This is a genomic window from Pseudomonas sp. MG-9, from assembly GCF_018729515.1.
GTDB classification, from domain to species: domain Bacteria; phylum Pseudomonadota; class Gammaproteobacteria; order Pseudomonadales; family Pseudomonadaceae; genus Aquipseudomonas; species Aquipseudomonas serboccidentalis.
The window spans coordinates 1-57,671 of record NZ_JAHHZH010000005.1; the positions used below are offsets into that span (position 1 = coordinate 1).

The following is a 57,671-nucleotide window of genomic DNA, read 5'->3' on the forward strand; positions in this document are numbered from 1 at the left end:
ACTGAATGCACCCAATCCCACTGTAGGAGTGAGCCTGCTCGCGATGGCGGCCTGCCAGCCGACCAATCTCCACTGAATGCACCCAATCCCACTGTAGGAGTGAGCCTGCTCGCGATGGCGGCCTGCCAGCCGACCAGTCTCCAACTGAATGCACCCAATCCCACTGTAGGAGTGAGCCTGCTCGCGATGGCGGCCTGCCAGCCGACCAGTCTCCAACTGACCACACCCAATCCCATTGTAGGAGTGAGCCTGCTCGCGATGGCGGCCTGACAGCCGACCAGTCTCCAACTGACCACACCCAATCTCCTGTAGGAGCTGCCGAAGGCTGCGATCTTTTGACCTTGGCTTTTCAAAATCAAAAGCCAGATCAAAAGATCGCAGCCTTCGGCAGCTCCTACATTGAGTCTGGTTGTGTTTAAGGGTGTGGGAGAAAACCAGAACCTTCCCACAAGGTTTTCAGGTTGCCCGTCGGAAGCGCGATCTCTAGCCTGAGTTTGTCGCTGCAAAAATCAGCGACCGGGTTTCGCAGCCCGGTTAAACTTCAGACGCACAGCGTCCACCATCCGAAAGCGGGCGTTTTTTATGCCAGTGTCATGGCGGTTGTGCGCGGGATACCTTCGGGTATGCCGGGTGCCTGAAGTCCCGGTCTGCGAACCTGCGTACAGCTGCCACCCTACATTCGTTTCGCAGCGAACTGTGGCGGCTCCACTACTTCAGGAGTTCCACCATGTTCAAACACACCCCCAACCCCCCAGAGCCCGAAACCACCCCGGAACGGCCCACCGATCCCGTTTCCCCCTACGCCTTCCTCGATTCAAGAAAGCTTCACGATGCGGCCCTGCGTGCCCTTGATCATTATCTGAAGCCTGCGGATAAACCGCCAAAACCGGTCGGCCATCCCAGCACAATCTTCACTGTCCTCCCCGAAGTCGATTCTGAAACCCTGTTGGCCCATGCCTGTGAAACACTGGCCTCGGCCAATGTCATGGCCGCTGAGTTGGCGTTTACCTTGAGCGGTCCGACGTGCAGTTAGTTGCTTGGCATCCAGCAGATGATTTCGCTCGCTGAGCTGTCGGTTAACCGCGTCCTCGATCAAGTCGATCCGCAAGGCTGACCCACAATAAAAAGCCCGCTGACCTTCACAGGTTCAGCGGGCTTTTGCGTGCAGCGGCAAAAATTACAAAGTGCCGAACACTTTCTTCGCCAGCCCGGTCGCGGCGGCAGCCGGGTTTTTGCGGATGGTTTCTTCCTGTTTGCCGATCATCTCGAACAGGCCATTGAGCGCTTGCTCGGTGACGTAGTTTTCGACGTTGGCGCTTTTCGCATCCACGACGCCCAGGGTCGCAGCCTGGCCCGCGAAGCTGTTGTATTTCTGCGCGACGCCGACTTTGTCGGTGGCTTGTTTGACGATCGGCAGGAACTTGGCGCGGATCTGTTCGCGGCTGGTTTTGTCCAGGTATTGGGTGGCCGAGTCGTTGCCGCCGCTGAGGATGCCTTTGGCGTCGGCCACGGTCATTTTCTTCACGGCGTCGACGAGGATCGGCTGGGCCTGGGTCACGGCGTTTTCCGCGGCTTTGTTCATCGCGGTTTCGAGTTCGTCGACCTGGGCGCCCATGCCGAAGGCTTTCATCTTGCCGGCGACTTTGCCGAGTTTGCCCGGCAGTTCGATTTTCACGTCCGGGTTGTTGCTGAAACCGCCCGGGGTGCCCAGTTGTTTGACGGCCAGTTGCGCGCCTTGGGTCAGGGCGTCCTTGAGGCCGCCGGTGGCGTCTTGTTGCGACAGGTCGCTGAGTGACAGCGCCAGCACGTTGGCGGAGATCATCAAGCCCGCGCACAGGCCGGCGAAGCGAAGAGTAGGGCGGAACATGGCAGCTTCCTTGATAGACAATTAGCGAATCGCGTCGACGCGGATTTTCAGCGGCTGCGGGTCGTTGCCGTCCAGTTGTACGGCGTGGTTTTCGGTGGTGATGAACATCAGCTCGCCGTTGACTTCGATGCGCGCGCTGACCGAGTAGCGGTGGCCGGGTTTGACCTGCGCCGGATCGTAGCTCAAGTGAAACGGCAGTGGCACCTGGCCTTTGACCGGGCCTTTCTGTTCGTCGAGCACCACGGCCGGGGTGTCGGCCAGCGATACATCCTGCAGGCTCACGCTCAGGGTTGCGCTCGGTGGCAGGGCGATGCGTTGCAGGTAGAACACTTCACCGTCGAGGCCGACCTTGCCAGCGGGGTTGGTTGATTGGCAAGCGCTGAGCAGGGTAGCGGCGGCAAGCAGAGTCAGTTTTTTCATGGTGTTCTCCATTCAATTGCAGGAGTGAGCCTGCTCGCGATAGCGGTGTGTCAGACGACAGTGATGCCGACTGACACGACGCCTTCGCGAGCAAGCTCGCTCCCACCAGGTTTGCATCAGGTCTCGGGTTGAGTGATGACCTGATCGGCAGCGTCTTCACTGCGATGCAACGCGACCTGGCGGATCGACAAACGAATCTCCGCCGGCAACACGCGCTTGGCCGCACCTTCGGCGAGTTCGCCAAGCAGTTCGTGATAACTCAGTTTGCCGGCATCGTCGCGGCGCAGCACGTCGAGGTCGAGCATCGTTTGGATGAAGTGACGGAACAGGCTCTTGTCGAAAAACTCCGGGGCGTTGAGGCCATGGAGGATCGACAGGCGCTGAGCCATGACTGTGCACAGGTCTTCCAGTTCTTCGGCGCTGATGGTGTTCTGACCGGCGTTGAGCAGCAAGGACACGGTCATGTAAAAACGCTGCAAGGTCTGGGCGATGCTCTTCGACAGCAGCGTCAACAGCACGAAATGCCGCGAACTTGGCGCCGGGCGCAGATAGACGTCTTTCTCGAAACGCAGCAGGCCTTGCTCGACGAACGCTTCCAGCCACTGATCGACCACGCCGTCCAGTTCGTCCAGCGTCCAGCGAATGAATAGTTCTGACTGCAAGTAGGGATACAGCGCGCGGGTGTAACGCAGGATCTGTTCGCGGCTCATGCGCGAGGTGCTCTGGAAGAAACTCGCCAGCAACGCCGGCAACGCGAAGATGTGCAGCACGTTGTTGCGGTAGTAGGTCATCAGGACGGCGTTCTGCTCGTCCAGGTACAGAATCTTGCCCAGCGCATCGTTCTGTTCGGCCAGCAGGTCCATGTCCTTCACGTGCTCGATCAGCGCACGGCCGTCGCCTTCCGGCAAGGTGGTGTGCGGCGAGTACGGTACTTTGCGCAGCAACGCCAGGTACAGATCCAGCACCCGTGCCATGGCACGATCGTCCAGCGCCAGACGCGTGGTCGAGAGCAGCGCCAGCGCCACCAGATTGACCGGATTGATCGCCGCGGCCTCATTGAGATGCTGCGCGACTTTTTCGCCGAGGCGGTTGGTGGTTTCGTTGAGCCACGCCGGTTTGTACTGCGGGCCGAGCTCCTGCTGGCGCCAGCCTGGCTGTTCGCTGTCGAGGAATTCCGCGAGTTTGATCGGCTCGCCGAAGTTCACCGCCACCTGCCCGAAACGCTGCTTGAGCGCGCCGATGACTTTGAAAATGTCGAAGATCGATTCTTTCTTCTTGCTCGCGCCACGCAGTTCGCCGAGGTAGGTGCGACCTTCCAGCACGCGCTCGTAGCCGATGTACACCGGCACAAACACGATCGGCATCCGCGATGAACGCAGGAAGCTGCGCAGGGTGATCGCGAGCATGCCGGTTTTCGGTTGCAGCATGCGCCCGGTGCGCGAGCGGCCGCCTTCGACGAAGTATTCGACCGGGAAACCTTTGGTGAACAGGGTGTGCAGGTATTCGTTGAACACCGAGGTGTACAGCGGATTGCCCTTGAACGTGCGGCGCATGAAGAACGCGCCGCCACGGCGCAACAGGCTGCCGATCACCGGCATGTTGAGGTTGATCCCGGCGGCGATGTGCGGCGGGGTCAGGCCGTTACGAAACAGCAAGTACGAGAGCAGCAGGTAGTCGATGTGGCTGCGGTGGCACGGCACATAGATCACTTCGTGACCCTGGGCGACCTTCTGCACGCCTTCGATGTGATTGACCTTGATGCCGTCGTAGATCTTGTTCCAGAACCAGCTCAGCACCACTTCGAGGAAGCGGATCGCGGTGTAGGTGTAGTCCGAGGCGATCTCGTTGCCGTAGCGCAGGGCCTGGGCCTTGGCTTTTTCCGGGGAGATGTTTTCGCGTTCGGCTTCATCGAGGATCGCCTGCTTGACCAATGGCTGGTTGAGCAAGCCCTTGACCAGATTGCGCCGGTGGGAAATGTCCGGGCCGATCACCGCCGCCTTCAGGTTGCGGAAGTGCACGCGCAGGACGCGCTGGGCCATGCGCACAGTGCGTTCGTGGCCCTTGTTGTGCTCGATCAGTTCACGCAGATGGATCGGCGCCGAGAACTGCACACGGGTCTTGCGCCCGAGGACGATGATGCTCAGCAGTCGACGCAGGCGACCGGTGACCGCCCAGCTGTCGGCGAACAGCAGCTTCCACGGACTGTTTTCGCTGTCCGGCGACTGGCCCCAGAACACGCTGACCGGAATGATCTGCGCGTCTTCGGCAGCGTTCTGCGTCAGGGCGCTGACCAGGCGGGTCAGGGTCGGTGGCGCGCCGCGCTTGTCCTGACGGCCGAGCCAGTCCGGGTCCGGCGTCAGGTAAAAGAACGCTGCCGGTTCGATCAGTGGACCGACCGACACCGGCAGCACCGGACGCGGCAGGCCGGCCTTGGTGCACTCGGTATCGACCACCGCCAGATCGGTGAGCGAAGGATTTTGCAGGACGTAGAACACCGGACGACTGCGGTCGAGGTTGAGGGTGAGCGACGACTGGTTGATCGTCTCCGAGCGAACCCAGAGGTACAACAGTCGGCGCAAGGTGCCAAACACTAGACGGCGGAACGGGGAACGGGTCATACGGCTTCTGCGTGAGTGAATAAAACCGAGCAAGTGCTCGGGCGGTCGACAGTTTGCCGTATTCGCCGAAAATCGGCAAAAAAGCGGCGAAGTAAACTCCTGTTGAGAGTTTTCGTGCCTGTCATATACTCGGCAATCTGTCGCCGGGGCCCTTTATGGACGTCGGGCGCAGTCTGACGTTCCGCAAAGGCTTTCCTGCGAAAAGCCTGTTCAATAATAAAAAAGGAGTATGAACAGATGGCAACACGTGAAACCGGCAATGTGAAGTGGTTCAACGACGCCAAAGGCTACGGCTTCATTCAGCGCGAGGACGGGGTGGACGTGTTCGTGCACTACCGCGCGATCCGCGGTGAAGGGCACCGGTCGCTGACTGAGGGCCAGCAGGTTGAGTACGCGGTGATCACCGGCGAAAAGGGTTTGCAGGCGGAAGACGTTGTAGGCCTGTAACTTTCAAGATCAAAAGATCGCAGCCTGCGGCAGCTCCTACAGGGGAATGCATTCCAAACTGTAGGAGCTGCCGCAGGCTGCGATCTTTTGCTTTTAAGCGGTTTTCCAGGTGATCTCTTCTTCACCGTCTTCGCTGATGCGAATCCAGCGATCGGCGGTCTCTTCACCTTCTTCCTCGACCCACGTCCCCGGCGCGCAACGTACTTCGACGTTCAGCGCGGCAAAGGCTGCGCGAGCGCAGGCGATGTCGTCGTCCCATGGGGTCGCATCGCTTTCCAGATACAGGCTGTTCCACTTGCCGACGGCTTTTGGCAGCCAGGTCACTGGGATGTTGCCGGCCTTGCACTTGTAGGTCTGGCCTTTCTGTACCCAGTCGCTGCACGGGCCCAGCGCTGTGCTGAGCCAGGCGGAAATGGCCTTGTGGTCGACGTCGGCGTCTTTCAGGTAAATCTCGATATCCGGTTGGCGCATGGATGTCCTCACTGCGGGTCTGAAAAATCCATTCGCGGATTTAGCCGGCCCCGGGCACTCGCCCGAGACCAAAAGTTATTGAAGAACGAAATAATCGTAGCGCATCGACACGGTGGTCACGAACGGCTCGGCCTGTTCGATCACCGCGGCGCGGCGTTCGGCACTGGCGCGCCAGCCGTGAGGTGTCATCGCCAACAGGTTGGCGCGATCCTCGGGCTTGTCCAGTGTCAGTTTGAATTCCAGGGTTTCACTGTGCGCCAGCGCCATGCCTTCGGGCACCAGGGCCAGATGCTTGTCGTCGGTGTATTCGCGCACTTCGTCGTACAGCCGTTCGCGCAGTTCCATCAGGTGGCCGCTGGTCGGGCCGACCTTCATCAGGCCGCCACCGACGCTGAGCAGACGTTTGGCTTCTGCCCAGTCCAGCGGACTGAAAACGCTGGCGAGAAACTGGCAACTGCCCGACGCCAACGGCACGCGGGCCATGCTGGCGATCAACCAGGTGATCGCCGGATTACGTTTGCAGGCGCGTTTGACGGCTTCGCGGGAGATGTCCAGCGCGTAGCCATCGGCATCCGGCAAGGCCTCGGCGATTTGCGCGGTGTAGTAACCCTCGCCACAACCGATATCGACCCAGCGCGCTGGCGCGTAACCCGCCGCCAGCTCGGCCAGACGTTTGGCCACCGGCGCGTAATGCCCGGCATTCAAGAAGTCGCGGCGAGCCTCGACCATCGCCTGATTGTCGCCGGGATCGCGGCTGTTCTTGTGCTGCACCGGCAACAGGTTCAGGTAACCCTGACGCGCACGGTCGAAGCGGTGGCCGGCGGGGCAGACCACGCCATTGTCCACGGTGTTCAGCGGTTCACTGCAGATCGGGCACGCGAGCATCAGGCGAGCAACTTGATCAGGGTCTGGTAGTAAATCTCGGTCAGCACGTCGAGATCGGCCGCCAGCACGCGCTCATTGACCTGGTGAATAGTCGCGTTGACCGGGCCCAGCTCAACTACTTGCGTACCCATGGTCGCGATGAAGCGGCCATCGGAAGTGCCACCGCTGGTGGACGCCTTGGTCTCGCGGCCGGTGATGTCGCGGATGCTCGACGACACTGCGTCGAGCAGTGCGCCCGGCTCGGTGAGGAACGGCAGGCCGGACAGCGCCCAGTCGATGTGCCAGTCCAGACCGTGTTTGTCGAGGATGTCGGCCACGCGTTTTTGCAGGCCTTCGACGGTGGATTCGGTGGAGAAGCGGAAGTTGAACACCGCCACCAGATCACCCGGAATCACATTAGTCGCGCCGGTGCCGGAGTTGACGTTGGAAATCTGGAAACTGGTCGGCGGGAAGAAATCGTTGCCGTGGTCCCAATGCTCGGCGGCCAGTTCGGCCAGTGCCGGCGCGGCGAGGTGGATCGGGTTCTTCGCCAGATGCGGATAGGCCACGTGACCCTGCACACCGCGCACGGTGAGTTTGGCGCCGAGGGAGCCGCGACGACCGTTTTTCACCACGTCACCGACCAGCGTGGTGCTCGACGGTTCGCCGACGATGCACCAGTCCAGACGCTCGTTGCGCGCCGCCAGACGTTCAACCACAGCCTTGGTGCCGTGGTGCGCCGGGCCTTCTTCGTCGCTGGTGATCAGGAAGGCGACCTTGCCTTTGTGGTTCGGGTAATCGGCGACGAAACGCTCAGCGGCCACGGTCATCGACGCCAGGCTGCCTTTCATGTCAGCCGCGCCACGGCCGCAGAGCATGCCGTGTTCATCGATGACGGCGTTGAACGGGTCGATCTGCCAGGCGGTCACCGGGCCGGTCGGTACCACGTCGGTGTGGCCGGCGAAGCACAGCACGGGGCCTTCGTCGTTGCCGTGGGTGGCCCAGAAGTTATCCACATCTTCGATGCGCATCGGCTCGAGGGCGAAACCGGCATCGCCCAGGCGCTGCATCATCTGCTTCTGGCAATCGGCGTCAATCGGCGTCACGGACGGACGGCGGATCAGGTCGATGGCGAGTTGGAGGGTCGGCGAAAGGTCGGCGTGGGCCGTCATGTAATAACTCCGGGGTGCGCACGGTAAACCTGTAGGAGCTGCCGCAGGCTGCGATCTTTTGATTTTGTTTTTTAGAATCTACAGCAAGATCAAAAGATCGCAGCCTGCGGCAGCTCCTACAGGATGTGTTGGCATTGAAAAAGGCGACCATTCTAATGCAAAACGGCGACCCGAAGGCCGCCGTTTGACGTTCAACAATAACTGATCAAGCGGCGGCCTGTTCAGGCTCCGCCGAAGGTTTTGGCAGCGACGACAGGAACGCCATGATCAGCGCCGCGACGTATGGCAGCGACTGCACCAGCAGCATCGCCACCCAGAAGCGCATGTCATTGCTCGGAATGCCTTGCACCAGGTAGATCCCCAGCGCCGCGCCCCACAACAGCAGCATGATGAACAGCTCTTCCCGCGCTTCGGAAATCGCCACCCAGAAGCCGTGGTTGTCGGCGTTTTTCGGCGTGCGGAAGAACGGAATGCTGCTGGTGAAGAAGCCGTACAGCACCGCTTTGGCGATGGTGTGCGACAACGCCAGGCCAGCGAGCGCCGCGCAGAACGCATCCTTGAGGTTCACGCCGACGGCGCGACGGTACAGGAAGATGATCTTGCCGACCTTGAACACGAACAGCGCCAATGGCGGGATTGCGAAGATCAGCAGCGGCGGATCGACCCGTTGCGGCACGATGATCATCGCCGCCGACCACAACAACGCGCCGACGGTGAAGAAGATGTTCATGCCGTCCGCCACCCACGGCAGCCAGCCCGCGAGGAAGTGGTAACGCTGGCCACGGGTCAGCTCGGTGTCCTTGCCGCGCAGCAGGCTGCGGGTGTGACGCTTGATGATCTGGATCGCCCCGTAGGCCCAGCGGAAACGCTGTTTCTTGAAGTCGATGAAGGTATCCGGCATCAGGCCCTTGCCGTAGCTGTCGTGGTAATACGCCGCCGACAGGCCTTTTTCGAAGACGCGCAGACCCAGCTCGGCGTCCTCGCAGATGCACCAGTCGGCCCAGCCCAGTTCTTCCAGAACCGAACGGCGGGTCATGGTCATGGTGCCGTGCTGGATGATCGCGTCACGGTCGTTGCGGGTGACCATGCCGATGTGGAAGAAGCCTTTGTACTCGGCGTAGCAGAGCTTTTTGAAGGTGCTTTCGTTCTGGTCGCGGTAGTCTTGCGGCGACTGCACCACGGCGATTTTCGGATCGGCGAAGTGCGGCACCATGTGCTTGAGCCAGTTCGGGTGCACGCAGTAGTCGGAGTCGATCACCGCGATCACTTCGGCGTCCTTGGCGGTGTGCGGAATCAGGTAGTTCAGCGCGCCGCCCTTGAACCCGGCCAGGGGCGATACGTGGAAGAACTTGAAGCGCGGGCCCAAGGTTTCACAGTAGTCGCGCACCGGCTCCCACACGGCCGGGTCCTTGGTGTTGTTGTCGATGATCAGGACTTCATAGTCCGGGTAATCGAGGGCGGCCAAGGCGTCGAGGGTCTGTTTGACCATCTCCGGCGGCTCGTTGTAGCAGGGCACGTGGATGGACACTTTCGGTCGATAGCTGGAATCGCCCACCACCGGCAGGAACTCACGCCGACGCTTGTGAATCCACACCGCCTCGGCCAGTTCGTGCGCCTCGGTCAGCAACACGATGAACACCCCGAGGGCACCCAGCGCCAGCAGGAAACCCACCGTCAGGCTGAACCACGTGCTGTATTGCTGGCTGTAGTCGTAACCGATCCACACCAGCACCGAACCGCAGAGGAACGCGATAAAGGTCAGGAAGGTACGGCCGCGCTGACGCAGCGCCGAGCCGTCGATCATCAGCAGGGTCAGCGACAGCAGCGCCAGCACCACCGAACCGATGGCCAGCACGCGCCATTGCGGAATCGCCACCACCGGGCCTTCGAAGTTGAATTTCTGCTGACGCGCGGCGTTGAACACGCCCCAGTAAGCGCCCACCGAACCTTCGTCACTGGCCTTCCACGGCTGGTCGAAGGCTTCGATCACGAAGTAGTTGAAGCCCTGGCGATTGAGTTTGTTGACCAGCGTGCGCAGGTAGATCGCCTGATCCGCCGGCGACGCATCGGCGCCACCGCGCATGCGACCGTTGCTCGGCCAGCCGACTTCGGACAGCAGCAGCGGTTTTTTCGGGAACATCTTTTTCAGGTCGCGGGCGCGGTCGAAGACGAACTGCCCGGCCTTGTCGACCGGAATGAACTCCCAGTACGGCAGCACGTGCGCGGCGATCAGGTCGACGTGTTTGGCCAGTTCCGGGTGTTCTTCCCAAACGTGCCACTGCTCGGAGGTGGTCACCGGCACTTTCACCGCTGCGCGCACGCGATCAAGCAGCACGCTCAATTGTTCGGCGGTGATTTCCTTACGGAAGATCGCCTCGTTGCCGACCACTACGCGAACTACGCTGCGCGAGGTGTTGGCCAGTTCGATGGCGCGCTGGATTTCCCGCTCGTTGCGTTCCTGGTCGGGGCTGATCCAGATCCCGAGGGTCACGCGCAGACCGAACTCTTCCGCCAGTTTCGGGATGTCCTGCAGGGAACCGTCGACCGAGTAGATACGGATGTTGTCCGTCAGCTTGCTCATGATCTCCAGGTCGCGGCGCATTTCATCGTCAGTCGGATATTGATCCTTCTGTGGGAATTGTCCCTGCTGGAATGGCGAATAGGAGAAACCGGAGATCTGCTCCGGCCAGTTGGGCGCGGAGACCGGGCGGTTGATCAGCGCCCAGAAACCGGTGAACAGGGCGGCGATTGCCAGAACCACCACCAGGTTGAGACCAAATTTACGCGATGACATAGCTATTTCGGGTTCCAAAGGCTGTGGAACGAAGGAACGGATCGGCTTACGCCAAAAGGGCGCGAATCCTACACTGGCACTCCACTGGTCGTACACCAGACAAGGAAATGCCGGATATTGGGCATCCGACTTTGACTTAAGTTCTTACACTTGTAGCTTGAAGCTTAAAACTTGTCGCTGCGTAGCCCTATAATGCGCGCCGGTTTTTGGGGTAATGGTCATGAGTACAGAAGATCCGCGGTTTGCAGGCATCGCCCGTTTGTATGGCATCGAGGGCCTTGAGCGCCTGCGTGCAGCCCATGTGGCGATCGTCGGCGTCGGTGGCGTCGGTTCCTGGGCGGCGGAAGCCATGGCCCGCTGTGGCGTGGGCGAAATTTCGCTGTTCGACCTCGATGATGTCTGTGTCAGCAACGCCAACCGGCAGTTGCACGCGCTGGACAGCACCGTCGGCAAACCCAAGGTCGAAGTGATGGCCGAGCGCTTACGCGGAATCAACCCGGACTGCACGGTGCATGCCGTGGCCGATTTCGTCACCCGCGAGACCATGGCCGAGTACATCACGCCGAACATCGACTGCGTGATCGACTGCATCGACGCGGTCAACGCCAAGGCTGCGCTGATCGCCTGGTGCAAGCGCCGCAAGATCCAGATCATCACCACCGGCGGCGCCGGCGGGCAGATCGATCCGACGCTGATTCAGGTCTGCGATCTGAACCGTACCTTCAACGATCCACTGGCCTCGAAAGTGCGTTCGACCCTGCGTCGCGACTACGGCTTCTCGCGCACCGTGACCCGCCATTACAGCGTGCCGTGCGTGTTCTCCACCGAACAGCTGCGCTATCCGAAACCGGACGGCAGCATCTGTTTGCAGAAGAGTTTTGTCGGCGATGGCGTGAAGCTCGACTGCGCCGGCGGGTTTGGCGCGGTGATGATGGTCACGGCGACGTTCGGCATGGTCGCGGCGACCAAGGCTGTGGACAAGATTGTGGCGGGAGTTCGGCGGCCAGCGGATCGGGTCAAGCCGCAAGCATGATGCAGGGGCTGATGACCTCATCGCGAGCAGGCTCACTCCCACATTTGCAACGCATTCCCCTGTAGGAGCTGCCGAAGGCTGCGATCTTTTGATTTTGCTTCAACAAACAAAGTCAAAAGATCGCAGCCTTCGGCAGCTCCTACAGGGTGGTGGCCAGTTCGTTCATGCGCTTGAGTACGGCATTGAGGCCATTGCTGCGCGACGGCGACAACTGCCGCGACAGCCCCAACTGATTGAACCAGTCCGGCAGATCCACCTGTTGCAGTTCATCTGCCGATAAGCCGTTGACCCGCAACAGCAACAACGCCACCAGCCCGCGAATCATCCGCGCATCGCTGCTGGCGCTGAACTGCCAGTGACCCTCGCGCAATTCCCCCACCAGCCACACCTGACTCTCGCAGCCATGCACACGGTTGGCCTCGCACTTGTCCGCATCATCCAGCGGTGGCAGGCGATCGCCAACCTGCATCAGCAACCGTGCGCGTTGTTCCCAGCCGGCGGCATTCTGGAAGGTTTGCAGCGCTTCGGCGGCGGCCAGCGGCAAACTCATCGCAACAACTCCAGGGCCTGATCCAGCGCTTCGAAGAAGCGTTCCAGATCCTCGGAATCGTTATACAGCGCCAACGACACACGAATCGCTCCGGCCAGCTCAAGGCTTTTCAGCAACGGCATGGCGCAGTGATGTCCGGCGCGCACGGCGATGCCTTGCTCGGTGAGCAGATGCGCCAGATCGGCGTTATGCACGCCTTCGACGACAAAACTCGCCAGCGCCAGTTGCGGTTTGCCCAGCAGGCGAATGCCGTTGCGGGCGGCGAGGCCTTGCAGCAGATAGTCGTGCAGCGCGGCTTCGTGAGCGGACACCGCGTCCTGATCGAGCCCGGCCAAATAGTCGAGGGTTGCACCCAATCCGATAACGCTGGCAATCGGCGGCGTGCCCGCCTCGAAACCCAGCGGGGCAGGACGGAAACGCGCGTCGTGATAATTGGCTTCCAGCACCATTTCGCCGCCGAACTGCCACGGCTTCAGTTGCTCGAGCGCCTTGTTGCGCCCAAACAGCACGCCGAGGCCATCCGGGCCGTACAGCTTGTGGCTGGAAAACACATAAAAGTCGCAACCCAGCGCCTGCACGTCGTGGCGACCATGCACCACACCTTGCGCGCCGTCGACCACGGTCAGCGCGTTCTGCGCCTTGGCCATCGCCAGCAGCGCCGGCAACGGTTGCCAGGCACCGAGCACGTTGGACAACTGACTGACTGCCAGCAAGCGAGTGCGCGGGGTGATCAGGCGGACGGCGGCGCCGAGGTCGATCACGCCGTCGGCGTCCAGCGGCAGGATCACCAGTTTCAGGTCGCGACGCTGCGCCAGTTGCTGCCACGGCAGCAGGTTGGCGTGATGCTCCAGGGCGCTGATGACAATTTCATCGCCCGGGTGGAAAAGATGCTCCAGGCCATACGCCAGGAGATTCAGCGCACTGGTGGCGCCGTGGGTGAAGATGATCTGCCCACTATCACCAGCATTGAGCCACTGGGCAACCTTGAGCCGGCTGTCTTCGAACGCCTGTGTCGCATGAGCGCCGGGCAGATGCTGCGCACGATGCACATTGGCCGCGCCGTTGGCGTAGTAATGCGTCAGTGCGTCGAGCAGGGCCTGAGGTTTTTGCGTGGTGGCGGCGTTGTCCAGATAGGTCTGGTCTTGCCGTTGCAGGGCGGCGATGGCCGGAAAATCGGCGCGCCAGGGGGAGGGAATCATCATCTGTTCAGCCCTGTGAACTTGGGCGGGTGTACGTCAGACTTGTAGGAGTGAGCCTGCTCGCGATGGCGTTCTTGAATACGCCAAAAGCTTCGCGAGCAAGCTCGCTCCCACAGGTGCTAACAGCACTTAGTTGTGAGCGTGCAGCGCTTCGTTCAGTTCGATCGCCGATTTGTGGGTTTTGCACTCCACGGCACCGGTTTCTGAATTGCGACGGAACAGCAGGTCAGTCTGACCGGCCAGTTCACGCGCCTTCACAACCTTGACCAGGTTGTTGTGCTCGTCCAGCAGCGCCACCTTGGTGCCGGCGGTCACGTACAGGCCCGACTCGACGGTGTTGCGGTCGCCCAACGGAATACCGATACCAGCGTTGGCGCCGATCAGGCAGCCTTCGCCGACCTTGATCACGATGTTGCCGCCACCCGACAGGGTGCCCATGGTCGAGCAGCCGCCACCCAGATCCGAACCCTTGCCGACGAACACGCCAGCGGAAACGCGGCCTTCGATCATGCCCGGGCCTTCGGTGCCGGCGTTGAAGTTGATGAAGCCTTCGTGCATCACGGTGGTGCCTTCGCCCACGTACGCACCCAGACGCAGACGTGCCGCGTCAGCGATACGCACGCCGGCCGGTACCACGTAGTCGGTCATTTTCGGGAACTTGTCCACCGAGAACACTTCCAGCAGCTCGCCGCGCAGACGGGCTTCGAGTTGCAGTTCGGCCAGTTCGCTCAGGTCGATCGCGCCCTGGCTGGTCCAGGCGACGTTCGGCAGCAGCGGGAAGATCCCGGCCAGGCTCACGCCGTGCGGCTTGACCAGACGATGGGACAGCAGGTGCAGCTTCAGATACGCCTCAGGCGTCGAGGTCAGCTGTGCGTCTTCGGCCAGCAGGGTGGCGACCAGCGGCTTGTGGCTCTCGGCCAGACGGGTCAGCAGCTTGCCTTGAACGGCATCGATGCCTTTGACCGCTTCAGCCAGTTGCGCAGCCTGCGCAGTGGTGAAAGTGATGGCCTGGTTGCCTTCGGTGTAACCGAGGATCGGCGCAACGGCGGCGACCAGTTCGGCCGACGGGTTGAGCAGTGGCTGGGCGTAGAACACTTCCAGCCAGGCGCCTTGACGGTTTTGCGTGCCGACACCAAAGGCGATGCTGAACAGGGAATTGGACATGTGAATACCTCTAGCAATAAGTGACGGGCTGCTTTACTTGAGTGCGGCCGCGTAGATGTCTGGCTTGAAGCCAATCAGGGTTCGGTCACCGAGATCGAGCACCGGGCGCTTGATCATCGAGGGTTGAGCGAGCATCAGTTCGATGGCTTTCGACTGGTCGAGATCGGCTTTACGTTCGTCGTCGAGTTTGCGAAAGGTTGTGCCTGCACGGTTCAACACCGTTTGCCAGCCGTGCTCGTCACACCATTGGGTCAGGTGTTCACGGTCGATACCGGCGGTTTTGTAGTCATGAAAGTCGTAGCTGACAGCGTGTTCATCGAGCCAGGTGCGCGCCTTCTTCATGGTGTCGCAGGCTTTGATGCCGAAAAGGTGCAACGTTTTACTTGAAACGGTCAAGGAATCGCCCCCTTTACAGGTGCTGGAAAAAAATGGTGTCGGATTATGCCATGACCAAAGCGTTTCGGGCGCCCGGCTTCATTACCCTGCACAAATCCCTGTAGGAGCTGTCGAGTGAAACGAGGCTGCGATCTTTTGATTCTGTTTTTAAACATCAAAAGATCGCAGCGTGCCGCAGCTCCTACACGGGGATCAGTGTCGGCGTGCGACATAGGTGCAAACCCCAGACGCATGCTAAGCGGCTAATATGGCAGTTCAACGCTGTCGATTGTCTGAGATTTACGCTTTATGCAAACCGCTTATACCGTCCTGATCCTGCTGATGCTGGTCAGTGTCTCGCGGCTGGTCGGACGGGTCATCCCGTTGCCGCTGCCCCTTGTGCAAATCGCTGCCGGTGCCCTGTTGGCCTGGCCGACACTGGGCCTGCATGTGGCACTGGACCCCGAACTGTTCCTGTTTCTGTTCCTGCCGCCGCTGCTGTTTTCCGACGGTTGGCGCATGCCCAAGCGCGAGTTCTGGCAACTGCGCGGCCCGATCCTGACGCTGGCCGTCGGTCTGGTGCTGTTCACCGTGGTCGGCGCCGGTTATTTCATTCACTGGCTGTTGCCCAGCATTCCGCTGGCGGTGGCCTTCGCCCTCGCGGCAGTGCTCTCGCCGACTGACGCCGTGGCGGTGTCGGCCATTTCCCAGAACCGTTTGCCGACACCGCTGATGCACATACTGCAGGGCGAAGCGCTGATGAACGATGCGTCGGGTCTGGTGACGTTCAAGTTCGCCTTGGTGGCGGCGGTGACCGGGGTGTTCTCGCTGGCCAATGCCAGCCTGACGTTCGTGCTGGTGGCGGTCGGCGGGTTGGCGGTCGGCGTGGCGCTGAGCTGGCTGGTCGGGCGCTTGCGTGCGTGGATGATCGCTCGCGGCTGGGACGATCCGGCCACTCATGTGGTGTTTATGTTGCTGCTGCCGTTCGCCGCCTACGTGCTGGCCGAACGACTGGGCGCCTCGGGCATTCTTTCGGCGGTGGCGGCGGGGATGATGCAGAGCTGGCTCGATCTGTTGCCACGGCAGACCAGCACCCGCCTGCTCAATCGCAGCGTCTGGTCACTGCTGGAGTTTGCCTTCAACGGTCTGATCTTCCTGCTGCTCGGCCTGCAACTGCCGGACATCATCAAAGCCGTGGTCAGCCACGAACCGACGCTGTGGCCGACGTTGCTGTACCGCGGCCTCGACGTGGTGGCGATTTTCCTCGCGCTGGTGCTGTTGCGCTTTATTTGGGTGCAGAGTATCTGGCGTCTGTCGGTGCTGCTGCGGCGTTTGCGTGGCAAGGGTGACCTGACGCAAGTGCCCACGGCGCGTTCCTGCTGGTTGCTGACCGTCGGTGGTGTGCGCGGGGCAGTGACGCTGGCGGGTGTGATGTCGGTGCCGATGTTGATGGGCAGCGAGGCGTTCCCCGAGCGTGACCTGCTGATCTTCATCGCCGCCGGGGTGATTCTGTTGTCGCTGATTTGCGCCTGCATCGCCTTGCCGTTGCTGCTGCGCGGCATCGAAAAAAGCCCGGACGACAAGCGTCGCCAGGAAGTACGCGATGCCTGGCGCAAGACTGCCGAGGCGGCGATTCATGCACTGGAAACCGAAGAAGTCGGCCCGCAGGATGCTGCGCAGGCCGCGCTCTCGGCGGAACTCAAGGCGCGGATCATGTCCGAGTATCGCCATCAGCTCGAAGTGTTCAACGACTCGGCCGAAGCCCAGGCGCTGGCGTTTCAGATGGATCTTCTGGAGCGCCGTCTGCGTTTGAAGGCGCTGCGTGCGCAGCGTCTGGAGCTGTATAGCCTCAGTCGTCAGCACCAGATCGGTGATGACGTGTTGCGTGAGGTGTTGGGTGAGCTGGATTTGAGTGAGGCGAATCTGGGGCAGGTCAAATAGCCTGCAGGATTGCCCGCGCCAGAGCGTCTGGCGCGGGCAATCGATGATTATTTGTGCCGCGTGATGAAGGCGCGAATACGTTCGGCAGCTTCGACGCATTCGGCCAGTGGCGCGACCAGTGCCATGCGCACCCGACCGGCCCCCGGATTCACACCGTCCACTTCGCGGGACAGGTAAGAGCCTGGCACCACGGTCACATGTTCTTCGGCGAACAGATCCCGGCAGAACGCCGCATCGTCACCTTGCACATTCGGCCACAGGTAGAAGCTGCCGTCCGGGCGCTGCACGTCCATCACCGGGCTGAGGATTTCCAGTACCGCGTCGAATTTCTCGCGGTACAGCGCGCGGTTGGCGCGCACATGCACTTCATCATTCCACGCGGCAACGCTGGCCAGTTGGGTTTGCACCGGCATCGCGCAGCCGTGGTAGGTGCGGTACAGCAGGAAGCCCTTGAGGACGTCGGCGTCACCGGCGACGAAACCGGACCGCAGACCCGGCAGATTGGAGCGTTTGGACAGGCTGTGGAACACCACGCAGCGCTTGAAGTCCTTGCGGCCCAGTTCGACGCAGGCGCTGAGCAGGCCCGGCGGCGGAGTCTGTTCGTCGAAGTACAGCTCGCTGTAGCACTCGTCGGCGGCGATCACGAAGTCATATTCGTCAGCCAGGGCGATCAGTTTTTTCAGCACATCGACCGGGATCAGCGCGCCGGTCGGGTTGCCCGGCGAGCAGAGGAACAGGATCTGGCAGCGTTTCCAGATCTCAGGCGATACCGCGTCGAAGTCCGGGTTGAAGCCGTTTTCGTCCAGGCACGGCAGGTAGTGCGGCTTGGCGCCGGCGAGGAACGCGGCGCCTTCGTAGATCTGATAGAACGGGTTAGGGCTGACCACCAGAGCGTCTTCGCCACGGTTGACCACGGTCTGGGTGAAGGCGAACAGCGCTTCGCGGGTGCCGTTGACCGGCAGCACGTTGCGCGCCGGGTCAATCCAGCCGCCTGGCACGCCGAAACGGCGTTCGCACCAGCCGGCAATGGCTTCACGCAGGGCCGGGATGCCGAGCGTGGTCGGGTACACCGCCATCTGATCCAGATTATTCGCCAGCGCTTCGGCCACAAAGCTTGGGGAGCGATGTTTCGGCTCGCCGATCGACAGCGCGATCGGGCGTTTGTCCGGGTTCGGGGTCACGGTGCCGAGCAGGGCGCGGAGCTTTTCGAACGGGTAGGGCTGGAGCTGGTTCAGAGCGTTGTTCATGGATGCCTCGTTCAATGTGGAGAGAAAACTCTGATACTGACCAATGCACAAAATCTGTAGGAGCGAGCCTGCTCGCGATGAGGGCTGCACATTCAACATCCATGCAAGCTGATGTGCCGCTATCGCGAGCAGGCTCGCTCCTACAGGGGTTTTGATTAACAGGCTGGTATCGGAGTGATCCTTCCCATCGGGGTAATGGATTAATTCAATTCAAATACTGATGCGCGATAGCTTGATATCCGGTTCCTGATTGACGCTCAGTTGTTCAACGATTGCATCCTGCAAGCGGCTGCACAGCAGCGGGTCGGAGAGCGGCTGGTTGTGGGCGTCGGTGATGAAGAACACGTCTTCCACCCGTTCGCCCAGGGTCGCAATCTTGGCGTTCTGCAGTGACAGGTCGAACTCGAGGAAGATCCCGCCGATACGCGCCAGCAGGCCCGGGCGATCCGGTGCGGTGAGTTCCAGCACCGTCACCGGACGCTGGGCATCGTTGTGGATTGTCACCTGCGGCGCAAAGGCGAAGTGCTTGAGCTGGCGCGGCACCCGGCGCTGGATGATCGTCGGGTAGTCGTCCGGGTTGCGCAGGGCTTCGGTCAGGCCGTCGCGAATCTGTTTGATTCGTGCCGGGTTGTCACCGATGGATTCGCCGTCGTTGTCGAGCACGATGTAGGTGTCGAGGGTGAACTGGCTGCTTGAGGTGATGACCCGGGCGTCGTGAATGTTCAGGTTGAGCTGGTCCATCGCGGCTACGGTCACGGCAAAGAAGTCGTGCTGATCCGGGGCATAAATGAAGATCTGCGTGCCACCCTCGAATTCGCGCTGGGTGGTTTCCTTGATCAGCACCAGCGGCCCGCCATCGGCCGGTTGCTGCAGGATCGCGTCGCTGTGCCAGGCCACGTCGCCGGCGGTGTGACGCAGGAAATAGTCATCGCCCAATTGCGCCCACAACTGCTCGACGTCGTCCGGGTCGGTGCCGCCGCGCACCAGGATGTCCAGCGCCGCGCTCTGGGTCTGGCGGATCTGCTCTTCGCGATCCACCGGGTTTTCCAGGCCACGGCGCAGGGCACGCTTGGTCTCGGTGTAGAGCTGGCGCAACAGACTGGCGCGCCACGAGTTCCACAGCGTCGGATTGGTCGCGTTGATGTCGGCCACGGTCAGCACGTACAGATAATCCAGACGGGTTTCGTCGCCGACGATCTGCGCGAAATCGTGGATCACCTGCGGGTCGGACAGATCCTTGCGCTGCGCAGTGGTCGACATCACCAGATGGTTCTGCACCAGCCAGACGATCAGGCGGCTGTCCCATGTGGGCAGTTGATGGCGCTGGCAGAACGCTTCGGCATCGACCGCGCCGATGTCCGAGTGATCGCCATGCCGGCCCTTGCCGATGTCGTGGTACAGACCCGCCATGTAGATGAGTTCGGGTTTGGGCAGTTTGGCCATGAGCTTGGCGGCCAGCGGGAATTTTTCCGATACCTGGGTGTACTGCAACTTACGCAGGTGTTTGATCAGGTTCAGGGTGTGCGCGTCCACCGTATAGATGTGGAACAGGTCGTGCTGCATCTGCCCGACGATGAAGCCGAACTCCGGCAGGTAGCGTCCGAGGATGCCGTAGCGATTCATCCGGCGCAGGTTGCGGTGGATGCCGATCTTGCACTTGAACAGCTCGATGAACAGGCTGGTATTGCGGATGTCGTTGCGGAAGTTGTCGTCGATCAGATGGCGGTTCTCGCGCAGCAGACGAATGGTATCGGCGCGCACGCCTTTGATTTCCGGCTGCTGGGCCATCAACACGAAGATCTCGAGCATGGCGAACGGCGTGCGACGGAACACGTTGTCGTTGCGCGCCTCGATATAACCATCATGCAACTGGAAGCGCGAGTTGATCGGCTGCGGCGGCGCTTCGTCTTCCGGGGCGAGGATGACTTCCTCGAAATGCTGAATGATCAGGTCGCTGAGCTGGGCAATGCTCATCACCACGCGGAAGTACTGCTGCATGAAGTTTTCGACCGCCTGTTTGGCGTCGTCGCCTTCAAAGCCCAGCAGGCCGGCGATGGTTCGTTGATGATCGAACAGCAGGCGGTCTTCGGAGCGACCGGCAAGCATGTGCAGGGCGTAGCGCACTTTCCAGAGGAATTCCTGGGAGGAGGCCAGCAGCGCGTTTTCGCTCTCGACCAGAAAGCCTTCGCCGGCCAGAGCGCGCAGGTTCAGGGTGCCGTACTGACGACGGGCGACCCACAAAATGGTCTGGATATCCCGCAGGCCGCCGGGCGAGCCTTTGACGTTGGGTTCCAGGTTGTATTCGGTGTCGTTGTACTTGTGGTGACGGGCCTTCTGCTCGGCGCGTTTGGCCAGGAAGAACTCCTTGGCCGGCCACATGTGTGCGGTGCTGGTGACGTCGAGCATGCGCTGACGCAGACGCTCGGGACCGCAGATGGTGCGGCTTTCCATCAGGTTGGTGACCACCGTCAGGTCGGCCCGTGCTTCCTCGGCGCACTCATCGACCGAGCGTACGCTCTGACCGACTTCCAGGCCGATGTCCCACAGCAGCGTCAGAAAACGCTCGATGGAATCACGGAAAACTTCGTGATCGGCGCTGTCCAGCAGGATCAGCAGGTCGATGTCGGAATACGGGTGCAGCTCACCCCGGCCATAGCCACCGACCGCGACCAGCGCAATGTCGGCGTCTTCGCTCCAGTTGAACTGCTCCCAGGCCTTTTGCAGGATGTTGTCGACGAACCAGGCACGGTCTTCGATCAGCCGGCGGATGTCACGGCCATTGCGAAAACGCGTGTCGAGCACCTCGCGAGCCTGGCGGATCGCCTTCTTGAACGCCGCAATGGGACTCGCTTTCAGGGCCAGTTCAGCCTGGAACTGGCCGCGGTCGAAGAGTTCGGGATCCACCTGCGGCATCGATTGGCTTTCCTTCTATAAAGGCTGGGAGCGTTCTTGAAAGGCTGGGAGCGTTCTTGGATCAGGCCGAGACGCGCGGGATGGTGTCGTCGGCGCGCAGGGTGAAGATCTCGTAGCCGGTATCGGTTACCAGCAGGGTGTGTTCCCACTGAGCCGAGAGCTTGCGGTCCTTGGTGATCGCGGTCCAGCCGTCGCCCAGCACCTTGGTGTCGGCCTTGCCCTGGTTGATCATCGGCTCGATGGTGAAGGTCATGCCGGCCTTCAGTTCCATGCCGGTGCCGGCGCGACCATAGTGCAGGATCTGCGGTTCTTCGTGGAACACCTTGCCGATGCCGTGGCCGCAGAACTCGCGAACTACCGAAAAGCCGTTCTTTTCAGCGTGCTTCTGGATGACTTCACCGATATCGCCGAGGCGGCAGCCAGGTTTGACGATTTCGATCGCCTTGTACATGCATTCCTGGGTGATCTGCGACAGACGTTCGGCCCAGACCGGCACTTCACCGACGTGGAACATGCGGCTGGTGTCGCCGTGGTAGCCGTCCTTGATCACGGTGACGTCGATATTCAGCGTGTCGCCGTTTTTCAGCGGCTTTTCATTCGGAATGCCGTGGCAGACCACGTGATTGATCGAGGTGCAGATCGACTTCGGGAAACCCTTGTAATTGAGCGGGGCCGGGATAGCCTGCTGCACATTGACGATGTAGTCGTGGCAGATCTTGTCCAGTTGATCGGTGGTCACGCCCGGTTTGACGTGTTCGGCAATCATTTCCAGCACATCGGCGGCCAGTTTGCCGGCGACACGCATGCCAGCGATGTCCTCGGGGGTTTTGAGGTTGACGGTCATACAGGCTCTCTCTGCGCTCGGCGGCGCTTGCTGATACGGATTGGGTGGCAAGTGTTTGTTTTGCGACCCTGAAAAACCCGATTCTAACAGACGAAAGGCGCAAATCCGCGCCTGCGTGCATCGTCTCTCTCTATACAATGGTGTGCCTGAAGGCGATTCCAAGGGGGCTGCGCCCATGTCCTTGGTGCGATTACAGATTCCGGGTTCCGTTTCTGCGCACCCTGTGGTATAAAATGCGCCGCTTTCCGGGGATACCCCGAAAAGCTTAAATCCACACACGTGTCGACACGATGACCTGGGTGCTTTTGGCTTTATGCCACTGGTTGGTCATTGGGATACGTGGAGGCCAAACCCGACTTATTAAGGAACTATCATGTCCCAAGTCAATATGCGCGATATGCTGAAGGCCGGTGTGCACTTCGGTCACCAAACCCGTTACTGGAATCCGAAAATGGGTAAGTACATTTTCGGCGCGCGTAACAAGATTCACATCATCAACCTTGAAAAAACCCTGCCAATGTTCAACGAAGCTCTGACTTTCGTAGAGCGTCTGGCCCAGGGCAAAAACAAGATTCTGTTCGTCGGCACCAAGCGTTCCGCTGGCAAGATCGTTGCTGAAGAAGCAGCACGTTGCGGTTCGCCGTACGTCGATCACCGCTGGTTGGGCGGCATGCTGACCAACTTCAAAACCATTCGTGCTTCCATCAAGCGTCTGCGTGACCTTGAAGTACAAGCCGAAGACGGTACTTTCGCCAAGCTGACCAAGAAAGAAGCGCTGATGCGCTCCCGTGACCTGGAAAAGCTGGATCGCTCCCTGGGCGGCATCAAGGACATGGGCGGTCTGCCTGACGCACTGTTCGTGATCGACGTTGACCACGAGCGCATCGCGATCACCGAAGCCAACAAGCTGGGCATCCCGGTCATCGGCGTTGTCGACACCAACAGCAGCCCGGAAGGCGTTGACTACATCATCCCAGGCAACGATGACGCAATCCGCGCTATCCAGCTGTACATGGGTTCGATGGCTGACGCAGTGATCCGTGGTCGCAACAATGTTGCTGGCGGCACTGTTGAATTCGCAGCTGAAGAAACTCAGGCTGCAGCTGAGTAATTGACGCCCTGGCGTTGACTCAGTAAGCAAAAAGGGGGCTTGGCCCCCTTTTTGCCACCTCGAAAACCATTTGTCGGCGGCGCAGCTACAGCTTCTGTAACGTGCAGCAGCTACAAGGTGGGGCTCGGGACGAATTGAACGCCCGTTCGATCGGGTGGAATGGTTGAAAACCTATCCAAGAGGAATTTGAAAATGGCAGCAATTACTGCAGCGTTGGTTAAAGAACTGCGCGAGCGTACCGGCGAAGGCATGATGGACTGCAAGAAAGCCCTGGAAAAGGCTGACGGCGACATCGAAAAAGCCATTGATGACATGCGTGCTTCGGGCGCGATCAAGGCTGCGAAAAAGGCTGGCAACGTTGCCGCTGAAGGCGCAATCGCAATCAAGGACGACGGTAAAGCTGCCGTTATCCTGGAAGTGAACTCGCAGACCGACTTCCTGGCTCTGCAAGACGACTTCAAGAACTTCGTTGCTGCCAGCGTTGAAAAAGCCTTCGCTGACAAACTGACCGACGCTGCTCCGCTGATCGCTGCTCAAGAAGCCGCTCGCGAAGCACTGGTTGCCAAAGTAGGCGAGAACGTCAACATTCGTCGTCTGACCCGTATCGAAGGTGACGTTGTAGGTTCGTACCTGCACGGCAACAAGATCGGTGTTGTGGTGGCTCTGAAAGGCGGTGACGTCGAGCTGGCCAAAGACATCGCGATGCACGTAGCTGCCAGCAACCCTGAGTTCCTGCTGCCTTCGCAAGTTTCGGCTGAAGCGATCGAGCGTGAAAAAGCTGTGTTCATGCAGCTGAACGAAGAGAAGATCAAAGGCAAGCCAGAAAACATTGTTGAGAACATGGTCAAAGGCCGTATCAGCAAGTTCCTGGCAGAAGCGAGCCTGGTTGAGCAGGCGTTCGTCAAGAACCCTGAAATCAAGGTTGGCGAGCTGGCCAAGAAAGGCGGCGCAGAAATCGTTTCCTTCACCTACTTCAAAGTAGGCGAAGGCATCGAGAAGCCGGTCGACAACTTCGCTGAAGAAGTTGCTGCCCAGCTGGCTGCCGCCAAGCAATAAGACGGTTTTTCAACTGTCGCCCGAAAGAGGCTGCCCGCTCACGCGCGCAGCCTCTTTTCAGATGGGGTTACCAATTTTTAATTGGTTTCCACTTGGAACTGACTTACAAAGCCATGTTCCGATGGCGCTGAAGCAGCGCCAAGCTAGAGTGAACGCCAGCTGTAAACAGCTCGCAAAGAATTTTTAAATACGCCGCAGGAGAGATTCGCAATGGCTCAGCAGGGCAGTGGTTATCAGGCTCGCTATAAACGCATTCTACTCAAGCTTAGCGGCGAGGCCCTGATGGGCTCGGAAGAGTTCGGGATCGATCCGAAAGTCCTGGATCGCATGGCGCTGGAAGTCGGCCAACTGGTCGGCATCGGTGTACAGGTCGGTCTGGTGATCGGCGGTGGCAACCTGTTCCGTGGCGAGGCCTTGAGCAAGGCTGGCATGGATCGGGTAACAGGCGACCACATGGGCATGCTGGCCACTGTGATGAACGCCTTGGCCATGCGCGATGCGCTGGAACGTGCCAATATCTCGGCCATCGTGATGTCGGCCATTTCCATGGTTGGTGTTACTGATCACTATGATCGTCGCAAAGCGATGCGCCACCTGAACTCCAAGGACGTCGTGATTTTCGCGGCCGGTACCGGCAACCCGTTCTTCACCACGGATTCGGCAGCCTGCCTGCGTGCCATCGAAATCGATGCCGACGTCGTGCTGAAGGCGACCAAGGTTGATGGCGTCTACACCGCTGACCCGTTCAAGGACCCGCATGCCGAGAAGTTCGATCATCTGACTTATGATGAAGTACTGGATCGCAAGCTGGGTGTAATGGATCTGACAGCAATTTGCCTGTGCCGCGACCATAAGATGCCGCTGCGCGTATTCAACATGAACAAGCCTGGCGCCCTGCTGAACATCGTACATGGCGGCGCTGAAGGAACCCTGATCGAGGAAGTTCAACAATGATCAACGAAATCAAGAAAGACGCCAAAGAGCGCATGCAGAAGTCGGTGGAGTCGCTGTCCCACAACTTCGGTCGCATCCGCACCGGTCAGGCGCACCCAAGCATCCTGGAAGGCGTGATGGTTCCGTACTACGGTGCTGACACCCCGATCAAGCAAGTGGCCAACATCACCGTCAAAGACGCCCGTACCCTGCAAGTCGTTGCCTTCGAACGCAACATGCTGGGCGCCGTCGACAAGGCGATCGGCAGTGCAGGTCTGAACCTGAACCCGACCAACCTGGGTGAACTGCTGCTGATCAGCATGCCGGCTCTGACCGAAGAAACCCGTCGTGGCTTCACCAAGCAGGCGCGTGACGTGGCTGAAGATGCCCGTGTTGCCGTGCGCAACATTCGTCGTGACGCGAACAGCTCGCTGAAGGATCTGGTCAAGGAAAAAGAGATCAGTGAAGACGAAGAGCGTCGCGCTACCGGCGAAATCGACGACCTGACCAAGAAGTTCGTGGCTGAAATCGACGCGAAGCTGGCAGAGAAAGAAAAAGACCTGATGGCCGTATAAGGGTCGCGTTTCAATGGAAAAGACCAAGCAGTCTGCGCCGTCCGCGGTGCCGCGCCATGTCGCGATCATCATGGATGGCAACAATCGCTGGGCGAAGAAACGCTTCATGCCGGGTGTCGCCGGGCATAAGGCAGGCGTGGATGCTGTGCGGGCAGTGATCGAGGTGTGCGCCGAAGCCAAGGTCGAAGTGCTCACCCTGTTCGCCTTTTCCAGCGAAAACTGGCAGCGCCCGGCCGATGAGGTCAGTGCCTTGATGGATTTGTTCTTCAAGGCGTTGCGTCGTGAGGCCAAGCGCCTCAACGACAACAACATCAGTTTGCGCATCATCGGCGATCGCTCGCGCTTCCACCCTGAGCTTCAGGCGGCGATGCGCGAGGCCGAAGCCATGACGGCCGGGGCGAACCGCTTCATCCTGCAGATCGCCGCCAACTACGGCGGTCAGTGGGATATTGCACAGGCTGCACAGCGTCTGGCGCGTGAAGTTCAGGCCGGGCATCTGCGCCCGGAGGACATCACTCCGGATCTGCTGCAAACCTGTCTGGCGACGGGCGACCTGCCGTTGCCGGACTTGTGCATCCGCACCGGTGGCGAGCACCGCATCAGCAACTTCCTCTTGTGGCAACTGGCCTACGCCGAGTTGTACTTCTCCGACCTGTTCTGGCCGGACTTCAAACACGAAGCCATGCGCACGGCGCTGGCCGATTTCGCTTCACGCCAGCGTCGTTTCGGTAAAACGAGCGAGCAGGTCGAAGCTGGAGCCCGGGTTTAATGCTTAAACAACGAATCATCACTGCGCTGATCCTGCTGCCGATCGCTCTGTGCGGGTTTTTCCTGCTCGAGGGTTCCGGTTTTGCGCTGTTCATTGGTCTGGTCGTAAGCCTGGGGGCCTGGGAATGGGCGCGTCTGGCGGGCTTCACCGCGCAGTCGTTCCGTGTTGGCTATGCCGCTGTCGTCGCGTTGATGCTGTTCGTCATGTACGTCTTGCCGGGTCTTGCCCCTTGGGTGTTGGGCGCTTCGGTGTTGTGGTGGACGGTGGCGACGTACCTGGTGCTGACGTATCCGCGCTCGAGCGAGCACTGGTCCACGGCGGCCACCAAACTGGTGATCGGCTTGCTGATCCTGCTGCCGGCCTGGCAAGGGCTGGTGCAGATCAAGCAGTACCCGCTGGGTAACTGGCTGATCATGGCGGTGATGGTGCTGGTCTGGGGGGCCGATATCGGTGCCTACTTCTCCGGTCGGGCCTTCGGCAAACGCAAGCTGGCGCCGCAAGTCAGTCCGGGCAAAAGCTGGGAAGGTGTTTACGGTGGTCTGGCGCTGAGTCTGGTGATTACCGCTGTCGTCGGTCTGGTTCGCGACTGGACCGTGGGTGAACTGCTCAAAGGTCTGGTCGGTGCTGCATTGATCGTCTTTATTTCGGTAGTGGGCGACCTCACTGAAAGCATGTTCAAGCGTCAGTCCGGCATCAAGGACAGCAGCAACCTGCTACCCGGTCATGGCGGTGTGCTTGATCGCATCGACAGCCTGACCGCTGCGATCCCGATTTTCGCTGTGTTGCTGTGGATGGCCGCACCGTGAGCCGCCCGCAACAGATTACCGTTCTGGGGGCCACCGGCTCGATCGGTCTGAGCACCCTGGACGTCATCGCTCGTCATCCTGAGCGTTATCAGGTTTTTGCTTTGAGCGGTTTCACGCGCCTGAGCGAGTTGCTGGCCTTGTGCATTCGTCATGTGCCGCAATTTGCGGTAGTGCCGGAAGCGGCGGCGGCTCGCGGTCTTCAGGACGATTTGCGGGCTGCCGGTCTGTCCACTCGCGTGCTGGTAGGGGAGGAGGGCCTGTGTCAGGTCGCTTACGCTCCTGAAGTCGATGCCGTGATGGCGGCGATCGTCGGCGCCGCGGGCCTGCGTCCGACCCTGGCGGCGGTGGAGGCTGGGAAGAAAATCCTCCTGGCCAATAAAGAAGCGTTGGTGATGTCCGGCGCGCTGTTCATGCAGGCTGTACACAAGAGCGGCTCGGTGCTGCTGCCGATCGACAGCGAGCACAACGCAATCTTCCAGTGCATGCCGCAGGATTTTGCCCGTGGCCTGGGCGCCGTCGGCGTACGACGGATTTTGCTCACGGCTTCGGGCGGGCCTTTCCGTCAGACGCCGTTGAGCGAGCTGGCGCATGTTTCGCCTGATCAGGCGTGTGCGCACCCGAACTGGTCCATGGGTCGCAAGATCTCGGTGGATTCGGCCAGCATGATGAACAAGGGCCTGGAGTTGATCGAGGCGTGTTGGTTGTTCGACGCCAAACCTTCGCAGGTCGAGGTGGTGATCCATCCGCAGAGTGTGATTCACTCGTTGGTCGACTACGTGGATGGCTCGGTGTTGGCACAGTTGGGCAACCCTGACATGCGCACCCCGATTGCCAATGCACTGGCTTGGCCTGAGCGTATCGACTCGGGTGTGGCACCGCTGGATCTGTTTGCCATTGCGCGCCTGGATTTCGAGGCGCCGGACGAAGAACGCTTCCCTTGTCTGCGCCTGGCGCGACAGGCGGCCGAGGCGGGTAACAGCGCGCCGGCCATGCTCAATGCGGCCAACGAAGTGGCGGTCGCGGCGTTTCTCGACGGACGCGTGGGTTATCTGGAAATCGCGAGTATCATCGAGGATGTGTTGAATCTCGAGCCTGTGGTTACGCTGGAGCATCTGGATGCGGTGTTTACCGCAGACGCGAAAGCGCGGATTCTGGCCGGGCAATGGCTGAGTCGTCACGGCCGATAGCTGTTGCAGCACCATGGCGTCACGCGACACTGAACAGGATTGCGGAGAAAGTAGATGAGCGCGCTCTATATGATTGCCGGCACCCTGATCGCTTTGGGTGTGCTGGTCACCTTTCACGAATTCGGCCATTTCTGGGTCGCGCGTCGCTGTGGCGTCAAGGTTTTGCGTTTTTCCGTGGGCTTCGGCATGCCCCTGTTGCGCTGGCACGACAAGCAGGGCACCGAGTTTGTCGTCGCCGCGATTCCGCTGGGCGGCTACGTCAAAATGCTCGATGAGCGTGAAGGCGAAGTGCCGGCCGACCAGCTTCATCAGTCCTTCAATCGCAAATCGGTTCGCCAGCGTATCGCCATTGTCGCGGCGGGGCCGATCGCCAACTTCCTGCTGGCCCTGGTGTTTTTCTGGGTGCTGGCCATGCTCGGCAGCGAGCAGATCCGCCCGGTCATCGGTGCCGTCGAATCCGGCAGCATCGCGGCCAGGGCCGGTTTGAGTGCCGGCCAGGAAATCGTCGCCATCGATGGTGAGCCGACGTCCGGCTGGGCTGCCGTCAATCTGCAGCTGGTCCGGCGTCTGGGGGAGAGCGGTTCCCTGCAGTTGCTCGTGCGCGAGCAGGATTCGACCGCAGAGACTCCTCGCGAGCTGGCGCTGGATCATTGGCTCAAAGGGGCCGACGAGCCCGATCCGATCCGCTCGCTCGGCATTCGCCCATGGCGTCCGGCCTTGCCTCCGGTGCTGGCCGAACTCGATCCAAAAGGTCCGGCGCACGCCGCTGGTCTGAAAACCGGTGACCGTCTGCTGTCGCTCGACGGCCAGGCGCTGGGTGACTGGCAGCAGGTGGTCGATACCGTTCGTACGCGTCCTGATACCAAAATCATGCTGCGCATCGAGCGTGACGGTGCTCAAATCGACATCCCGGTGACCCTGGCGGCACGCGGCGAAAGCAAGTCGCCGAGCGGTTATCTCGGGGCTGGCGTAAAGGCCGTAGACTGGCCGCCGGAAATGATCCGCGAAGTCAGTTATGGTCCGCTGGCCGCGATTGGCGAGGGTGCCCGTCGTACCTGGACCATGAGCATCCTGACGCTGGACTCACTGAAGAAAATGCTGTTTGGCGAGCTCTCGGTAAAAAACTTGAGTGGGCCGATAACCATTGCTAAAGTGGCGGGCGCTTCTGCCCAGTCGGGCGTTGCTGATTTCCTGAATTTCCTTGCTTATCTGAGTATTAGCCTGGGGGTTCTGAATTTGCTGCCCATTCCTGTACTGGATGGGGGGCATTTGTTGTTTTATCTGATTGAGTGGGTGCGTGGTCGCCCCTTGTCGGATCGGGTGCAAGGTTGGGGGGTGCAGATCGGTATCAGTTTGGTGGTCGGAGTGATGTTGCTTGCTCTGGTCAATGATCTGGGTCGACTGTAAAGCTTCGCTGAATTGCGAATCTGCCGCATTTTGCGGCAGTTTGTTTATTGCCAGTTGGAATAAGAAAGGACTTCATGAAACGTCTGCTGCTAACTGCGGTTCTCACCGTATTGATGATCGCCGAAGTTCACGCCGAGTCCTTCACTATCTCTGATATTCGCGTCAACGGCCTCCAGCGGGTCTCCGCGGGTAGCGTGTTTGGTGCCTTGCCGTTGAACGTCGGCGAGCAGGCGGATGATCGTCGCCTGGTGGAATCCACTCGTGCGTTGTTCAAAACCGGTTTCTTTCAAGATATCCAGCTGGGCCGCGAAGGCAACGTTCTGGTGATCACGGTCGTCGAACGTCCGTCGGTCGCCAGTATCGAGATCGAAGGCAACAAGGCGATCTCCACTGAAGACCTGATGAAAGGCCTCAAGCAGTCCGGTCTGTCCGAAGGTGAAATCTTCCAGCGCGCCACCCTTGAAGGTGTTCGTAACGAGCTGCAACGTCAGTACGTTGCCCAGGGCCGTTACTCGGCAACGGTCGATACCGAAGTGGTGTCGCAGCCGCGTAACCGCGTTGCGCTGAAAGTGAAGATCAACGAAGGCACCGTGGCTGCCATCCAGCACATCAACGTGGTGGGTAACACGGTCTTCCCTGATGACGACCTGATCGACCTGTTCGAGCTGAAAACCACCAACTGGCTGTCGTTCTTCAAGAACGACGACAAGTACGCCCGTGAAAAACTGTCCGGTGACCTGGAGCGTCTGCGTTCCTACTACCTGGACCGCGGCTACATCAACATGGATATCGCTTCGACCCAGGTGTCCATCACCCCGGACAAGAAGCACGTCTACATCACCGTCAACATCACCGAAGGCGAGAAGTACACCGTACGTGACGTCAAACTCAGCGGTGACCTGAAAGTTCCTGAAGACCAGATCAAGTCGCTGTTGCTGGTGCAGAAAGGCCAGGTGTTCTCGCGCAAGCTGATGACCACCACGTCTGAACTGATCACCCGCCGCCTGGGTAACGAGGGCTACACCTTCGCCAACGTCAACGGCGTACCGCAGCCGCATGACGACGATCACACCGTGGACATCCTGTTCGCCGTCGACCCGGGCAAGCGTGCCTACGTCAACCGCATCAACTTCCGTGGCAACACCAAGTCCGAAGACGAAGTGCTGCGTCGCGAAATGCGTCAGATGGAAGGTGGCTGGGCTTCGACCTACCTGATCGATCAGTCCAAGACCCGTCTTGAGCGTCTGGGCTTCTTTAAAGAAGTGAACGTTGAGACGCCGGCTGTTCCGGGTGTCGACGACCAGGTGGACGTGAACTACGCCGTTGAAGAACAGGCTTCCGGTTCGATCACCGCCAGCGTCGGTTTCGCCCAGAGCGCCGGTCTGATCCTCGGCGGTTCGATCACCCAGAACAACTTCCTCGGTACCGGTAACCGCGTCAGCGTCGGCCTGACCCGCAGCGAATACCAGAGCCGCTACAACTTCGGTTACGTTGACCCGTACTGGACCGCCGATGGCGTGAGCCTGGGTTACAACGCGTTCTATCGCACCACCGACTACAAAGATCTCAACATCGACGTAGCCAGCTATGCGGTAGACAGCCTGGGTGCCGGCGTCAACGTTGGCTACCCGATCAGCGAGACTTCGCGCCTGACCTTCGGTCTGTCTGCTCAGCAGGACAAGATCAAGACCGGTCAGTACACCGTTGACGAGATCTTCGACTTCGTTAACAAAGAAGGCGATCAGTATCTGAACTTCAAGGCTTCGGCTGGCTGGTCCGAGTCGACCCTGAACAAGGGCGTATTGCCGACCCGTGGTCGTTCCCAGAGCCTGACCCTGGAAACCACCATTCCGGGCAGCGACCTGTCGTTCTACAAACTCGACTACCGTGGTCAGTTGTTCCAGCCGATTACCGAAAACTATACCCTGCGTCTGCACACCGAGCTGGGTTATGGCGACGGTTATGGTTCGACCGACGGCTTGCCGTTCTATGAAAACTACTATGCTGGTGGTTTCAACTCGGTTCGTGGCTTCAAGGACAGCACCTTGGGTCCTCGTAGTACTCCGAGTCGTGGTCAGGGGGTTACTGGTAACGTCGGTACGATTGCCGACCCCGATCAGGATCCATTGCCATTCGGTGGTAACGTGCTGATTCAGGGCGGTGCTGAGGTCCTGTTCCCGCTGCCATTCGTGAAGGATCAGCGTTCGCTGCGTACTTCGGTATTCTGGGATGTGGGTAACGTATTCGACTCCAAGTGCCAGAAGACGACTAACGCGACCGTAGGCTCCACGTCATCCACGCAGTGCAACGACATCAGCCTGAGCAACATGGCCAGTTCCGTTGGTGTGGGTGTGACCTGGGTCACCGCACTGGGTCCGCTGAGTTTTGCTCTGGCGATGCCGGTCAAGAAACCGGATAACGCTGAAACTCAAGTGTTCCAATTCTCCCTCGGCCAGACGTTCTAAGCGTCTGACCCAAGATAACGACAATGGATTTTGTAGGAGTGCATCGTGCGTAAGTTGACTCAATTGGTTCTCCTGGCCTCCGTACTGGTGGCAGGCCCGGCGTTCGCCGACATGAAAATCGCCGTTCTGAACTATCAGATGGCGCTGCTCGAATCCGACGCGGCCAAGAAATACGCCGTGGATGCCGAGAAGAAGTTCGGTCCGCAACTGACCAAGCTCAAGACGCTGGAAAGCAGCGCCAAGGGCATTCAGGACCGTCTGATGGCCGGTGGCGACAAAATGCAGCAGGGCGAGCGTGAGCGTCTGGAGCTTGAATTCAAGCAAAAGGCTCGTGACTTCCAGTTCCAGTCCAAGGAGCTGAACGAAGCCAAGGCTGTTGCCGACCGCGAAATGCTCAAGCAACTGAAGCCGAAACTGGATAGCGCAGTGGAAGAAGTCATCAAGAAAGGTGGTTTTGACCTGGTGTTCGAGCGTGGCGCAGTAATCGATGTCAAGCCTCAGTACGACATCACGCGCCAGGTTATCGAGCGCATGAATCAGCTGAAGTAACCCATGACCGTGACTATCAAGCTCGGCCAGTTGGCCGAGTTCCTCGGCGCCACCCTGCGTGGCGACCCCGAGACGCAAATTACTGGGCTAGCCACCTTGCAGGAGGCTGGCCCAGCTCAGTTGAGCTTTCTGGCAAATCCTCAATATCGCAAATACCTGGCAAGTTGCCAGGCGGCTGCGCTGTTGCTCAAAGAGGCCGATGCCGACGGTTTTGCCGGCAACGCGCTGGTGGTGCCGGATCCTTACCTGGCTTACGCACGCATCTCGCACCTGTTCGATCCCAAGCCAAAAGCCACTGCGGGTGTTCATCCCACGGCGGTGATTGCGCCGGATGCGGTGGTTGATCCAAGCGCCAGCATTGGCCCGTTCGTGGTGATCGAAGCTGGTGCGCGCATCGGTGCGCAGGTCACCCTGGGCGCCCATTGCGTCATCGGTGCCCGCAGTGAAATCGGTGAGGGTGGCTGGCTCGCTCCGCGGGTGACGCTGTACCACGACGTGCGCATCGGCAAGCGTGTGGTGATCCAGTCCGGTGCCGTGCTCGGCGGTGAAGGCTTCGGTTTTGCCAACGAGAAGGGCATTTGGCAGAAGATCGCCCAGATTGGCGGTGTCACCATCGGCGACGATGTCGAGATTGGCGTGAACACCGCCATCGACCGTGGTGCGCTGGCCGATACCGTGATCGGCAACGGCGTGAAGCTCGACAACCAGATCCAGATCGCCCACAACGTCCAGGTCGGTGATCACACTGCCATGGCGGCGTGCGTCGGGATCTCCGGCAGCACCAAAATCGGCAAGCACTGCATGCTCGCCGGTGGCGTCGGCCTGGTCGGGCATATCGATATTTGCGACAACGTTTTCCTGACCGGGATGACCATGGTGACTCACTCGATTACCGAACCGGGCGCCTACTCTTCCGGCACAGCCATGCAACCAGCGGCCGAATGGCGCAAAAGCGCGGCACGCATCCGTCAGCTCGATGACCTCGCGCGACGTTTGAAGCAGCTGGAAAAGCGCGTTGGGGAAGTGACCCCCGGCGGCAATGCTTCATCTGATGGCTGATACCATTTCCATATCAAGTGTGCACAGCCTCTAGACTGCCTCCTTGATTTGCTAGAGGAGTGCGCGTCAGTCGCGCTCCCAATCTTTACATAGGCTTCCCCCCGAAATGATGGACATCAACGAGATTCGCGAATACCTGCCTCACCGTTACCCGTTCCTGCTAGTGGACCGGGTGGTGGAACTGGACACTGAAGGCAAGCGCATTCGCGCCTACAAGAATGTCAGCATCAATGAGCCATTCTTCAATGGTCACTTCCCGGCGCATCCAATCATGCCGGGCGTGCTGATCATCGAAGCGATGGCCCAGGCTGCCGGGATCCTCGGTTTCAAAATGCTCGACGTGAAACCGGCTGACGGCACCCTGTATTACTTCGTCGGTTCCGACAAGCTGCGCTTCCGTCAGCCGGTTCTGCCGGGTGACCAGTTGATCCTCGAAGCCAAGTTCATCAGCTGCAAGCGTCAGATCTGGAAGTTCGAGTGCCAGGCTTCGGTCGACGGCAAACCGGTCTGCTCTGCTGAAATCATCTGTGCGGAACGCAAACTATGAGTTTGATTGACCCTCGCGCAATCATCGATCCGTCGGCCGTTCTGGCTGACGGCGTTGAGGTCGGCCCGTGGTCGATCATCGGCGCAGGTGTGGAAATCGGCGAGGGCACCGTGATCGGACCGCACGTGGTCCTCAAAGGCCCGACCCGAATCGGCAAGCATAATCGTATCTACCAGTTTTCCTCGGTAGGCGAGGACACGCCCGATCTGAAGTACAAGGGCGAAGAAACCCGCCTGGTGATCGGTGACCACAACGTCATTCGCGAAGGCGTGACCATTCACCGTGGCACCGTGCAGGACCGTTCGGAAACCACGCTGGGCGATCACAACCTGATCATGGCCTATGCCCACATCGGGCATGACAGCGTCATCGGCAATCACTGCATTCTGGTCAACAACACCGCGTTGGCCGGGCATGTGCACGTCGACGACTGGGCGATCCTTTCCGGGTTCACCCTGGTTCACCAGTACTGCCACATCGGCGCGCACAGCTTTTCCGGTATGGGCACCGCAATCGGCAAGGACGTCCCGGCGTTCGTGACCGTGTTCGGTAACCCGGCCGAAGCGCGCAGCATGAACTTCGAGGGTATGCGTCGTCGCGGTTTCAGTGAAGACGCCATCCACGCCCTGCGTCGCGCTTATAAAACCGTGTATCGCCAGGGGTTCACCGTGGAACAGGCGCTGGCCGAACTGGCCGAACCTGCTGCGCAGTTCCCGGAAGTCGCGGTGTTCCGTGACTCGATCCAGTCGTCGACTCGCGGCATCACTCGCTGATCATGGCCAATCTGCGTATTGCGCTGGTGGCGGGCGAAGCTTCCGGTGATATTTTGGGCGCCGGTCTGATGCGCGCCCTCAAGGCGCAACATCCGGCGGTCGAGTTCATCGGCGTCGGCGGCCCGTTGATGCAGGCCGAAGGCCTGACGTCCTACTTCCCCATGGAGCGTCTGTCGGTCATGGGGCTGGTTGAAGTGCTCGGGCGGCTGCGCGAGTTGCTCAAGCGCCGCAAGGACCTGATCGCCACGTTGATTGCCGAGAAACCGGATGTGTTCATCGGCATCGACGCTCCGGATTTCAACCTCAATATCGAACTCAAGCTGCGTCAGGCCGGGATCAAGACCGTGCACTACGTCAGCCCGTCGGTATGGGCGTGGCGGCAGAAGCGCGTGCTGAAGATTCGCGAAGGCTGCGATCTGATGCTGACGCTGTTGCCGTTCGAAGCAAAATTCTACGAAGAGAAAGGCGTGCCGGTTCGCTTCGTCGGTCACACGCTGGCCGATACCATTCCGTTGCAGGCTGATCGCGCCGCTGCGCGTGCCGAATTGGGCTTGCCCGACGGTCCGCTGGTTGCCTTGATGCCGGGCAGTCGCGGTGGCGAAGTCGGGCGTCTGGGTGCACTGTTCCTCGACACGGCCGAGCGCCTGCGGGCCATGCGTCCAGGCTTGCGCTTCGTCATACCGTGCGCGAATGCCGAGCGTCGCGCTCAGCTCGAGGAGCTGCTTGCGGGTCGCGACTTGCCGGTAACCCTGCTCGACGGCAAGTCCCATCTGGCGCTGGCGGCGTGCAACGCGGTATTGATCGCCTCCGGTACGGCCACGCTAGAAGCGTTGCTGTACAAACGGCCGATGGTCGTCGCGTATCGCCTGGCGCCGCTGACGTTCTGGATTCTCAAGCGCATGGTCAAGAGCCCGTACGTGTCGCTGCCGAACCTGCTGGCCCAGCGCCTGTTGGTGCCGGAATTGTTGCAGGATGATGCAACGGTCGAGGCGCTGGCGCAGACCCTGTCGCCGCTGATCGAAGGCGGCGAAGAGCAGACCCGTGGCTTCGACGAGATTCACCGCACGTTGCGGCTGGATGCTTCCAATCAGGCGGCGGACGCCGTCCTCAACCTGATCGGTCAATCACGATGAGCAAGAAAGCTATGCAGATGGGCCTGGATTTCACCTTGGTCGCCGAAGTCGAAGAACTGGTGGCCGGCGTCGACGAAGTCGGTCGCGGCCCGTTGTGCGGGGCGGTCGTGACGGCGGCGGTGATCCTCGATCCGAACCGGCCGATCCTCGGTCTCAACGATTCGAAGAAACTCACCGAAGCCAAGCGCGAGAAGCTCTACGACGAGATCATCGAGAAATCCCTGAGCTGGTGCATTGCCCGCGCCGAAGTCGAAGAAATCGACGAGCTGAACATCCTGCACGCCACCATGCTCGCCATGCAGCGCGCGGTGGCCGGGCTGCATGTGCAGCCGAAACTGGCGATGATCGACGGCAACCGCTGCCCGAAACTGCCGATGCGCGCCGAAGCGGTGGTGCAGGGTGATGGCAAGGTGCCGGCTATCGCTGCGGCGTCGATTCTGGCCAAGGTCAGTCGCGACCGTGAAATGGCCGCGTTCGAATTGATCTACCCGGGCTACGGCATCGGCGGCCATAAAGGCTACCCGACGCCCGTTCATCTGGAAGCGTTGGCACGGCTGGGGCCAACGCCGATTCACCGGCGCTCGTTCGCCCCGGTGCGTCAGGCTTACGAGGCACTCGAAGGCCTGACGCAGGTTTAGTCGCAAGGCTGATGTTTTGTTCGAGGCCCGGTACAATCCGGGCCTTGTTGTCTCTATGTAACTGGACAGGATCACTATGCCGGCTTCATTCGTTCATCTACGCCTGCACACTGAATACTCCCTGGTCGACGGGCTGGTGCGGATCAAGCCACTGGTCAAGGCGCTGACTGGCATGAACATGCCGGCTGTGGCGGTCACCGACCAGAACAACATGTGTTCCCTGGTCAAATTCTATAAAAACACCATGGGCGCAGGCATCAAGCCGATCTGCGGCGCCGACCTGTGGCTGTCGAACAAGGATCCGGACGCACCGCTGAGCCGGATCAGTCTGTTGGTGATGAACGCCAAGGGCTATCGCAATCTCACCGAGTTGATTTCCCGCGGCTTCATCGAAGGCCAGCGCAACGGCATGGTCATCGTCGAGCGTGAGTGGGTTGCCGAAGCCAACGAAGGCCTGATCATGTTGTCCGCTGCCAAAGAAGGCGAGATCGGCATGGCCATGATCGGCGGCAACCCGGCCGAGGCCGAGGCGCTGGCGCGGGAATGGATGGCAGTGTTCCCGGATCGCTTCTATCTGGAGATCCAGCGCACCAATCGCCCCAACGATGAAGAGCAACTGCACGGCGCAGTGGCCCTGGCCGATAAGCTCGGCGCGCCGCTGGTGGCGACCAACGATGTGCGTTTCATCAAGCAGGAAGACTTTGCCGCCCACGAAACCCGCGTGTGCATCGGTGAGGGCCGCGCCCTCGACGATCCGCGGCGTTCGAAGAATTACAGCGATCAGCAATACCTCAAAAGCGCCGAGGAAATGGCCGAGCTGTTCAGCGACATTCCCGACGCGATCGAAAACACCGTCGAGATTGCCAAGCGCTGCAACATTGAAGTGAAGCTGGGCACGCACTTCCTGCCCAACTTCCCGATTCCCGATGGCATGACCATCGACGAATACTTCCGCAAAGTCTCTTTCGACGGTCTCGAAGAGCGCCTCGCGGTGCTGCTGCCCAAGGACACCACCGAAGACTACGAAGCCAAGCGTCAGGTCTACGTCGACCGGCTGAATTTCGAGCTGGATATCATCATCCAGATGGGCTTCCCCGGTTACTTCCTGATCGTGATGGACTTTATCCAGTGGGCCAAGAACAACGGCGTACCGGTGGGGCCAGGCCGGGGGTCGGGTGCCGGCTCGCTGGTGGCTTACGTGCAGAAGATCACGGACCTGGATCCGCTGGAATACGACCTGCTGTTCGAACGTTTCCTTAACCCGGAACGGGTTTCGATGCCCGACTTCGACGTCGACTTTTGCATGGATGGTCGTGACCGGGTGATCGACTACGTGGCCGAGAAGTACGGTCGCAACGCGGTCAGCCAGATCATCACCTTCGGTTCCATGGCCGCCAAGGCTGTGGTGCGCGACGTGGCGCGGGTGCAGGGCAAGTCCTACGGCCTGGCGGATCGTCTGTCGAAGATGATTCCGTTCGAAGTCGGCATGACCCTGGAAAAAGCCTACGAACAGGAAGAGATCCTGCGTGACTTCATCAAGGTCGATGAAGAAGCGGCAGAAATCTGGGAGATGGCGCGCAAGCTTGAAGGCGTTGTGCGTAACGTCGGTAAACACGCCGGTGGTGTGGTAATCGCCCCGACCAAGCTGACCGACTTCTCGCCGATCTACTGCGACGAGGCCGGTGACGGCCTGGTAACCCAGTTCGACAAGGACGACGTGGAGGCGGCCGGTCTGGTGAAGTTCGACTTCCTCGGCCTGCGGACCCTGACGATCATCGACTGGGCGCTGAAAACCATCAACCGCGACCGCGCCAAGGTTGGCGAAGCGCCGCTGGACATCGCGTTTATCCCGCTCGACGACAAGCCGACGTACAGCCTGCTGCAGAAAGCCGAAACCACAGCGGTGTTCCAGCTTGAATCGCGCGGCATGAAGGAGCTGATCAAAAAGCTCAAGCCCGACTGCCTGGAAGACTTGATCGCACTGGTGGCGCTGTTCCGTCCGGGCCCGCTGCAGTCCGGCATGGTGGACGACTTCATCAACCGTAAGCACGGTCGCGCCGAACTGGCGTACCCGCACTCGGACTACCAGTACGAAGGCCTCAAGCCGGTACTGGCGCCGACATACGGCATCATCCTGTATCAGGAACAGGTGATGCAGATCGCCCAGGTCATGGCCGGTTACACCCTCGGTGGTGCGGACATGCTGCGTCGGGCCATGGGTAAGAAGAAACCCGAGGAAATGGCCAAGCAGCGCGGCGGTTTCATTGAGGGTTGCGCGACCAACAATATCGATGCCGACCTCGCCGGTAACATCTTTGACCTGGTAGAGAAATTCGCCGGTTACGGCTTCAACAAATCCCACTCCGCTGCCTACGGTCTGGTGTCCTATCAGACCGCCTGGCTGAAAGCTCACTACCCGGCGCCGTTCATGGCCGCGGTACTCTCGGCGGATATGCACAACACCGACAAGGTCGTGACCTTGATCGAGGAAGTGCGCACGATGAAGCTGCGCCTCGACGCGCCGGACGTGAACACCTCCGAGTTCAAATTCACGGTGAACGACGACGGCCGCATCGTGTATGGCCTCGGTGCGATCAAAGGCGTCGGCGAAGGCCCGGTGGAAGCAATCACCGAGGCGCGTCAGGAGGGGCCGTTCAAGGACCTGTTCGACTTCTGCGCCCGGGTCGACCTCAAGCGCATCAACAAGCGGACGCTGGACGGCTTGATCCGCAGCGGTGCACTGGATCGCCTCGGCCCGTACTTCCACGACGAGCAAAAGGCTTATCAGGCCAATATCGACCGCAACCGCGCCGTGCTGCTGGCGGCGATGGAAGAGGCGATCAAGGCTGCCGAGCAGACGGCTCGCACTCATGACAGTGGCCACGCCGACCTGTTTGGCGGGTTGTTCGTCGAAGAAGATGCCGACGTTTATGCAAGCCACCGCAAGGCCAAGGAGCTGACCCTCAAGGAACGTCTCAAGGGTGAGAAAGACACTCTGGGCCTGTACCTCACCGGTCACCCGATCGACGAATACGAAGGCGAGATTCGCCGTTTCGCCCGTCAGCGCATCATCGACCTGAAACCGGCTCGCGATACCCAGACGGTCGCCGGGATGATCATTGCCCTGCGGGTAATGAAGAACAAGAAGGGCGACAAGATGGGTTTCATCACCCTCGACGACCGCTCGGGGCGGATCGAGGCGTCGCTGTTTGCCGATGCATTCCACTCCGCGCAGTCGCTGTTGCAGACCGACGCGATGGTGGTGGTCGAAGGCGAAGTCAGCAACGATGACTTCTCCGGCGGCCTGCGCCTGCGGGTCAAGCGGGTGATGAGCATGGAGGATGCGCGCACCAATCTCGCCGAAAGTCTGCGTTTGAAGCTGCAGACTCAGGACTTGAAGGGTGATCAGCTACGCTGGTTGGGCGAGCTGCTCAAGCGTCACCGCGGGGCGTGCCCGATCACCATGGAGTACACCAGCCCCGATGCGAAGACCTTGCTGCAGTTCGGCGAGACCTGGCGAATCGACCCGGCGGATGCCTTGATTCAAGCCCTGCGTGACCAGTTCGGGCGAGACAACGTCTTCCTCCAATACCGTTGACCGGCAGGTGCCATCATTGCACCTGTCCACAACCTGAATTTTTAATCTCGACCTCAGCGCGCCTCTCCCTTAAGGTAGGGCGCGAATAGACAACCGGCCGGCCCAAGCTCACTTGGGACACGACCCAAGACGGACGCCTATGAACCCGAATTTTCTAGATTTCGAACAGCCGATCGCCGACCTGCAAGCCAAGATCGAAGAGTTGCGCTTGGTCGGTAATGACAATTCGCTGAATATCGGCGATGAGATCTCCCGCCTGCAGGACAAGAGCCGCACGCTGACCGAAGACATTTTCGGCAAGCTGACCAGCTGGCAGATCGCTCGCCTGGCGCGTCACCCGAAACGCCCGTACACCCTGGACTACATCGAGCACATCTTCACCGAGTTCGACGAACTGCACGGTGACCGTCACTTCTCCGACGACGCGGCCATTGTTGGCGGCGTGGCACGTCTGGAAGACCAGCCAGTGATGGTGATCGGTCACCAGAAGGGCCGTGAAGTGCGCGAGAAGGTACGCCGCAATTTCGGCATGCCGCGTCCTGAAGGCTACCGCAAGGCCTGCCGTCTGATGGAGATGGCCGAGCGTTTCAAAATGCCGATCCTGACCTTCATCGACACCCCGGGTGCCTACCCGGGCATCGACGCCGAAGAGCGCAACCAGAGCGAAGCGATCGCCTGGAACCTGCGCGTGATGTCGCGCCTGAAAACCCCGATCATCGCCACCGTTATTGGTGAAGGTGGTTCCGGCGGTGCACTGGCCATCGGTGTATGCGACCAGCTGAACATGCTGCAGTATTCGACCTACGCGGTGATCTCGCCGGAAGGTTGCGCTTCGATTCTGTGGAAGACCGCCGAAAAAGCGCCGGACGCTGCTGAAGCGATGGGCATCACCGCTGAGCGCCTGAAAGGCCTGGGCATCGTCGACAAGGTGATCGGTGAGCCATTGGGCGGCGCCCACCGTGATCCGGCCGCTGCCGCTGCCTCGATCCGCGCGGAGCTGAGCTCGCAACTGGCGATGCTGAAGAAGTTCGACAACGAAGCGCTGCTCAAGCGCCGTTATGATCGACTGATGAGCTACGGTCTCTAAGTCGACGGAAGTACCCCTGTAGGAGCTGCCGCAGGCTGCGATCTTTTGATTTTGCTGTATCAAGATCAAAAGATCGCAGCCTGCGGCAGCTCCTACAGGGTTCTTTATGAAGCGAACCATCTCTATGAATTCTTCGAAGAGTGATTTGCCGTCGCGGCTTATGTTGAGCCTTGAGCCTTGGCGCAACGCCGCTCATTGGCGTATCGCTTTCTCCGGCGGTCTCGACTCCACCGTCCTGCTGCATCTGCTTGCCGATCTCGCCCAACACCATTCCCTGCCGGCGCTGAGCGCCATCCATATCCATCACGGCCTCCAGGCGGCGGCTGATGCGTGGCCGCAGCATTGTCAGTCGGTCTGCGATGCGCTGGGCGTTCCTTTGCAGGTCGTTCGGGTGGCGGTGCAGCCCGGCGCCAGCCTTGAACGGGCGGCGCGGGAAGCGCGTTATGCGGCGTTCACCTCGCTGACCGAGGCGGGTGACGTGCTGCTGACCGGGCAGCACCGTGACGATCAGGCCGAAACCCTGCTGTTTCGCCTGATGCGCGGTGCCGGCGTTCGCGGTCTCTCGGCGATGCCGGCGCAGCGACCGTTGGGGCAGGGCACGCTGCTGCGGCCATTGCTCGACGTCACGCGTGCCGAGCTTGAAACGTACGCCCTGGCGCATCAACTGAGCTGGATCGAAGACCCGTCGAATGAAGATCGGCAATTCTCCCGCAACTACCTGCGTCATCAAGTGCTGCCTCGATTGACCGAGCGCTGGCCGCAGGCGCAGGCGAGCATGGCCCGCAGCGCGGCGCATCTACGCGAGGCGCAAGGCTTGCTCGATGAGCTGGCGCAGATCGACCTGGCGCAAGCCGCTACGCCGAGTGAGTTTCACTGGCTGGGCTTGCCGTCGCTGGCATTGGCACCGCTGGCAACATTGTCCGCCGCTCGTCAGCGCAACGCGCTCAGCCATTGGCTCGAACCGCTGACCCGGCTGCCGGACACTGACCATTGGTCGGGTTGGACAAGCCTGTGCGACGCCGCCAACGATGCGTCCCCGGTCTGGCGCCTGGCCGATGGCCAATTGCACCGCAGCGCCGGCCGGATATGGTGGCTGAGTGGCGACTGGCTGCGTGTGCCAGCGGTCAGTGCCGAGTGGCGTGACCCGTCGACAGCGCTACGCTTGCCGAATAACGGGCGTGTCATGTTCAGCGGGCAGACTCCCGTCGGGCCGTTGCAGATTCGCTATCGGCAGGGCGGCGAAGTGATGCATCTGGCGGAGCGCGGCCACCGCGATCTCAAGCGCCTGCTCAATGAGCGCACGGTGCCGGCCTTCGTCCGTGGCAGATTGCCGCTGCTGTTTCGCGGCGAAGAATTGCTCGCGGTGGCGAACCTGCCGGGCCTTGACGGGCATGGGCAGGGCGGCTGGAAATTGCATTGGCAGCCAACAGACGAAGATCAAGGTTTGAGATGAAAGGGGCATTCCGGTAGACTACGCTCCCTTCTTGATACAACTTCTGTGGATTCGCCTGAATTGCAGGAGTTGCCGATTACCAAGCAGTCTTTGCTGGGCGATTCCAAAAAATGTGTAGCGAGCAACGTACCGGTGTTTCATCTGCCGGTCTGTCCCAACGCGGCGGTTTTTTTGAAAGGTGCACTGTGATTAATGCAGGTGATCGGGGGCTTCGGCCTTCCTTCGCTTTCCCCGGCGGCTCGTACCGCTTTAACGCAGACTTCTAGGGTTTTTCATGACGCGCTACATATTCGTCACGGGCGGTGTTGTTTCTTCATTGGGGAAAGGCATTGCCTCGGCTTCATTGGCGGCTATCCTGGAGGCGCGGGGGCTTAAGGTCACCATGCTGAAGCTGGATCCGTACATCAACGTCGATCCAGGCACCATGAGTCCGTTCCAGCACGGTGAAGTGTTCGTCACCCACGACGGCGCCGAGACCGACCTGGACCTGGGCCACTACGAGCGGTTCATCCGCACGACCATGACCCAGAACAACAACTTCACCACCGGCCGTGTCTACGAGCACGTGCTGCGCAAAGAGCGTCGTGGTGACTACCTGGGTGCAACCATCCAGGTGATTCCGCACATCACCGACGAAATCAAGCGCCGCATCATCAAGGGTGCCGGTGACGCTGACGTGGCGATGGTTGAAATCGGTGGCACCGTCGGTGACATCGAATCGCAACCGTTCCTCGAAGCCATCCGCCAGTTGCGTTTCGAAGTCGGCGCCAAGCGCGCGATGCTGATGCACCTGACGCTGGTGCCGTACATCGCCACCGCTGGCGAAACCAAGACCAAACCGACCCAGCACTCCGTCAAGGAACTGCGTTCGATCGGCCTGCAGCCAGACGTGCTGGTGTGCCGTTCCGATCACCCGATCGATGTGTCCTCGCGTCGCAAGATCGCGCAGTTCACCAACGTTGAAGAACGTGCGGTGATCGCGCTGGAAGACGCCGATACCATCTACAAGATCCCGGGCATCCTGCACTCGCAGGGTCTGGATGATTTTGTTGTCGAGCGCTTTGGCCTGCAATGCGGCAGTGCTGACCTGTCCGAGTGGGAAGCGGTGGTTGACGCCAAGCTGAACCCGGAACACGAAGTCACCATCGCGATGGTCGGCAAGTACATGGAGTTGCTGGACGCCTACAAGTCGCTGATCGAAGCGATGAGTCACGCCGGCATCAGCAACCGTACCAAGGTCAACCTGCGCTACATTGATTCCGAAGACATCGAGAACCAGGGCACTGCGCTGCTCGAAGGTGTCGACGCGATTCTGGTACCGGGCGGCTTCGGTCTGCGTGGCGTTGAAGGCAAGATCACTGCCGTTCAGTACGCTCGCGAAAACAAGGTTCCGTACCTGGGCATCTGCCTCGGCATGCAAGTGGCGGTCATCGAGTTCGCCCGTAACGTGATGGGCTGGAAAGACGCCAACTCCACCGAGTTCGATCGCGCCAGCGGCCACCCGGTCGTGGGTCTGATCACCGAGTGGGAAGACGCGACCGGCGCGGTTGAAGTGCGTACCGAAGCGTCCGATCTGGGCGGCACCATGCGCCTGGGCGCTCAGGAATGCCTGCTGGAAGCCGGCTCCAAGGTGCACGATTGCTACGGCAAGGATGTGATTGTCGAGCGTCACCGTCACCGCTACGAAGTGAACAACAACCTGCTGCCACAAATCATCGAAGCCGGCCTGAAAATCTCCGGTCGCTCCGCTGACGCCGCGCTGGTTGAAGTGGTCGAAGCCCCGGATCATCCATGGTTCGTCGCTTGCCAGTTCCACCCTGAGTTCACCTCGACGCCACGTGACGGTCACCCGCTGTTCAGCGGTTTCGTCAAGGCAGCGTTGGCACAACACCAGAAGAAGGCGTAACCCGATGGCACAGAAGATCATCCGCGTTGGCAACATCGAGATCGCCAACGACAAACCCATGGTGCTGTTCGGCGGCATGAACGTGCTGGAAAGCCGCGACATGGCCATGCAGGTTTGCGAAGAGTACGTGAAGGTCACCGAGAAACTCGGTATCCCTTACGTGTTCAAGGCCAGTTTCGACAAGGCCAACCGATCTTCTGTGACCTCCTATCGTGGTCCTGGCCTGGAAGAGGGCATGCGCATCTTCCAGGACATCAAACAAGCCTTCGGTGTGCCGATCATCACCGACGTCCACGAGCCTGACCAGGCCGCGGTCGTCGCTGAAGTCTGCGACATCATCCAGCTGCCGGCCTTCCTGTCGCGCCAGACCGATCTGGTCGTCGCGATGGCCAAGACCAATGCCGTCATCAACATCAAGAAAGCCCAGTTCCTTGCGCCTCAGGAAATGAAACACATCCTGAACAAGTGCGTGGAAGCGGGTAACGATCAACTGATCCTCTGCGAGCGTGGTTCGAGCTTCGGCTACAACAACCTCGTGGTGGACATGCTCGGCTTCGGCATCATGAAGCAGTTCGAGTACCCGGTATTCTTCGACGTGACCCATTCGCTGCAAATGCCTGGCGGTCGTTCCGACTCCGCCGGCGGTCGCCGTGCACAGGTCACCGATCTGGCCAAGGCCGGCATGAGCCAGTCGCTGGCCGGTCTGTTCCTCGAAGCGCACCCGGACCCGGACAACGCCAAATGCGACGGCCCTTGCGCCTTGCGTCTGGACAAACTGGAGCCATTTCTGGCCCAGCTCAAAGCTTTGGACGAACTGGTGAAGAGTTTTCCGACGGTAGAAACCGCGTAAAGCTCATTTCTCCGGTAAAGTACCGCACGATTTGTCGCACATGCCCTCGGGTATGTGCGTTGTCGTCTGCAAGCTGCCCGCTGCACACCACTTGCCGACGGTAAAAAGATTTCCTCTAGCTGCGTCGTTTTCGTCAACTTTGGAGTGTTTACAACAATGGCAAAAATCGTCGACATCAAAGGTCGTGAAGTTCTCGACTCCCGTGGCAATCCCACCGTGGAAGCGGACGTGCTTCTCGACAACGGCATCATCGGCAGCGCTTGCGCGCCGTCCGGTGCATCCACTGGCTCGCGTGAAGCGCTCGAGCTGCGTGATGGCGACAAGAGCCGTTACCTGGGCAAGGGCGTGCTCAAGGCGGTAGCCAACATCAACGGTCCGATCCGCGATCTGCTGCTGGGCACCGACCCAAGCGACCAGAAAGCCCTGGATCACGCGATGATCAAGCTCGACGGTACTGAAAACAAGGCAACCCTGGGCGCCAACGCCATCCTCGCCGTGTCCCTGGCAGCGGCCAAGGCGGCTGCACAGGATCAGGACCTGCCGCTGTACGCACACATCGCCAACCTGAACGGCACTCCGGGTGTGTACTCGATGCCGGTGCCGATGATGAACATCATCAACGGTGGCGAGCACGCCGATAACAACGTCGACATCCAGGAATTCATGGTGCAGCCGGTTGGCGCCAAGACCTTCTCGGAAGGTCTGCGCATGGGCACCGAGATTTTCCATCACCTCAAAGCTGTGCTGAAGGCCCGTGGCCTGAGCACCGCCGTTGGCGACGAAGGCGGTTTCGCGCCGAACCTGGCGTCCAACGAAGACGCGCTGAAAGTGATCTCCGAAGCAGTGGCCAACGCCGGTTACAAACTGGGCACCGACGTGACCCTGGCGCTGGACTGCGCAGCCAGCGAATTCTACGAAGATGGCAAGTACAACCTGTCCGGTGAAGGCCAGGTGTTCACCGCTGAAGGTTTCGCCGACTACCTCAAAGGCCTGACCGAACGTTATCCGATCATCTCGATCGAAGACGGTCTGGACGAGTCCGACTGGGCTGGCTGGAAGATCCTCACCGACAAGATCGGCGAGAAGACCCAACTGGTAGGTGACGACCTGTTCGTGACCAACACCAAGATCCTGAAAGAAGGCATCGATAAAAAGATCGCCAACTCGATCCTGATCAAGTTCAACCAGATCGGCACCCTGACCGAAACCCTGGAAGCCATCCAGATGGCCAAGGCAGCCGGTTACACCGCAGTGATCTCGCACCGCTCGGGCGAAACCGAAGATTCGACCATTGCCGACCTGGCTGTGGGCACCTCGGCTGGCCAGATCAAGACCGGTTCGCTGTGCCGTTCCGACCGTGTTTCCAAGTACAACCAACTGCTGCGTATCGAAGAGCAGTTGAATGGCAAAGCCAAGTACAACGGTCGCAGCGAGTTCCGCGGCTGAGTTGTAAATGGTAAAAAGACACCGGATTGTGTCGGAAAAGTCGTGACAGCGATGGATTTGCCACTAATCTGATGCCTTATATGCACAAGCCTGGATCTTCCAGGCTTCGTGCTATCAGATGTTTCAAAGTTTTGGCGTGGCTGTCTTTTTTCACTGGATACCTGATATTCGATGCGCAGTCCTTACTGGTTGTTTCTCGTTTTGCTCTTGCTGCTGGCCGGTCTGCAGTACCGCCTGTGGGTGGGCAATGGCAGTCTGGCGCAGGTCGCCGAGCTGAATCAGCAGATTGCTGATCAGCACGCCGAGAATGAAGGCCTGCTGGAGCGCAACCGAGTGATGGACGCTGAAGTCAGCGAGCTGAAAAAAGGCATGGAGACCGTTGAAGAACGCGCTCGCCATGAGCTGGGCATGGTCAAGGACGGTGAAACCCTTTACCAGCTGGCCCAATGATCGATTCTCTGCCGGCCTTCTGGGCCGTGATTCCTGCCGCGGGCGTCGGTGCCCGAATGGCCGCGGACCGTCCCAAGCAATACCTGCAACTGGGCGGACGCACAATTCTCGAACACAGCCTCGGCTGTTTTCTGGATCACCCAAGCCTCAAGGGGCTGGTGGTCAGTCTTGCTGTTGACGATCCTTATTGGCCGAACCTGGCGTGCGCCGGTGACTCGCGTATTCAGCGGGTTGAGGGGGGCGCCGAGCGTTCTGCTTCTGTGCTCAACGCCTTGCTGCATCTGCATGCACAAGGTGCCGACGATGAGGATTGGGTGCTGGTGCACGATGCGGCGCGGCCCAACCTGAGTCGCGACGATCTCGACAAGCTGCTGGCCGAGCTGGCGGATGACCCGGTAGGCGGTCTGCTCGCTGTACCGGCGCGCGACACGCTGAAGCGGGTCGACAAGCGCGGTCGCGTGGTCGAAACCGTTGACCGCAGCGTGATCTGGCAGGCCTACACGCCACAGATGTTCCGCCTCGGTGCTTTGCATCGGGCGTTGGCGGACAGTCTGGTGGCCGATGCGCTGATTACCGATGAGGCCTCGGCGATGGAGTGGGCCGGCTTGGCGCCGCGTCTGATCGAAGGGCGGGCGGACAACCTCAAGGTCACCCGGCCGGAAGATCTGGAGTGGTTGCGTCAGCGTTGGGCTAATCGCCGCTGAATTTCTGTGGTGCCTGTTGAATCGCCATCGCGAGCAGGCTCACTCCTACATTTTGAGATGCGTTCCCCTGTAGGAGTGAGCCTGCTCGCGATAGCGCATTTACAGCCAACCCAATACTCATTCCTGATACTCAGGCCGCTCAGCCAACCCTGCCTTCAAGAAATCCACCAGCTTGCGCACCTTCGGCGACAAATGCCGCTGCTGCGGATACAACGCCCACACCGCGGTATTCGGCGGTTGATGCGCCTCGAGCAACGAAATCAGCGCCCCGCTGTGCAAATGCTCAAGCACGTAGTAGTCCGGCAACTGACACAACCCGACCCCTTGCAGCGCCGCGTCCAGCACCGCTTGCCCACTGTTGCAACGCCAGTTTCCCTGCACGCGCTGGGAAAATTCCCGCCCGTTCTGTTCCAGTTGCCACAGATCCGAGCTGCCGATCAGGCAATTGTGCCGACTCAGTTCCGACAAACTGTGTGGGCGACCGTACCGTTCCAGGTAGGACGGTGACGCGCACAGGTACATGCGCCGTGGCGCCAGCCGAGTGGCGACCAGTCGCGAATCCTGTAGCCGACCCAGGCGGATCGCCAGATCCAACCCCTCATGCACCAGATCGAGTTGGCGATTGCTCAGTTCGATGTCGACGCGCAATTGCGGGTATTGCCCCATGAATCGCGTCACCAACGGCACGATGAACCGCTCGCCATAGGCCACGGCGCAGGTCATGCGCAGCATGCCTTTTGGTTCACTGGTCAGGTCGCCGACGGCGCGCAGGGCTTCTTCGCGACCGTCTTGCAGGCGTTGGCAATGCTGCAGAAAGGTCTGTCCGGCCTCGGTCAGGGTGACACGGCGAGTGCTGCGGTAGAGCAGACGTGTCTGCAAACGCTCTTCCAGCCGTACGATTTGTCGACTGATGTGTGAGGAAGAAACTCCAAGGCGTTCTGCCGCAGCGGTGAATTGGCTGCATTCGGCGACGGCGACGAACTCGTCGATGCCTTCCCAGCGGTTTTCGGACATCGGGATTATCCCTGTGTGGCAATAATGTTTTGCTTTTGTCCTGATTATTCATCAGATAGCGCTGTACTACACTGCCGGTCTGGTTTTTTTATTCAATGGATTCACTGGAGAGTCAGCATGATCAAGTCGCGCGCCGCCGTTGCCTTCGAGGCCAAGAAGCCGCTGGAAATCGTAGAAGTCGATGTCGCCATGCCGAAGGCCGGTGAAGTGTTGCTGCGCGTGGTGGCTTCCGGGGTTTGCCACACTGACGCCTACACCCTGTCCGGTGCTGACCCGGAAGGTATCTTCCCGTCGATCCTCGGCCACGAAGGTGGTGCGATCGTTGAGGCCATCGGCGAAGGCGTGACCTCGGTCGCCGTCGGTGATCACGTGATTCCGCTGTACACCCCGGAATGCGGGCAGTGCAAATTCTGTAAGTCGGGCAAGACCAACTTGTGTCAGGCAATTCGCGCCACCCAGGGCAAAGGTCTGATGCCGGACGGTACTTCGCGCTTTTCCTACAAGGGCGAAACGATTTTCCACTACATGGGTACCTCGACCTTCTCCGAGTACACCGTGCTCCCGGAAATCTCCGTGGCGAAAATCTCCAAGGATGCGCCGCTGGAAAAGGTCTGCTTGCTTGGTTGCGGCGTGACCACCGGTATCGGTGCGGTGCTCAACACCGCCAAGGTCAAGCCAGGGGACACCGTGGCGATCTTCGGTCTGGGCGGCATCGGCCTGTCCGCCGTGATCGGCGCGGTGAAAGCCAAGGCTGCGCGGATCATCGCCATTGACATCAACCCGGCCAAGTTCGAAATCGCCAAGCAGTTGGGCGCTACTGACTGCGTCAATCCGAAGGATTTTGATCGGCCGATCCAGGAAGTGATCGTCGACATGACCGACGGCGGCGTTGACTTTTCCTTCGAGTGCATCGGTAACGTGCAACTGATGCGCGCAGCGCTGGAGTGCTGCCACAAGGGCTGGGGCGAATCGGTGATCATCGGCGTGGCCGGTGCCGGTCAGGAAATTTCGACCCGTCCATTCCAGTTGGTGACCGGTCGCGTCTGGCGCGGTTCGGCGTTCGGCGGCGTGCGTGGCCGTACCGAACTGCCAAGCTACGTCGACATGGCCCAGAGCGGCGAAATCCCGCTGGATACGTTCATCACCCACACCATGGGCCTGGAAGACATCAACAAGGCTTTCGACCTGATGCACGAAGGCAAGAGCATCCGTACCGTCATTCATTTCTAAAAGCAGCCTCAAGTTACAAGCTTCAAGCTGCAAGTCAGGCCGCTTTTGCCTTTTCTTGAAGCTCGAAGCTTGCCGCTTGCAGCTGGGAGAATCCCCATGAGTCTGGAAAACATCTCCTGTCAGAAAAGTTTCGGCGGTTGGCACAAGCGCTATCGCCACCGCTCCGAGGTGCTCGGCTGCGACATGGTGTTTGCCGTGTACCTGCCGCCGCAAGCGGAGCAGGGCGGTCAGTTGCCGGTGCTGTACTGGTTGTCGGGGCTGACCTGCACAGACGAAAACTTCATGCAGAAGGCCGGGGCGATGCGCATGGCAGCCGAACTCGGTCTGATTATCGTCGCGCCGGACACCAGTCCGCGTGGCCCGGACGTGCCGGGTGATCCGGATGGCGCCTGGGATTTCGGCCTCGGCGCCGGGTTCTACCTGAATGCCACGCAGGAACCGTGGTCGCGGCACTATCGGATGCATGACTATGTCGTGCAGGAATTGCCTTCACTGGTTGAAGCGCATTTCCCGGCATCGGACAAACGCAGCATCAGCGGCCACTCCATGGGCGGTCACGGTGCGTTGGTCTGCGCGCTGCGCAATCCGGGGCGTTACCAATCGGTGTCGGCGTTTTCGCCGATCAACAACCCGATGGATTGCCCGTGGGGGCAGAAAGCATTCTCCCGCTATCTGGGTGAAGACCGCTCCAAGTGGAAAGAGTGGGATGCCTGTGCGCTGATTGCCGAAGCCGACGAGAAATTGCCGCTGTTGGTGGACCAGGGTGATCGCGATGATTTCCTTGAAAACCAGCTCAAACCCGAAGCCCTGCAACAAGCGGCAAAACAAGCGGGTCATCCGCTGACGCTGCGTCTGCAACCGGGTTATGACCACAGCTATTTCTTCATCGCAAGCTTCATTGACGACCACTTGCAGCATCACGCACGCGCCCTGGGGGGTATTCTCAGTTAGTTTCCACTCCGCGCCGGGTCTGCTGTTTTGCAGGGCAAGGCGCGAGAAGCGTGGTTTGGTTGTTCCAAATAAGCTTCGAGCAACGCAGCCCTGCAAAACAGCAGGCCCGGCCCTTCGGGTTGTGCCTTAAAGCGTGCCATGCTGCGTTGCATGCCTTGGGAAGGGAACAACCATTCCCAGCGGCCTGCGCCTTGCCTGGCACGCTTTAAGGCGACAACGCGGAGGGGAAACTAATTGAGAACACCCCCCGGGTTAATGCAGGTAGAATCACGCCCTGACAAAAATCGGGGCGTTTTTTTTATGCGTATTGGCCACGGCTACGATGTGCACCGTTTCGCTGAAGGCGATTTCATTACTCTGGGCGGCGTGCGCATTGCACACGGCTTCGGGCTGCTCGCTCACTCCGACGGTGACGTCCTGCTGCACGCCTTGAGCGATGCCTTGCTCGGCGCGGCTGCGCTAGGGGATATCGGCAAACACTTTCCGGACACCGACCCGCAATTCAAGGGTGCCGACAGCCGCGTGCTGTTGCGCCATGTGGTCGCGCTGATCCACGCCAAGGGCTGGAAAATCGGCAATGTCGACAACACCATCGTTGCCCAGGCGCCGAAAATGGCCCCGCATATCGAATCGATGCGCGCGTTGATCGCCGCCGATCTTCAAGTTGAGTTGGATCAAGTGAACGTGAAAGCTACCACCACCGAAAAGCTTGGCTTTGTCGGTCGCGAAGAAGGCATCGCCGTGCACTCCGTCGCCTTGTTGCTGCGCGCATGAACGAACTGCAATTGCTCGGCCCGCGAGCCTATGGCGAACCCCTCGGTACCGCAGTACTGAAAGCCATCGCCGAAGATTTTCAGGTCGACGAAGTGCTCGACATCCCGTTCAGCGGCGATGGTGAACACCTGTGGATCTGGGTGGAAAAACGTGGCCTGAACACCGAGGAAGCGGCGCGCCGAATTGCCAAGGCAGCCGGCGTGTCCTTGCGTACCGTCAGCTATGCCGGGCTCAAGGATCGTCAGGCGCTGACCCGCCAGTGGTTCAGCGTGCAACTGCCGGGCAAGGCTGATCCGGACCTGTCGGCGGCGGAGAACGATACGCTGAAGATCCTCAAGACCACGCGCCACAAGCGCAAGCTGCAACGCGGCGCGCATTCGGCCAACGGTTTTACCCTGCGCCTGACCCAGTTCGCCGGCGACAAGGAGGCGATCGAACAGCGTCTGCAGTTGATCGCCAAGCAAGGCATTCCCAATTATTTCGGCGCCCAGCGTTTCGGCCATGACGGCGGCAACGTCGTTGATGCGCGTGCGTGGGCGGCGCGCAAGGCTCTACCGGAGCAGCGCAATGTGCGTTCGCGGCTGCTGTCGACGGCGCGCAGTTTTCTGTTCAATCAGGTCTTGGCGGCGCGGGTTGCCGACGGTACCTGGCAGCAGGCGCAGGTGGGCGATCTGCTGGCGTTCACCGACAGCCGTAGTTTTTTCCCGGCCGGTGAAGCCGAATGCAGCGATCCGCGTCTGGCGATTCTCGATCTGCACCCCACCGGTCCGCAGTGGGGCGAAGGTGACTCACCGGCTGCCGGCGCTGTCCATGATCTGGAGCAGGGGATTGCCGAGCGCGAGGCCGACCTGCGCGATTGGTTGATCAATGCCGGAATGAGCCACGAACGTCGCATCCTGCGGCTGCCCATTGGCGGGTTGTCGTGGCATTATCCCCAGCCTGACATTCTGCAACTGGAATTCGTCCTCCCGGCCGGATGCTTCGCCACCGTATTGGTGCGCGAACTCGTTGATCTGGTGCCGGTGGGGCAGACGGACAGCCCATGCGTATTCTGATTTCTAACGACGATGGGGTAACCGCACCCGGTCTCGCCGCGCTTTATGGTGCGCTGGCGGATTACACCGAATGCGTGGTTATCGCCCCGGAGCAGGACAAAAGCGGCGCCAGCAGTTCGCTGACGCTCGACCGTCCGTTGCACCCGCAATACCTGGCCAACGGTTTCATCAGCCTCAACGGTACACCGACCGACTGCGTGCACCTGGGCCTCAACGGCCTGCTGGAGCGCGAGCCGGACATGGTGGTTTCCGGGATCAACCTCGGCGCCAATCTGGGCGATGATGTGCTGTATTCCGGCACCGTGGCGGCCGCCCTCGAAGGGCGCTTCCTCGAGCGCCCTTCGTTCGCGTTCTCGCTGGTCTCGCGGCAGGTGGATAATCTGGCGACAGCGGCCCATTTCGCGCGCAAACTGGTCGAGGCCCACGCCGGGCTGGACCTGCCGCCGCGCACGGTGCTGAACGTGAACATCCCCAATTTGCCGATCGAACACATTCGCGGTATTCAACTGACCCGCCTGGGCCATCGCGCCCGTGCCGCGGCACCGATGAAAGTGGTCGATCCGCGTGGCAAGGCCGGTTACTGGATCGCCGCTGCCGGCGATGCCGAAGATGGCGGCCCGGGCACTGACTTTCATGCGGTGATGCAAGGTTATGTGTCGATCACGCCATTGCAGCTCGATCGCACCTTCAACGATGCCTTCAGAAGTCTCGACGGCTGGCTGGAGGGACTGCGCTGATGGCTCGTGAACACGAAGACAGAATGCGCAGTGGCATCGGCATGACGTCGCAGCGCACGCGCGAACGTCTGATCCAGCGTCTCTATGAAGAAGGCCTGTCCAACGCCAAGGTGCTGGAAGTGATCCGCCGTACGCCGCGTCATCTGTTCGTCGATGAAGCACTGGCACACCGTGCCTACGAAGATACTGCGCTGCCGATCGGCCACAACCAGACCATCTCCCAGCCTTATATGGTGGCGCGCATGAGCGAGCTGCTGCTGGAGGCGGGCCCGTTGGACAAGGTGCTGGAAATCGGCACCGGTTCGGGCTATCAGACGGCGGTGCTGTCGCAACTGGTTGAGCGGGTCTTTTCGGTCGAACGCATCAAGGTCCTGCAGGACCGGGCCAAAGAACGCCTGGTCGAACTCAACCTGCGCAACGTGGTGTTCCGCTGGGGCGATGGCTGGGAAGGCTGGCCGGCACTGGCACCGTATAACGGCATCATCGTCACGGCGGTCGCCACCGATGTGCCGCAGGCGTTGCTTGATCAACTGGCTCCGGGGGGGCGGATGGTGATTCCGGTCGGCTCGGGGGAAGTGCAGCAATTGATGCTGATCGTGCGTGAAGAGCACGGCTTTTCCCGCCACGTTTTGGGCGCGGTGCGCTTCGTGCCATTGCTCAACGGCCCGTTGGCCTGAGCATTTGTTTACAGGCGCTGAATTCCTTTCGCTGGACTCGGTCTTACACCGGCAGCAAGGAGTTAAACGCTACGAATTGTCCACGGGCAAACGTGTGCGTGAAGCGTTTTCGCATCTTTAACGGTAAAGCCTGTGCGGCCCGTTATACTTGCGACACTGCTTGCCGCGACACGGCATTCCACATATTTCAGCCACCACAAAGGGAGCGGCGGGTGAGTCTCACAGTCATTGCGCAGCGTATGGGTAACACGAGCTTTCAGCGCCTGGTGACTGGCCTTGTATTGAGCACCTTGCTGGTCGGTTGCTCCAGCACCAAATCGAGTAACGTACGAGTAGTCGATCGCAACGGTGCGGCGGCCCAGCGTCCAGCCGTCACGACCGGGCAATATGTAGTCCGTCCGGGCGATACGCTGTTTTCCATCGCTTTTCGCTACGGCTGGGACTACAAAGCCCTCGCGGCGCGGAACAATATTCCTACGCCGTATACGATACATCCGGGTCAGACAATTCGCTTCGATGGCCGCACCGGTTCAACGCCGACAGCAGTGGTGAGCAACAGCAGTTCCTCGCCATCTTCGTCGAGCAAAACCACGGTAATCCGGCGCCAGGCGAATGGCACGACGACCACCACAGTGACCGGTTCCGGGGCCGGTTCTGCGGGGGCTGCACCGTCCGTCGCCAACAAACCGGCCCCGGTTCCACTGCCTCCACCGGGCCCGGCCCCGACCGGCTGGGGATGGCCATCTAATGGCATTCTGATTGGAAAATTCTCTTCAAACGGTAGTTTGAATAAAGGAATTGATATCGCCGGAGATTTGGGACAGCCTGTTTTAGCTGCGTCTGATGGGACGGTGGTATACGCCGGGAGTGGCTTAAGGGGCTACGGCGAATTAGTCATCATCAAACACAGCGAAACCTACGTCAGTGCTTACGGTCACAACCGTCGGCTGTTGGTTCGGGAGGGACAGCAGGTCAAGGTCGGACAGACAATTGCCGAAATGGGGTCAACGGGTACAGACCGGGTGAAACTGCATTTTGAGATTCGCCGACAAGGTAAACCTGTAGATCCGCTGCAGTTCCTGCCAAGACGTTGATTTGTAAGCCAGCCTGTTCCGTCGCGTAGAGGGGACAGGCTCCAGCGCTGCCAAGGATAAAGGCGTCGCTTGAGCTTGGGGTCGAACTCACCAAAGGACTATAACAATGGCTCTCAGTAAAGAAGTGCCGGAGTTTGACATCGACGATGAGGTTCTCCTTATGGAGGCCGGCATCGATTCGGAATCTTCGATGTCGAATGATGAAGGGGCTGCTCCACCTTCCGTTCGTTCCAAATCCAAACACTCCGCTTCACTTAAACAACACAAGTACATCGACTACACGCGGGCACTCGATGCCACGCAGCTGTATCTCAACGAAATCGGCTTTTCTCCACTGCTCTCTCCCGAGGAAGAAGTTCATTTTGCGCGCCTGTCGCAAAGTGGCGACCCTGCCGGGCGCAAGCGCATGATTGAAAGTAACCTGCGGCTGGTCGTCAAGATCGCCCGGCGTTACGTCAATCGGGGGCTGTCGCTGCTGGATCTGATCGAAGAGGGCAACCTCGGCTTGATCCGCGCAGTGGAAAAGTTCGACCCCGAGCGCGGCTTCCGCTTCTCGACCTACGCAACCTGGTGGATTCGTCAGACCATCGAGCGCGCGATCATGAATCAGACCCGGACCATCCGGTTGCCGATCCATGTGGTCAAGGAACTCAACGTGTACCTGCGGGCTGCACGGGAGCTGACGCAAAAGCTCGATCACGAACCTTCACCCGAAGAAATCGCCAACCTGCTGGAAAAACCGGTGGGCGAGGTCAAGCGCATGCTCGGCCTGAACGAGCGGGTTTCTTCGGTCGACGTCTCGCTGGGTCCGGATTCGGATAAAACCCTGCTGGACACCCTGACGGATGACCGTCCGACCGATCCATGCGAACTGCTGCAGGATGACGACCTGTCGCAGAGCATCGATCAATGGCTCTCGGAACTGACCGACAAGCAGCGCGAGGTGGTCGTACGCCGCTTCGGCCTGCGCGGCCACGAGAGCAGCACGCTGGAAGATGTAGGCCTGGAGATCGGCCTGACCCGGGAGCGGGTGCGGCAGATCCAGGTGGAGGGCCTCAAGCGCCTTCGTGAAATCCTCGAGAAGAATGGCCTGTCGAGCGAGTCGCTGTTTCAGTAAGCGCCTCTGACGACCGCCCACAAAAAGCCCCGACTGGTTCGGGGCTTTTTGTTGCCTGTTCGAGCACCGAACGGGATCTCCTGTGGCGAGGGAGCTTGCTCATGCTGGGGCACGAAGTGGCCCCGCTTTAGGGCCCGTTGCGCCGCCTAGCGGGAGCAGACTCCCTCGCCACACCATTCATCCCCAGACATACGGTCGGCAATTCCATCGTTTGTAGTCTCGCGGTGTAAGCCTTGGCTTACTCTTTCGTAAGTGTTCCCTATTTTTACAGGACGGTAGACGTCTATTGTTCGATGGCTTGTAGTTTAACTAATTGATTTTCATGCATATTTTTAAATATGAAGTGCTTATTACAGTCCCTTTTGGCTGTCTGGGGCGATTGCTCTCGGCAGGGAACTCTTTAGTATCAGCACTGTGTCGACGGACAGACACGCCCTTCAAGGATGAGGGGAAAGGACATCGCGGGATGCGATTCATCAGGACGATGAAAAGGAATACAGGGAATAGGGAAAAAATGTGGGCGGGTCAAACCGCCCCTTTTTTTTGCCCGTAAAAACTCAAGGCAGAGACGAAAAAAAGGCCCGCAAGGGGCCTCTTCAGA

49 protein-coding genes and 1 pseudogene are annotated in these 57,671 nt (G+C 60.1%); 35 read left to right on the forward strand and 15 right to left on the reverse strand.

Annotated features, from left to right (window positions below):
- Positions 1 to 727: 727 nt before the first annotated feature.
- Positions 728 to 1,114, forward strand: a pseudogene (locus KKQ10_RS13770) (DUF6124 family protein).
- 63 nt (positions 1,115 to 1,177) lie between these two features.
- Here the strand turns inward: KKQ10_RS13770 and KKQ10_RS13775 are convergent.
- From KKQ10_RS13775 to plsB, 3 genes are all read right to left on the reverse strand, one after another.
- Positions 1,178 to 1,867 (reverse strand): DUF4197 domain-containing protein, encoded by a 690-nt coding sequence (locus tag KKQ10_RS13775; protein ID WP_127650743.1) that lies wholly within the window; start codon positions 1,865 to 1,867, stop codon positions 1,178 to 1,180.
- 21 nt (positions 1,868 to 1,888) lie between these two features.
- On the reverse strand, positions 1,889 to 2,287 hold the full coding sequence (locus KKQ10_RS13780) for a YbaY family lipoprotein (RefSeq protein ID WP_215501413.1): 399 nt from the start codon (positions 2,285 to 2,287) through the stop codon (positions 1,889 to 1,891).
- 116 nt (positions 2,288 to 2,403) lie between these two features.
- Positions 2,404 to 4,905 (reverse strand): glycerol-3-phosphate 1-O-acyltransferase PlsB, encoded by a 2,502-nt coding sequence (gene plsB / locus KKQ10_RS13785; protein ID WP_127650739.1) that lies wholly within the window; start codon positions 4,903 to 4,905, stop codon positions 2,404 to 2,406.
- A gap of 237 nt (positions 4,906 to 5,142) precedes the next feature.
- Between plsB and KKQ10_RS13790 the strand changes: the two genes are divergently transcribed.
- The gene (locus KKQ10_RS13790) at positions 5,143 to 5,352 is read left to right on the forward strand and encodes a cold-shock protein (protein ID WP_007908870.1); all 210 of its coding nucleotides are present in this window, start codon (positions 5,143 to 5,145) and stop codon (positions 5,350 to 5,352) included.
- A 93-nt stretch (positions 5,353 to 5,445) separates the two neighbouring features.
- Here the strand turns inward: KKQ10_RS13790 and KKQ10_RS13795 are convergent, their stop codons facing one another.
- The 4 genes from KKQ10_RS13795 to KKQ10_RS13810 form a co-directional block, all read right to left on the reverse strand.
- Positions 5,446 to 5,823, reverse strand: coding sequence for a hypothetical protein (locus tag KKQ10_RS13795; RefSeq protein WP_215501414.1), 378 nt, complete (start codon positions 5,821 to 5,823; stop codon positions 5,446 to 5,448).
- 75 nt (positions 5,824 to 5,898) lie between these two features.
- On the reverse strand, positions 5,899 to 6,708 hold the full coding sequence (locus KKQ10_RS13800) for a putative RNA methyltransferase (RefSeq protein ID WP_127650737.1): 810 nt from the start codon (positions 6,706 to 6,708) through the stop codon (positions 5,899 to 5,901).
- Positions 6,708 to 7,859, reverse strand: a complete 1,152-nt coding sequence (dapE, locus tag KKQ10_RS13805) for a succinyl-diaminopimelate desuccinylase (protein WP_215501415.1) — start codon at positions 7,857 to 7,859, stop codon at positions 6,708 to 6,710. Before dapE ends, KKQ10_RS13800 begins: the two co-directional genes overlap by 1 nt.
- A gap of 205 nt (positions 7,860 to 8,064) precedes the next feature.
- On the reverse strand, positions 8,065 to 10,653 hold the full coding sequence (locus KKQ10_RS13810; RefSeq protein ID WP_215501416.1) for a glycosyltransferase: 2,589 nt from the start codon (positions 10,651 to 10,653) through the stop codon (positions 8,065 to 8,067).
- 214 nt (positions 10,654 to 10,867) lie between these two features.
- Between KKQ10_RS13810 and tcdA the strand changes: the two genes are divergently transcribed.
- A complete protein-coding gene (gene tcdA / locus KKQ10_RS13815; RefSeq protein ID WP_025110898.1) occupies positions 10,868 to 11,686 on the forward strand; it encodes a tRNA cyclic N6-threonylcarbamoyladenosine(37) synthase TcdA in 819 nt (272 codons plus the stop codon).
- Positions 11,687 to 11,825: 139 nt separating this feature from the next.
- Here the strand turns inward: tcdA and KKQ10_RS13820 are convergent, their stop codons facing one another.
- The 4 genes from KKQ10_RS13820 to KKQ10_RS13835 form a co-directional block, all read right to left on the reverse strand.
- Positions 11,826 to 12,236: a SufE family protein gene (locus tag KKQ10_RS13820; RefSeq protein ID WP_215501417.1), complete on the reverse strand. Its 411-nt coding sequence runs from the start codon at positions 12,234 to 12,236 to the stop codon at positions 11,826 to 11,828.
- Positions 12,233 to 13,438 (reverse strand): aminotransferase class V-fold PLP-dependent enzyme, encoded by a 1,206-nt coding sequence (locus KKQ10_RS13825; RefSeq protein ID WP_215501418.1) that lies wholly within the window; start codon positions 13,436 to 13,438, stop codon positions 12,233 to 12,235. Before KKQ10_RS13825 ends, KKQ10_RS13820 begins: the two co-directional genes overlap by 4 nt.
- Positions 13,439 to 13,564: 126 nt before the next feature.
- Positions 13,565 to 14,599: a 2,3,4,5-tetrahydropyridine-2,6-dicarboxylate N-succinyltransferase gene (gene dapD, locus KKQ10_RS13830; protein ID WP_007954762.1), complete on the reverse strand. Its 1,035-nt coding sequence runs from the start codon at positions 14,597 to 14,599 to the stop codon at positions 13,565 to 13,567.
- 33 nt (positions 14,600 to 14,632) lie between these two features.
- A complete protein-coding gene (locus KKQ10_RS13835; protein WP_003222107.1) occupies positions 14,633 to 14,995 on the reverse strand; it encodes an ArsC family reductase in 363 nt (120 codons plus the stop codon).
- 288 nt (positions 14,996 to 15,283) lie between these two features.
- On the opposite strand from KKQ10_RS13835, the gene KKQ10_RS13840 reads away from it, so the two are divergent.
- Positions 15,284 to 16,915, forward strand: a complete 1,632-nt coding sequence (locus KKQ10_RS13840) for a Na+/H+ antiporter (protein WP_127650725.1) — start codon at positions 15,284 to 15,286, stop codon at positions 16,913 to 16,915.
- A 47-nt stretch (positions 16,916 to 16,962) separates the two neighbouring features.
- Here the strand turns inward: KKQ10_RS13840 and dapC are convergent, their stop codons facing one another.
- The 3 genes from dapC to map all read right to left on the reverse strand — a co-directional run bounded on the left by dapC (position 16,963) and on the right by map (position 21,919).
- Positions 16,963 to 18,162 carry a succinyldiaminopimelate transaminase gene (gene dapC, locus KKQ10_RS13845; RefSeq protein ID WP_215501419.1) on the reverse strand — a complete coding sequence of 400 codons (1,200 nt, stop codon included), beginning with the start codon at positions 18,160 to 18,162 and terminating at the stop codon, positions 16,963 to 16,965.
- Between the two features lie 210 nt (positions 18,163 to 18,372).
- Positions 18,373 to 21,075: a [protein-PII] uridylyltransferase gene (locus tag KKQ10_RS13850; protein ID WP_127650719.1), complete on the reverse strand. Its 2,703-nt coding sequence runs from the start codon at positions 21,073 to 21,075 to the stop codon at positions 18,373 to 18,375.
- Positions 21,076 to 21,136: 61 nt separating this feature from the next.
- Positions 21,137 to 21,919, reverse strand: a complete 783-nt coding sequence (gene map / locus KKQ10_RS13855) for a type I methionyl aminopeptidase (protein WP_127650717.1) — start codon at positions 21,917 to 21,919, stop codon at positions 21,137 to 21,139.
- A 373-nt stretch (positions 21,920 to 22,292) separates the two neighbouring features.
- On the opposite strand from map, the gene rpsB reads away from it, so the two are divergent.
- From rpsB to ispD, 23 genes are all read left to right on the forward strand, one after another.
- The gene (gene rpsB, locus KKQ10_RS13860; protein WP_003222119.1) at positions 22,293 to 23,030 is read left to right on the forward strand and encodes a 30S ribosomal protein S2; all 738 of its coding nucleotides are present in this window, start codon (positions 22,293 to 22,295) and stop codon (positions 23,028 to 23,030) included.
- Between the two features lie 192 nt (positions 23,031 to 23,222).
- Positions 23,223 to 24,086 (forward strand): translation elongation factor Ts, encoded by an 864-nt coding sequence (gene tsf / locus KKQ10_RS13865; RefSeq protein WP_123465078.1) that lies wholly within the window; start codon positions 23,223 to 23,225, stop codon positions 24,084 to 24,086.
- A gap of 210 nt (positions 24,087 to 24,296) precedes the next feature.
- Complete coding sequence (gene pyrH, locus KKQ10_RS13870) at positions 24,297 to 25,040, forward strand: UMP kinase (protein WP_011332683.1); 744 nt, start codon at positions 24,297 to 24,299, stop codon at positions 25,038 to 25,040.
- The gene (gene frr / locus KKQ10_RS13875) at positions 25,037 to 25,594 is read left to right on the forward strand and encodes a ribosome recycling factor (RefSeq protein ID WP_008019552.1); all 558 of its coding nucleotides are present in this window, start codon (positions 25,037 to 25,039) and stop codon (positions 25,592 to 25,594) included. The genes pyrH and frr overlap by 4 nt, the downstream gene beginning before the upstream one ends.
- A gap of 13 nt (positions 25,595 to 25,607) precedes the next feature.
- A complete protein-coding gene (uppS, locus tag KKQ10_RS13880) occupies positions 25,608 to 26,363 on the forward strand; it encodes a polyprenyl diphosphate synthase (protein WP_064586183.1) in 756 nt (251 codons plus the stop codon).
- The gene (locus tag KKQ10_RS13885) at positions 26,363 to 27,169 is read left to right on the forward strand and encodes a phosphatidate cytidylyltransferase (protein WP_215501420.1); all 807 of its coding nucleotides are present in this window, start codon (positions 26,363 to 26,365) and stop codon (positions 27,167 to 27,169) included. Before uppS ends, KKQ10_RS13885 begins: the two co-directional genes overlap by 1 nt.
- Positions 27,166 to 28,356, forward strand: a complete 1,191-nt coding sequence (gene ispC, locus KKQ10_RS13890; protein ID WP_215501421.1) for a 1-deoxy-D-xylulose-5-phosphate reductoisomerase — start codon at positions 27,166 to 27,168, stop codon at positions 28,354 to 28,356. The genes KKQ10_RS13885 and ispC overlap by 4 nt, the downstream gene beginning before the upstream one ends.
- A gap of 54 nt (positions 28,357 to 28,410) precedes the next feature.
- Complete coding sequence (gene rseP / locus KKQ10_RS13895) at positions 28,411 to 29,763, forward strand: sigma E protease regulator RseP (RefSeq protein WP_215501422.1); 1,353 nt, start codon at positions 28,411 to 28,413, stop codon at positions 29,761 to 29,763.
- Positions 29,764 to 29,837: 74 nt separating this feature from the next.
- A complete protein-coding gene (gene bamA, locus KKQ10_RS13900) occupies positions 29,838 to 32,228 on the forward strand; it encodes an outer membrane protein assembly factor BamA (protein WP_215501423.1) in 2,391 nt (796 codons plus the stop codon).
- 45 nt (positions 32,229 to 32,273) lie between these two features.
- Positions 32,274 to 32,777: an OmpH/Skp family outer membrane protein gene (locus KKQ10_RS13905; RefSeq protein ID WP_003222140.1), complete on the forward strand. Its 504-nt coding sequence runs from the start codon at positions 32,274 to 32,276 to the stop codon at positions 32,775 to 32,777.
- Positions 32,778 to 32,780: 3 nt separating this feature from the next.
- The gene (lpxD, locus tag KKQ10_RS13910; RefSeq protein WP_215501424.1) at positions 32,781 to 33,836 is read left to right on the forward strand and encodes a UDP-3-O-(3-hydroxymyristoyl)glucosamine N-acyltransferase; all 1,056 of its coding nucleotides are present in this window, start codon (positions 32,781 to 32,783) and stop codon (positions 33,834 to 33,836) included.
- Positions 33,837 to 33,942: 106 nt separating this feature from the next.
- Positions 33,943 to 34,383, forward strand: coding sequence for a 3-hydroxyacyl-ACP dehydratase FabZ (fabZ, locus tag KKQ10_RS13915; RefSeq protein ID WP_003222142.1), 441 nt, complete (start codon positions 33,943 to 33,945; stop codon positions 34,381 to 34,383).
- On the forward strand, positions 34,380 to 35,156 hold the full coding sequence (gene lpxA / locus KKQ10_RS13920; protein WP_127650705.1) for an acyl-ACP--UDP-N-acetylglucosamine O-acyltransferase: 777 nt from the start codon (positions 34,380 to 34,382) through the stop codon (positions 35,154 to 35,156). The genes fabZ and lpxA overlap by 4 nt, the downstream gene beginning before the upstream one ends.
- Before the next feature lie 2 nt (positions 35,157 to 35,158).
- Positions 35,159 to 36,289 carry a lipid-A-disaccharide synthase gene (lpxB, locus tag KKQ10_RS13925; RefSeq protein ID WP_215501425.1) on the forward strand — a complete coding sequence of 377 codons (1,131 nt, stop codon included), beginning with the start codon at positions 35,159 to 35,161 and terminating at the stop codon, positions 36,287 to 36,289.
- A gap of 11 nt (positions 36,290 to 36,300) precedes the next feature.
- On the forward strand, positions 36,301 to 36,927 hold the full coding sequence (gene rnhB, locus KKQ10_RS13930; protein ID WP_064586190.1) for a ribonuclease HII: 627 nt from the start codon (positions 36,301 to 36,303) through the stop codon (positions 36,925 to 36,927).
- A gap of 76 nt (positions 36,928 to 37,003) precedes the next feature.
- Positions 37,004 to 40,525, forward strand: a complete 3,522-nt coding sequence (dnaE, locus tag KKQ10_RS13935; RefSeq protein WP_127650702.1) for a DNA polymerase III subunit alpha — start codon at positions 37,004 to 37,006, stop codon at positions 40,523 to 40,525.
- A 139-nt stretch (positions 40,526 to 40,664) separates the two neighbouring features.
- Entirely contained in the window at positions 40,665 to 41,612 is a 948-nt protein-coding gene (locus KKQ10_RS13940) for an acetyl-CoA carboxylase carboxyltransferase subunit alpha (RefSeq protein WP_127650700.1), read from the forward strand.
- A 124-nt stretch (positions 41,613 to 41,736) separates the two neighbouring features.
- Entirely contained in the window at positions 41,737 to 43,065 is a 1,329-nt protein-coding gene (gene tilS, locus KKQ10_RS13945; protein ID WP_215501426.1) for a tRNA lysidine(34) synthetase TilS, read from the forward strand.
- Between the two features lie 274 nt (positions 43,066 to 43,339).
- On the forward strand, positions 43,340 to 44,971 hold the full coding sequence (gene pyrG / locus KKQ10_RS13950) for a CTP synthase (RefSeq protein WP_103303023.1): 1,632 nt from the start codon (positions 43,340 to 43,342) through the stop codon (positions 44,969 to 44,971).
- A gap of 4 nt (positions 44,972 to 44,975) precedes the next feature.
- Entirely contained in the window at positions 44,976 to 45,821 is an 846-nt protein-coding gene (kdsA, locus tag KKQ10_RS13955; protein ID WP_098967470.1) for a 3-deoxy-8-phosphooctulonate synthase, read from the forward strand.
- Positions 45,822 to 45,977: 156 nt separating this feature from the next.
- Complete coding sequence (gene eno / locus KKQ10_RS13960) at positions 45,978 to 47,267, forward strand: phosphopyruvate hydratase (protein ID WP_003222156.1); 1,290 nt, start codon at positions 45,978 to 45,980, stop codon at positions 47,265 to 47,267.
- Between the two features lie 171 nt (positions 47,268 to 47,438).
- Entirely contained in the window at positions 47,439 to 47,717 is a 279-nt protein-coding gene (gene ftsB / locus KKQ10_RS13965; RefSeq protein WP_007908838.1) for a cell division protein FtsB, read from the forward strand.
- A complete protein-coding gene (gene ispD, locus KKQ10_RS13970) occupies positions 47,714 to 48,421 on the forward strand; it encodes a 2-C-methyl-D-erythritol 4-phosphate cytidylyltransferase (protein WP_215501427.1) in 708 nt (235 codons plus the stop codon). The genes ftsB and ispD overlap by 4 nt, the downstream gene beginning before the upstream one ends.
- Before the next feature lie 117 nt (positions 48,422 to 48,538).
- Here ispD and KKQ10_RS13975 read toward each other — a convergent pair whose 3' ends face one another.
- Entirely contained in the window at positions 48,539 to 49,435 is an 897-nt protein-coding gene (locus KKQ10_RS13975) for a LysR family transcriptional regulator (protein ID WP_127650694.1), read from the reverse strand.
- Between the two features lie 117 nt (positions 49,436 to 49,552).
- On the opposite strand from KKQ10_RS13975, the gene KKQ10_RS13980 reads away from it, so the two are divergent.
- The 8 genes from KKQ10_RS13980 to rpoS all read left to right on the forward strand — a co-directional run bounded on the left by KKQ10_RS13980 (position 49,553) and on the right by rpoS (position 57,070).
- The gene (locus tag KKQ10_RS13980) at positions 49,553 to 50,665 is read left to right on the forward strand and encodes an S-(hydroxymethyl)glutathione dehydrogenase/class III alcohol dehydrogenase (protein ID WP_008081726.1); all 1,113 of its coding nucleotides are present in this window, start codon (positions 49,553 to 49,555) and stop codon (positions 50,663 to 50,665) included.
- Between the two features lie 90 nt (positions 50,666 to 50,755).
- The gene (gene fghA / locus KKQ10_RS13985) at positions 50,756 to 51,616 is read left to right on the forward strand and encodes an S-formylglutathione hydrolase (RefSeq protein WP_215501698.1); all 861 of its coding nucleotides are present in this window, start codon (positions 50,756 to 50,758) and stop codon (positions 51,614 to 51,616) included.
- A gap of 300 nt (positions 51,617 to 51,916) precedes the next feature.
- Positions 51,917 to 52,390 (forward strand): 2-C-methyl-D-erythritol 2,4-cyclodiphosphate synthase, encoded by a 474-nt coding sequence (ispF, locus tag KKQ10_RS13990; RefSeq protein WP_025110868.1) that lies wholly within the window; start codon positions 51,917 to 51,919, stop codon positions 52,388 to 52,390.
- A complete protein-coding gene (gene truD, locus KKQ10_RS13995) occupies positions 52,387 to 53,445 on the forward strand; it encodes a tRNA pseudouridine(13) synthase TruD (RefSeq protein WP_127650690.1) in 1,059 nt (352 codons plus the stop codon). Before ispF ends, truD begins: the two co-directional genes overlap by 4 nt.
- Positions 53,433 to 54,182, forward strand: a complete 750-nt coding sequence (gene surE, locus KKQ10_RS14000) for a 5'/3'-nucleotidase SurE (RefSeq protein WP_215501428.1) — start codon at positions 53,433 to 53,435, stop codon at positions 54,180 to 54,182. The genes truD and surE overlap by 13 nt, the downstream gene beginning before the upstream one ends.
- Before the next feature lie 41 nt (positions 54,183 to 54,223).
- Positions 54,224 to 54,859 carry a protein-L-isoaspartate(D-aspartate) O-methyltransferase gene (locus KKQ10_RS14005; protein WP_169841266.1) on the forward strand — a complete coding sequence of 212 codons (636 nt, stop codon included), beginning with the start codon at positions 54,224 to 54,226 and terminating at the stop codon, positions 54,857 to 54,859.
- A gap of 212 nt (positions 54,860 to 55,071) precedes the next feature.
- On the forward strand, positions 55,072 to 55,953 hold the full coding sequence (locus tag KKQ10_RS14010) for a peptidoglycan DD-metalloendopeptidase family protein (RefSeq protein WP_215501429.1): 882 nt from the start codon (positions 55,072 to 55,074) through the stop codon (positions 55,951 to 55,953).
- Between the two features lie 106 nt (positions 55,954 to 56,059).
- A complete protein-coding gene (rpoS, locus tag KKQ10_RS14015) occupies positions 56,060 to 57,070 on the forward strand; it encodes an RNA polymerase sigma factor RpoS (RefSeq protein ID WP_016985073.1) in 1,011 nt (336 codons plus the stop codon).
- Positions 57,071 to 57,671: the final 601 nt, after the last annotated feature.

Bases quoted from the DNA above. Each gene is read 5' to 3' on its own strand.
- KKQ10_RS13775 (WP_127650743.1), bottom strand. From the start codon at position 1,867: ATGTTCCGCCCTACTCTTCGCTTCGCCGGCCTGTGCGCGGGCTTGATG.
- KKQ10_RS13780 (WP_215501413.1), bottom strand. From the start codon at position 2,287: ATGAAAAAACTGACTCTGCTTGCCGCCGCTACCCTGCTCAGCGCTTGC.
- plsB (WP_127650739.1), bottom strand. From the start codon at position 4,905: ATGACCCGTTCCCCGTTCCGCCGTCTAGTGTTTGGCACCTTGCGCCGA.
- KKQ10_RS13790 (WP_007908870.1), top strand. From the start codon at position 5,143: ATGGCAACACGTGAAACCGGCAATGTGAAGTGGTTCAACGACGCCAAA.
- KKQ10_RS13795 (WP_215501414.1), bottom strand. From the start codon at position 5,823: ATGCGCCAACCGGATATCGAGATTTACCTGAAAGACGCCGACGTCGAC.
- KKQ10_RS13800 (WP_127650737.1), bottom strand. From the start codon at position 6,708: ATGCTCGCGTGCCCGATCTGCAGTGAACCGCTGAACACCGTGGACAAT.
- dapE (WP_215501415.1), bottom strand. From the start codon at position 7,859: ATGACGGCCCACGCCGACCTTTCGCCGACCCTCCAACTCGCCATCGAC.
- KKQ10_RS13810 (WP_215501416.1), bottom strand. From the start codon at position 10,653: ATGTCATCGCGTAAATTTGGTCTCAACCTGGTGGTGGTTCTGGCAATC.
- tcdA (WP_025110898.1), top strand. From the start codon at position 10,868: ATGGTCATGAGTACAGAAGATCCGCGGTTTGCAGGCATCGCCCGTTTG.
- KKQ10_RS13820 (WP_215501417.1), bottom strand. From the start codon at position 12,236: ATGAGTTTGCCGCTGGCCGCCGCCGAAGCGCTGCAAACCTTCCAGAAT.
- KKQ10_RS13825 (WP_215501418.1), bottom strand. From the start codon at position 13,438: ATGATGATTCCCTCCCCCTGGCGCGCCGATTTTCCGGCCATCGCCGCC.
- dapD (WP_007954762.1), bottom strand. From the start codon at position 14,599: ATGTCCAATTCCCTGTTCAGCATCGCCTTTGGTGTCGGCACGCAAAAC.
- KKQ10_RS13840 (WP_127650725.1), top strand. From the start codon at position 15,284: ATGCAAACCGCTTATACCGTCCTGATCCTGCTGATGCTGGTCAGTGTC.
- dapC (WP_215501419.1), bottom strand. From the start codon at position 18,162: ATGAACAACGCTCTGAACCAGCTCCAGCCCTACCCGTTCGAAAAGCTC.
- KKQ10_RS13850 (WP_127650719.1), bottom strand. From the start codon at position 21,075: ATGCCGCAGGTGGATCCCGAACTCTTCGACCGCGGCCAGTTCCAGGCT.
- map (WP_127650717.1), bottom strand. From the start codon at position 21,919: ATGACCGTCAACCTCAAAACCCCCGAGGACATCGCTGGCATGCGTGTC.
- rpsB (WP_003222119.1), top strand. From the start codon at position 22,293: ATGTCCCAAGTCAATATGCGCGATATGCTGAAGGCCGGTGTGCACTTC.
- tsf (WP_123465078.1), top strand. From the start codon at position 23,223: ATGGCAGCAATTACTGCAGCGTTGGTTAAAGAACTGCGCGAGCGTACC.
- pyrH (WP_011332683.1), top strand. From the start codon at position 24,297: ATGGCTCAGCAGGGCAGTGGTTATCAGGCTCGCTATAAACGCATTCTA.
- frr (WP_008019552.1), top strand. From the start codon at position 25,037: ATGATCAACGAAATCAAGAAAGACGCCAAAGAGCGCATGCAGAAGTCG.
- uppS (WP_064586183.1), top strand. From the start codon at position 25,608: ATGGAAAAGACCAAGCAGTCTGCGCCGTCCGCGGTGCCGCGCCATGTC.
- KKQ10_RS13885 (WP_215501420.1), top strand. From the start codon at position 26,363: ATGCTTAAACAACGAATCATCACTGCGCTGATCCTGCTGCCGATCGCT.
- rseP (WP_215501422.1), top strand. From the start codon at position 28,411: ATGAGCGCGCTCTATATGATTGCCGGCACCCTGATCGCTTTGGGTGTG.
- bamA (WP_215501423.1), top strand. From the start codon at position 29,838: ATGAAACGTCTGCTGCTAACTGCGGTTCTCACCGTATTGATGATCGCC.
- lpxD (WP_215501424.1), top strand. From the start codon at position 32,781: ATGACCGTGACTATCAAGCTCGGCCAGTTGGCCGAGTTCCTCGGCGCC.
- fabZ (WP_003222142.1), top strand. From the start codon at position 33,943: ATGATGGACATCAACGAGATTCGCGAATACCTGCCTCACCGTTACCCG.
- lpxA (WP_127650705.1), top strand. From the start codon at position 34,380: ATGAGTTTGATTGACCCTCGCGCAATCATCGATCCGTCGGCCGTTCTG.
- lpxB (WP_215501425.1), top strand. From the start codon at position 35,159: ATGGCCAATCTGCGTATTGCGCTGGTGGCGGGCGAAGCTTCCGGTGAT.
- rnhB (WP_064586190.1), top strand. From the start codon at position 36,301: ATGCAGATGGGCCTGGATTTCACCTTGGTCGCCGAAGTCGAAGAACTG.
- dnaE (WP_127650702.1), top strand. From the start codon at position 37,004: ATGCCGGCTTCATTCGTTCATCTACGCCTGCACACTGAATACTCCCTG.
- KKQ10_RS13940 (WP_127650700.1), top strand. From the start codon at position 40,665: ATGAACCCGAATTTTCTAGATTTCGAACAGCCGATCGCCGACCTGCAA.
- tilS (WP_215501426.1), top strand. From the start codon at position 41,737: ATGAATTCTTCGAAGAGTGATTTGCCGTCGCGGCTTATGTTGAGCCTT.
- pyrG (WP_103303023.1), top strand. From the start codon at position 43,340: ATGACGCGCTACATATTCGTCACGGGCGGTGTTGTTTCTTCATTGGGG.
- kdsA (WP_098967470.1), top strand. From the start codon at position 44,976: ATGGCACAGAAGATCATCCGCGTTGGCAACATCGAGATCGCCAACGAC.
- eno (WP_003222156.1), top strand. From the start codon at position 45,978: ATGGCAAAAATCGTCGACATCAAAGGTCGTGAAGTTCTCGACTCCCGT.
- ftsB (WP_007908838.1), top strand. From the start codon at position 47,439: ATGCGCAGTCCTTACTGGTTGTTTCTCGTTTTGCTCTTGCTGCTGGCC.
- ispD (WP_215501427.1), top strand. From the start codon at position 47,714: ATGATCGATTCTCTGCCGGCCTTCTGGGCCGTGATTCCTGCCGCGGGC.
- KKQ10_RS13975 (WP_127650694.1), bottom strand. From the start codon at position 49,435: ATGTCCGAAAACCGCTGGGAAGGCATCGACGAGTTCGTCGCCGTCGCC.
- KKQ10_RS13980 (WP_008081726.1), top strand. From the start codon at position 49,553: ATGATCAAGTCGCGCGCCGCCGTTGCCTTCGAGGCCAAGAAGCCGCTG.
- ispF (WP_025110868.1), top strand. From the start codon at position 51,917: ATGCGTATTGGCCACGGCTACGATGTGCACCGTTTCGCTGAAGGCGAT.
- truD (WP_127650690.1), top strand. From the start codon at position 52,387: ATGAACGAACTGCAATTGCTCGGCCCGCGAGCCTATGGCGAACCCCTC.
- surE (WP_215501428.1), top strand. From the start codon at position 53,433: ATGCGTATTCTGATTTCTAACGACGATGGGGTAACCGCACCCGGTCTC.
- KKQ10_RS14005 (WP_169841266.1), top strand. From the start codon at position 54,224: ATGACGTCGCAGCGCACGCGCGAACGTCTGATCCAGCGTCTCTATGAA.
- rpoS (WP_016985073.1), top strand. From the start codon at position 56,060: ATGGCTCTCAGTAAAGAAGTGCCGGAGTTTGACATCGACGATGAGGTT.